This is a genomic window from Mesorhizobium sp. B2-3-11 (genome assembly GCF_006442215.1).
GTDB lineage: Bacteria > Pseudomonadota > Alphaproteobacteria > Rhizobiales > Rhizobiaceae > Mesorhizobium > Mesorhizobium salmacidum.
Genome location: NZ_VFVS01000007.1, coordinates 1 through 55,491, shown reverse-complemented (window position 1 = coordinate 55,491; position 55,491 = coordinate 1). Strand labels below are relative to the sequence as shown.

Here is a 55,491-nt window from a genome sequence, read left to right as displayed (position 1 = left end):
CTTGCCGGCCTCGCTGATCCTGAAGGTCGCCTGCGGCGCGGTGACGGCGCCAATGCCGTCGACATAGTCGACCACCCAGAGCTGATCAAAGACGGAAGTCATTGGCTCCTTGCTGGGTGCGACCATCTTCAGCATGATGGTCTGTGGCGCGTCGGTCAGCGGATCGAGCTGATGGCGCACATCGGAAATGAACATCAGCCTTCCGTCCACGGTGATCCGGGCCCGCAGTGCATAGGTCATCTGCGGTCGGATGACAGAGGGGTCGAATTTGATCTCGAAGCTGATCGGCACCTGACCGGCGGGCCTGATCTTCTGTTGCCCGATGATTTTGGCGGGCGCGTCCGCCAACGAGACGTTGGCAAGCTCGACGGAAAGCACGGCGCTGGGTGGCAATGCGATGCGCTCGCGATAGATAACCTCGCCCCTCACCGCCTTTTCCGCGGCAAGGGAAAGCTCCGGCACCGCCAGGATGCCGACGACCAGCGGCACCAAGCCGAAGACGAAGAACTCGGCGATCCTGTCCAGCATGACCGTCTCCCTTGCCCAAATCAGTCACGTGACCAGTTGGCAGAAGGATTGCGGTCGTTCCGTGACGCCTGCACGGTAAACTATTCGGACGGCGGCTGCTTCCAGCGCCGAGCTGCCTCGGCGTCAGTTTCCTTGGCATCGACCCAGCCGCCCTCGGAGCCGTCGGTGCGATGCTCCTTCTTCCAGAAGGGCGCACGCGACTTGAGATAGTCCATGAGGAAGTTCGCCGCCTCGAATGCCGCCTGGCGGTGCGCCGAAGCGGCCACCACCAGCACGATGTTCGCCCCCGGCGCGATCTTGCCATGGCGATGTATGACGGTGAGGCCTTGCAGCGGCCAGCGCTCGGTGGCTTCGGTTGCGATGCGGCCGATCTCGGCTTCAGCCATGCCCGGATAGTGCTCGAGCTCGAGTGCCGAGAGAGCGCCCTGCTCGTCGCGGCACAGGCCGGAGAAGGTGACCACCGCGCCAATGTCGGCACGGCCCTGCGTCAGCGTGGCGATCTCGGCGGCGACGTCGAAATCCTGGCGCTGAATGCGCACGGTCGGCACCAGGACGGCCGGCATGAGTGTCAGCCCCCGGTCATCGGCGGGAACAGTGCGATCTCGCGTGCGCCCGATATCTTCTCGCGGTGATCGACATGTTCCTGGTTGATGGCGACGCGGATGACATCGGGATATTGCAGCGCGTGTTGGTACCCTTCGCCGCGCGATTGCAGCCAGCGCAAGAGGTCGGCGACCGTCTCGATGCCGGCGGGCAATTCGACATCTTCCTGCGATGTGCCGATCCGTTCGCGAACCCAGGCGAAATAGATGAGACGGGTCGTCATCTCACTCGTCCATGATGTGCTTGAGACCGGCGCGGAAATAGTCGTAGCCGGTGTAGAGCGTCACGAGGGCCGCGATCCACAACAGCACGAGGCCGGTCTGCGTGGTCAGCGGAAAGATCTTGTCACCGGCCGGTCCCGCCAGCAGGAAGGCGATGGCGACCATCTGGATGGTGGTCTTCCACTTGGCAAGTTGCGTCACCGGCACCGAAACCTTGAGCGCCGCCAGATATTCGCGCAGGCCCGAAACCAGGATTTCGCGGCACAGGATGATGATCGCCGCCCACAGCGACCAGCCGGCGATACCGGCATGACGGTCGGTGTCGGCCGCCAGCAGCAAGAGGCAGGTGGCGACCAGCAGCTTGTCGGCGATCGGATCGAGCATCTTGCCGATGTTAGAGGTCTGCTGCCAGGCGCGCGCAAAATAGCCGTCGAAATAATCGGTGACGGACGCCAGCAGAAAAATGACCAGCGCCGACCAGCGGGCGAAGTCGCTCGATTTCAGATGGCCCTCGAGAAAAAAGCACAGCACGACCAGCGGTACCGCGATGATGCGGGCGTAGGTCAGCATGTTGGGCAGGTTAAATGCGCGCTGGGCCATGTCTTCAGAGACTCTTTCTGCCTGCGTACTCAAATCAGAAGCGGATGTAGGGGGTCAACAGGCCAGATTCGACTGGCCAGCTGAAAGTGACGATTTTCTTCAGCTCTCGTGGAAGTGATTGTAGACCAGTTTCGCCACCTGTTCGGAAATGCCGTCGACCTTTCTCAGATCCTCGACTGCGGCACGGCTGACCGCCTTGGCGGTGCCGAAATGCAAGAGAAGCGCGCGCTTGCGGCCGGGCCCGATGCCGGCGATTTCGTCGAGCGGGCTCTTGACCATTTCCTTCTTGCGGCGGGCCCGGTGCGACCCGATGGCGAAGCGGTGGACCTCGTCGCGCAGCCGCTGGACGAAATAGAGGACGGGGTCGCGCACGGGGAGCGAAAACGAGTCCCTGCCCTTGACGAAGAAGCGCTCGCGGCCTGCATCACGGTCCTGTCCCTTGGCGATGCCGATGGCGACGACCCGGTCTTCGATGCCGAGATCCGACAGGATCTTGCGCACCGCCGTCATCTGGCCCTGGCCACCGTCGATCAGGATGACATCGGGCCAGGCAGGGAAGCTTCCGGAGATATCGTCTTCGATATCGTCACCTGAATCCGCCGAGGCAGTCTCGTCGGGAGCAACGTCGCCATGCTCCTTGAGCAGCCGTGAAAAGCGCCGCTCCATCACCTCGCGCATCATGCCGAAATCGTCGCCCGGCGTGATCTCGGTCGAGCGGATGTTGAATTTTCTGTACTGGTTCTTCACAAAGCCTTCCGGCCCCGCGACGACCATGGCACCGACGGCGTTGGTGCCCATAATGTGCGAGTTGTCGTAAACCTCGATGCGCACGGGCGGCTTGGTCAGGCCGAAGGTCTCGGCGAAACCAGCAAGCAGCCGCGCTTGCGTCGAGGTTTCGGCCAGCCGGCGGCCAAGCGCCTCACGCGCATTCTGCAAAGCGTTGTCGGTCAGATCCTTTTTCTCGCCGCGCTGCGGCACGGAGATCGCCACCTTGCGGCCGACGCGCGTCGAGAGCGCGTCGGCCAGCAGTTCCTGATCCTCGACGGTCTGCGACAGGAGAATGGCACGCGGCGTCGGCTTGTCATCGTAGAATTGCGCCAGGAACGAGCCCAGCACTTCCGATCCCTCCAGCGCCGGATCGGCCTTGGGGAAATAGGCACGGTTGCCCCAATTCTGGCCGGTGCGGAAGAAGAACACCTGGATGCAGACCTGGCCACCCTCCTGGTGGATAGCGAAGACATCGGCCTCGTCGACGGTAGCCGGGTTGATGCCCTGATGGCTCTGCACGTGCGACAGGGCCGCCAGTCGGTCGCGATAGATCGCGGCGCGCTCGAAATCGAGGTCTTGCGAAGCCTGCTGCATGGCAGCCGAAATCTCGGTCTTCACCTTCTGGCTGCGGCCGGACAAAAAGTCCTTCGCTTCGGCGACCAACTCGGCATAACCCTCATGCGAGATCTCGCCGGTGCACGGCCCGGCGCAGCGCTTGATCTGGTAGAGCAGGCATGGCCGCGTGCGGTTCTCGTAGAAGGAATTGGTGCAGCTTCTGAGCAGGAAGGCGCGCTGCAGCGAATTGATGGTGCGGCCGACGGCGCCCGCCGAAGCAAAGGGGCCGAAATAGTCCCCCTTGCGCGAGCGTGCCCCGCGATGCTTGTAAATGCCTGGTGAGACATGGTCGCCGGTCAAAAGGATATACGGAAACGACTTGTCGTCCCGCATCAGCACATTGAACCGCGGCCGCAGACGCTTGATAAGATTGGCTTCGAGCAGCAGCGCCTCGATCTCGGTGCGGGTGACGACGAACTCCATCGTCGACGTCTCGCGCACCATGCGGCCGATCCGGTTGGTGTGGAATCTGCCTTGCGCGTAATTGGTGACACGCTTCTTCAGGCTGCGCGCCTTGCCGACATAGAGCACGTCGCCGGCGGCGTTCATCATCCGATAAACGCCGGGCGCATTGGGCAGCCGCTTCACCAGCGTCTGGATTACCTCGGCGCCGATCATGCCTTCGGCGTCGCCGGCATGCGGCGCCCAGTCGATGGCCGTGAAGGCGACATCCGGGCCAACCGGTTCGACGATCTCCTCCAGCGCCTCGTCCTCGATGTCGATTTCGGGAGGAAGATCATCAGCGCCGCCGCGCGCCTTGTTCTTGTGATCCAAAGGACTCATTCCGCCATGCCTGTCACATCGGGCGTCTGCCATGCAAGATGCTGGCCGCCATCGAGCGCGATCATCTGGCCGGTGACCGAGCGCGTCTCCCAGAGATAGCGGATGGTGGCGCCGAATTCCGGCAATTCCGGGCCGCGCCTCAGAATGAGGCCAGCGACCTGCGCGTCAAAATCCGAATCGTCCTGGCGCACGTTCTTCAGCGTCGGGCCCGGCCCTATCGCATTGACGCGGATGCCGGGTCCGAGTGCCTGGGCCAGCATCTGCGTCTGGGTCCACAATGCCGATTTCGACAGCGCATAGGAAAAATAGCGCGGTGTCGGCCTCCAGACGCGCTGGTCGATGACGTTGACGATCAGCCCCTCCTGCCCTTCCGGCAGGGAACGGGCGAAGTTCTGCGCCAACAGCGCCGGGGTTTTCACGTGAATGGCAAAATGGCGGTCCCAGGCGTGCCAGTCGAAATCTTGCACGGAATCATCGACGAAGAGCGAAGCATTGTTGACCAGCAGCGAAATTGGGCCCAGCGCTGCTTCCGCTTGGCCGACGAGGTCGCTGACGGCATCCATGTCGGTTAGATCAGCCGCAACCACGGCGGCGCGGCCGCCCGACCGGTTAATCCCCGCGGCCAACGCATCCGCCTCATCGTGCGAGCGATTGGAATGGATGGCGACCGCAAAACCATGGCTGGCGAGGTCCTCGACGATCGCCTTGCCGATCCGTTTCGCCCCACCGGTCACCAGCGCCACGGCAGTGGCTTTGCTCATCTGCTGTCAATCCTCAATTTCGGCCCGAAACGCGATGCCGACGAAATGTGGCCCGGCATGCGTTAAACAGCGTTCGCACCTGGGGCAACATTGTGGCGAAGTGCCCGGTTCGGTATGCCGAGCCCTCCTGGACTCGGAACCATTGGATCGCAATATAGGTCGCTGGACTCCTTGCACCAAGCGGTGTGCAGCGCAGCGTGAACTTGCTGCTGACATTTCGCTGTTGCGAACATGCAACGTCAAGGTTCTGCCTCATTCGTGCCGGGGAATGACCCAAGTTCAGGTTCGGTTCAGCCGCATTTTGACACGACATTTGGAACCGACGAACGCCAGATCCGTTTCACCCCCCGGACGGGTCGATGGCGATCGTGAGAAACAAGCCTGTGTCCTGTGGCTTAAGGAGTAAAGAACAATGCAAGCCAATTTTAAATTCGCACGGCCGCTGGCTGTTGCGCTCGGGCTCTTCGCCCTCGGCGGTACCGCTTATGCCGCGGACGTCGTTTCGGAAGAGCCGCCGGCACCCGCTCCGGTTGCCGAACTTCCGGTCGCCTCGTGGGCCGGCCCCTATGCCGGTATCAACCTGGGCTACGGCTTCAGCGGCAAGACCAAGGAAAAGGATTTCGGCGTTTCGACCGATACCAAAGGTTTTGTCGGCAGTGTCTTCGGCGGTTATCAGTGGCAGCAGGAGAACTTCGTTTACGGCGGTGAAGCCGAACTCGGCTACAACGGCGTGAAGGGTGACGACAACGGCATCAACTCCAAGGGCGGCTTCGAAGGCTCGCTGCGTGCCCGTCTCGGCTACGCCGTGACCCCGGAAATCCTGCTTTATGGCACGGGCGGCCTCGCCGGCAGAAGCCTGAAGGTGGAAGACACCGTTCTCGGCGCCAGCGACACCGCCACCATGCTCGGCTGGACCGCCGGCGTCGGCACCGACATCAAGCTGACCGACAACGTGTTCGGCCGCGTCGAATATCGCTACACCGACTTCGGCAGCAAGAGCTTCGATGGTATTGGCAAGGTCAAGGCGACGGACAACCGCGTCACCTTCGGCCTCGGCATGAAGTTCTAAGTCGTTCAAGCCACGACACGAAAAGCCGGGCCTCGCGCCCGGCTTTTTTATGTCCGGTCGCTTACAGCATGTCGCGGCGAATAGGATTCGCCCGACCTCTGTAAGCTTTTGATTTTATGCATGTCGTTGTCCCGGAACCGAGGACACTTCCGAGCGACATGCATTAGGCCGGAACCACGGACTTCAGCTCCGGGAATTTTTCATCGAAGCGCGCCGCCCAGCGGATCAACCGGCTGCGCCCTTTCTCCCACTGACCGCCAAAGCGCAGCGAGAGGTAGCCGAGGCAGGCACGCAACGCCAACTGACCGGCCGTGATCTTCTTCGGCAGTTTTGGCGGATTGGCATTGAGCAGGTCGAGTGCTGCCGTGATCTTCGCCCACTGGCGGTCGAGCCAGGGCTGATAGACCATCTCTTCGGGGCGGGTGCGGCGCTCATAGACCATCGACAGCGCGCAATCGCAGACACCGTCGGCCAGCGCCTCCAGTACTTCCGCTTCCAGACGCTTGTCGGGATTGCGTGGAAACAATGCGTTCTTCGAAATCCGGTTGAGGTGCTGCGTGATGGCGCGGCTGTCGTGAATCGAACGGCCATCGTCGAGCACCAGCACCGGGATCTTGCCGAGCGGATTGGCGCCGATCAGTTCGGCCGGCCTGTCCTCGGTTCTGACCGGCACCTCCTCGAGAGCGATCCCGGCATAGGCCGCGGCCATCCTTACCTTGGAGCTGTAGGGAGAGGCGGACGCGTAGAGCAGCTTCGGCATGATCGGTTTCCTGTTTGCGACCGTCCAGTGTTGACTGGACAAACTCTTGCGATCAATCGCCAGAGTGCAAAAAACCAGCGACCAGAAACCTGCCGCGGTTTCCGTCTTGGCATCACGACAAACTGAACCGGCACACTAGGAAGTATCAGCGGGCCACGACAGCAAGCCGCCGGGTTTAAACCCCGCGTTCACACGTCACAGGAGCCCATACTTCACAGGCGCCAAAGCGTCGTGCCGAGAACCTTCGCCAACCACCGCAAGGGGCGAAAGAGAGTCGGGCGAGCGAGGCAGCCAACCGGCGCCTCGCTTTGCTTGCCCCTCGGCCCCTTCCCGATGCTCAGTCCCGAGGGCTGAACCCGTTGCCGAATATGCTCCGATCCAGAGCGTCAGAGCGCCCTTGCCGCATCCCGAAGGACACGCGACGCCCCAACGATCCGTCTACTTCTTGCCCGGAGCCTTCGCCTTCGCGGGCGCCGCCTTTGCCTTCGGCGCCGCGGCTTTCTTCACCGCCGGCTTGGTCGCGGCGGCGGCTGCTTTCGCACCCGGCTTGGCCACCGGCTTCTTGGCTGGTGCCGCTTTCGCTGCCGGCTTTGCCGCGGCCTTGGCGGGAGCCGCCTTCTTCGCTGCGGGTTTGGCTGCGGGCTTGGCCGCAGGCTTCTTGGCCGGTGCCGCTTTCGCTGCCGGCTTCGCCGCGGCTTTCGCGGGCGCCGCCTTCTTCATTGCCGGCTTCGCGACGGCTTTTGCCGCTGCCGCAGGTTTCTTCGCCGGTGCCTTGGCCGCGGCGGCCTTCGGCTTGGCGGCAGGCGCTGCTTTCTTCACTGCCGTTGCGGCCTTCGCCGCGACTGCTTTTGCGGGTGCTTTCTTTGCCGGTGCCTTGGATGCCGGCGCTTTAGATGACTGCTTAGCCATGTCATGCCCCTTCACGTTATGCCGATGGCCGTGAATGACCCCGGCGCGCAATGCATATCTGACTCGCGTCTCGCTAGCCAGCGAAGCAATGGTATGATTTTCTCAACTTAAATTTTGGTTGCGATCGACACACAATCACACTCATCACCGGAAAAATCCGCCGTTGATCTTCCGGCGTCGCCAGCAATTTGACACCGGCATTCCCGATGCGAGTTCGCCATGAAGCTCCAAAGATCAGCGAGCAACTTCACGCATGATCTTCGGTCGTGAATATCATCACTTGCCGTCTCATCGAGGCGATTATCTTTTGCAAGCGAGCGGTCCATGCGGATCACGAGCGCGATGCGACACCCGATCTGAAGATCACCTTGTCAAGCATGTTCCCCGCATCTGTTTTCTGATTGACAGAATACTCTGTATGACAGAGTATTCTGTCAGGGGATGTTATCGCGCCTTTGGTTTCGGCCATGCAAAGGCAAGTGACACACCGCTGGCAGAGATTGCCGGGTCACGCGGCGACAGCCCGAGGCTTTGCCGCATTGGAGCTTATTGATGAGCGCCGACGACATTATCCACCAGAGTACGCGGCTCAGGATCATGGCCGTCCTGAACACGCTGGAAAGGCGCGAGGCGCTTGAGTTCACCCGGTTGAAGGCCATGATCGAGACCACCGACGGCAATCTCGGGGCACATCTCGATACGCTGGCCAGAGCTGGCTATGCCGACATTGAAAAGCTCTTTGTCGGACGGCGGCCGCAGACACGGATCAGAGCCACGACGGCCGGACGGCGGGCCTTTCGCGGTCACATTGCCTTTCTTCGCAAGATCATCGATCAGGCAGAGGCAACGCAGCGCAGAAAATAGCTCTGCGCCGAGCGAACGTCTTTGAGCGGTTCACCGTCTCATGATACGGCGAGCCGCTCGTCCGACAATTGTCTATGGTGGCGGAATCGCCGCGTGCCGGCAGGCGTGTGGGTCTTCATCACGGCTGACAGCCGAGACAAATGGCGCCGAGCGCGACGACGGCGCAGGCGCCGACTCGCCGGGGCGTCAGCGTCTCGCCGAGAAACAACCGGCCGATGAAGGCCGCGAAGACGACGCTGGTCTCACGTATCGCGGTGATCGGACCGGCAGGCCCGAGCGCGAAGGCCGCCACCACCACGCCATAGGCCAGAAGCGCGAACAGGCCGCCGCCCAGCGCCTTCCAGGTTTCCGGTGCCCGCGCATCGACAGCGAGCCTGCCGCGACAGGCGACGAAGGTCGCCGGCAGCAGTGCGCCATAGGCCAGCAGGACCCAGGCGGTGTAGGCGCCGACATTGCCCGCCGCACAAACGCCGATCGCGTCCACCATCGCATAGGCGGCGATGATTGCCCCCGTTGCCACCGCATAGAGGATCGATGTCGTGGTGGCTCTTCCTCGCCCAAGCGAAAGAGCCATGATGCCGCCGCCGACCAGGGCAACGCCCACGGTCTCCAGAGCGGTGAGCTGCTGGCCGGCCAGCAGGAACCCGCCGAGCGTGACGAGCAGCGGCACGCTGCCGCGAACAATCGGGTAGACCTGTCCCAGTTCGCCATACCTGTAGGCGGCCACCAGAAATACGCTGTAGCCGACCTGCAGGCAGGCCGAGAGCCCGACATAGGGCCAGGCGGGCGTCGCCGGAAAACCATTGAAGATTGCAAGGGGAATGGCAAGCGCCGTGCTGGAGAAGCTCATGACGGTGACGGTCCACAACCTGTCGGCACCCGTTCGCAGAAAGGCGTTCCAGCTTGCGTGCAGAATCGCCGCGAACAGCGCGAGCCCGATGACCAGTGGGCTCATTGCGGCCTGCGCGAGGCGGCGATGATGTCCAAGGCAGCCTTGCGGGCGTCGCGGATGGCGGTGTCTCCCTGCCCCATCTGCGCCATCAGGGTCGCACCTTCGATCAGCATCAACAGGGTCGTCGCCGCACTCTCGGCCCGCCTGCGCGGCATCACCTGCTCGAGGATCGACTGCAGGCGCTGCCTGAGGCTATTCTTCTGCCTGGCGACAGCCTTGAACACCGGATGCTGGGGATCGCCGAACTCGGCCAAGGCATGGGCAAACAGGCAACCATGAAAATCCGGTCTGCGGAACCAGCGGCCATGCCAGTCGAAGATCTTTGCGATTTTCTGCTCCGGCGTGGTGCTCTCCCCGGCGAGCCGGTCGAGCTGATCGTCAAAACGCCTGGCGCGATAGTCGAGCACCTCGACGATCAGCTCGTCCTTGCTGGGGAAATGGCGATACATAGTCATCTTGGCCACGTCCGCCTCGGCGATGATGCGGTCGATGCCGGTGGCATGGAAACCGGCGCGCTTGAACAGCGCATAGGCCGTTTCGACGACATGCTGGCGTTTGTCGAAAGCAGGTGACGGTGTCATGCGCTAACCAAGTGATGAGACAGGTCTGTCTCATCACAGCGCACCGGAACGCCTCACCTGTCAACGCAGGACATCAAAGCGCCCGCGACCCCTTCAGGCCGCAGGCGGGAAAAGACCGGAAAGGAAGAGACGCGTTCAGCGCAGGACGCGACAGCGGCCGTTATAGACCATCCAGCGATCGAAGCCCGAGACGCAGAACTCGACATTGTCGCCGATCGAGGCAAAGCCCTGGCCTTCCTCGATCAGATAGAAGATCGACCGGTCCCGGCCATCCGACAGGCTGACGGTTGCCCGGCAATAGTGACGGCCAATCGGCCATTCCTCGCTCGCCTGCTCATAGCGGTGTTGGCGAATGTCGCGAAAATCGGTGATGGCGACCTCGGGCAGATGCGGCACGTGATGCACCTGGTAGGAGAACCGATGCGTGATCTTGCTCAGCACCCATGTCTCCCCACAGACGCTGCCATCGTCCTCGGAATAGACGGCAAGGTCAGCCGCATGGACCGCCTGGGTGATACCGAGAGGCGCGGCAAGGGGTGTGCAGAGCGAAATCAGGGCAGCAAGTGCGGATTTGGCGAAGCGAGTCATGGCAGCCTCTCAAGGTCGATTGCGCGCACTGTGCGGATTCGCTCGACGGCGGTCAAGCGGTTGCCGAAACAATGGTTTCCAGAAACCGGCGCGGGCAGTTGCTGTAAGCAGCAACCCGCGGGTAACGGCGAAGTTCCCTGCGGGCGGATCATGCGGTCGCACGGGGCGCGGCGATCAAATCCAGCTATACCGGCGGCGGGGCCTGCTCGCCGGCCAGCCATTCCATCGACCAATGCGCCGGCTTTTCCATGGCGAGCAATTTGTGCAGTGCCGGCAATATGGTTCGCAGTTCGCCTTCCAGCATGAAGGGCGGATTGACCACCACCATGCCGGTGCCATCGAGGCTGGGTTCCGAAGAGGCCGGCCTGATCTCGAATTCTATGTCGAGGATTTTCGGGATGCCGGATTGCTTCAGCGCTTTCCTGAAGGCGATGATCGCCTTGCGGTTCTTGATCGGATACCATAGGGCGTAGATGCCGTTGGGCCAGCGCCTGTGCGCCTTCACCAGCCCATCGACGAGGCGGCCGAACTCGCCCTCTTCCTCGAAGGGTGGATCGATGAGCACCAAGCCGCGCTTTTCCTTCGGCGGCAGGTGCGCCCCGAGCGCAAGCCAGCCGTCAAGTTCCATCACCTTTGTCTGGAAATCGCCGGCGAATTCCGTCTTCAGCTTCGCGGCGTCTTTCGGATGCAGTTCGATCGCCGACAACCGGTCCTGCTTGCGCAGGAGATTGCGCGCGAGCAGCGGCGAGCCCGGATATTTCTTCACGCCGCCCTCGGGATTGAGCGAGCGCACCGCCGCCAGATAAGGCGCCAGCAGCGCCGCCGCCTTCGCGTCGAACGAGGCATCGATCAGCCTGCCGATGCCGCCCTGCCACTCACCGGTCTTTTGCGCTTCGAGTGACGACAGGTCGTAGCGGCCAATGCCGGCATGGGTGTCCACGACACGAAACGCCTTGTCCTTCTGCTTCAGATAGTCGAGCAGGCGCGTCAGCACGACATGCTTGACGACATCGGAAAAATTGCCGGCGTGGTAGGCGTGGCGGTAGTTCATGTGGGACCCCTGCCCCAGCGTGGCGGCGGCGGTTGCGAGTTCGGATTTTCCGGTCGCCCGCCTCCAGAACGCAGGGATAGCAGGAAGCCGATCAAGCCGACCGCCATCAGCGAAAAGCCTATCGGCCGCGCGCGGGCGTCGATCTCGCCGACGCCGGAACGCAAGACAAGGTCGACCGCTCGCATCGGTATGTCCTCGGCATCGCCAGGGCCAACTGTGAAGAGGTAAGCGCCAGGGCTGACGGTGGCAATCAGGCCGGCCTCGTCGCGAAAGATCTTGTCGGGCAATTGCGGGCTGGCCTGCCGCGGATTGTCCACATGATTGAACTGCAGCGTCGAGGCAAGCACAGTGCGGCCATTGGTGGCCGCGGTCAGCGTCAATACCGTGCGCTGCTGCGAAACGATGCGCTCGGCCCTGGCGGTCAGGTCGACCAGCACCCGCACCGGCGCATCGCGATCTTTGAGCGATACTGTCAACGGCCTGAACCGGCCCTGCTCATAGACTCGCCAGGTGCCGATTTCGCGACCGGAAAAATTGCTCACCGCCCAGGGGTAGATGAAACCGATGCCGGTGCCGGAGAGCAGGATCAGGACAAACAGAAAGCGCATCGAAAACCTTGGCTATTTCTACTTCTGCTCGCTATGGCTGCCGCCTTGCGCGGACCTGTCCAGGGTAGCAGTGCGGATCCGCTCCATCTCGTCCAGAAGCATCTCCAGGCCAAGATCGAAGGTCTTGTCGAATTCAGCGGTGCCAAAGTAGCGTCCCGCGGTGGCGATGTTGGGGAAATCGCGCTCAAGCTGCTCACGGCCGACCGTTGTGACCGCCGACGGGCCCTTTGAGTAACCGGCGGTCTCGTCGAGCACCGCCCCCGACAGATAGTACCCCACCGCACGGAACAGCCTTGCGGCCATTTCCTGATCGAAGCCGCCGTCATTGAACAAGCCTACGATGTTGTCGATATACGCAAGGCAAATGGGCGAATTCATCCGGTAGCTGAGAAAATAGCTCGCGAAGGCCGGATGCTCGCGACCGATACGCCGATAATCCAATACCACCATTCGCATCCTCTGGCGCCATGGCAGATCCGGATCCGGCATCTTCAACGGACCAATCAGCCTGTCGACCAGCGCCTCAAAGAGATGCGCCTGCGAGGGGAAGTGATGATAAATGCTCATTGCCTCGCAACCAAGTGCGGCCGCCAGCTTGCGCATCGAAAAGCCGGCAAGCCCTTCCCTCTCGATCACCTCGAAGGCCGCGTTCTCGATCATCTCGCGCGACAGACGTCCGCGCGCTCTCTTTTTCTTGATTGATTGATCCATCGCGCCGCTTGACAACTTACAGTGTAAGGTTCATTTTCACCGTTACCTTACATCGTAAGGCTAACAAAGACCAGAGGATAAAACCATGTCGTACCATCGCGTCGTCAAATCCGTGCGATCTTCGTCCCAGCATGTGTTCCTGTTCGCCGCCGCAGCCTGCGTGCTGTCGCTCGGCACCGCGCCGGCCCACGCCGACGACTATGATGCAACCCTCAAGGACATACAGTCGACCATGGGCGGTGTGCCGAGCTTTGTGAAGCAGTTTCCCAAAACCGGTCTGCCTGGTGCCTGGGCCGAGGTCAAGGCCATCGAACTCAGCGACAAGACGGCGCTGCCGCCCAAGGTCAAGTCGCTGATCTCCCTGGCCGTGGCGGCACAGATTCCTTGCACCTACTGCATCTGGTCGGACACGCAGGACGCCAAGCGCGCCGGCGCAACCGACGAGGAGATCCAGGAAGCCGTGGCGATGGCGGCGCTGACACGCCACTGGAGCACCATCTTCAACGGCATGCAGGTCGATTTCGATACATTCAAGAAGGAAATGGGCGGGCAGTAAGCCCGCCGGCAAGAAGGAAATGGGCGGGCAGTAAGCCCGCCGGCAAGAAGGAAATGGGCGGGCAGTGAGCCTCAATGGCACTACAGAGATGACTCGGTGCGCGGGTCGTCTCTGGTCCGCGTTTCGGCTTTAGGCGCTGCTCTCACGCCTTGCGCTCCCAGCGGCGGTCCGCGGTCTGCTGCCAGTAGGTGACTGCGTGGCCCGCGTCCTTCATCGTCTTCCAATGCGCCCGGGCCATCTCCACCTGGGCCGCGTCGTGGCCGTCAAACAGGAACACCGCACGCTCGTAGCCACCGAGGTCGGGCGGCGCCGCGCCGTCTACCAGGAATCTGATCTTGGCTTGGTTGGGATTGCCGTCGCCGATGGTCAAGAGGATTGGCTGTTCACCGGGATAAGCTTCGCGATCGGTCGCGTGCGCCAGGAAGGAATCGTCGCGGAAAGTCCACAGATGCTGGTCGAGCGCGTCGCGCCGCTCCTCGGTGCCGGTCTGCACCACGGCGCGCCAGCCGCGATCGACGCTGCGCTCGAGCAGGCCCGGCAGCGCATCCTCCAACGTCGATTCGGTCAGATGGTAGAACAGCACATCGGCCATGGATGAACGTCAGCTCTCGTAGTGATCACGCACCAGCCGGTCCAGCAGCCGAACGCCGAAACCCGAACCCCATGACTGGTTGATCTCGTTCAATGGCGAGCCCATCGCGGTACCGGCAATGTCGAGATGCGCCCAGGGCGTGTCCTTGACGAAGCGCTGCAGGAACTGCGCGGCGATGATCGCGCCGCCGTAGCGGCCACCGATGTTCTTCATGTCGGCGTTCTTGGAATCGATCAGCTTGTCGTATTCGGCGCCGAGCGGCATGCGCCACAGCCGTTCCTGCGTTGACTGTCCGGCCGCGGTCAGCCTTTGCGCCAGTTCGTCGTTGTTGGAGAACAGGCCGGCATAATGCAGGCCGAGCGCAACCATGATGGCGCCGGTCAGCGTCGCCAGGTTGACCATGAATTTCGGCTGGAAGCGGTCGTTGCAGTACCACAGCGCGTCGGCCAGAACGAGGCGCCCCTCCGCATCGGTGTTGAGCACCTCGATAGTCTGTCCCGACATCGAGGTGACGATGTCGCCCGGGCGCTGGGCATGACCATCGACGGCGTTTTCGACAAGACCGATGATGCCGACAACATTGGCCTTGGCCTTACGCGCGGCGAGCGCATGCATCAACCCGGTCACGGCGGCAGCGCCGCCCATGTCGCCTTTCATGTCCTCCATGCCGGAGGCCGGCTTGATCGAATTGCCGCCGGTGTCGAACGTGACGCCCTTGCCGACGAAGGCGACCGGGCTGTCCTTGGGCTTGCCGCCGTTCCATTGCATGACCGCCATGCGGGCGCCTCGGGGCGAGCCTTGCGCGACACCCAGCAGCGAACCCATGCCAAGCTTCTTCATCTCCTTCTCGGTCAGGATCTCGACCTTGACGCCGAGCACCTCGAGGTCCTTGGCGCGGGCGGCGAACTCGACAGGTCCCAGCACGTTTGCCGGTTCGTTGACGAGATCGCGCGCCAGAAGCACACCGTCGATCACCGCCTCGGCATCGGTGAAAGCTTTCTTGGCGCCTGCCGGGTCGGCGGTATGGATGGTCACCTTGACCGGCTTTTTCGGATCGGCCTTGCCGCCCCCCTGGCCGCTCCCCTGGCCGTCGTCCTTATCCTTCCTGGTCTTGTACTTGTCGAAGGAATAGCCGCGCAAAAGAATGCCCGCTGCGAGGTTCGCGGCGTCCTTGCCATCGGGCGAGGCACCGGCCAGGTCGAGGACCACGGCCACGTCGGTTGCCTTGCGCAGCGATGCCGCAATGGTGCCGCCGAGCTTCAGCCAGGCATATTCATCGAGCCCCGACACCCTGCCGGCGCCGATCGCGACCAACCTGTCGAGCGATGTTGCTTCCGGCGCCAGGATTTCGACAGTGCCGGCGAACTTGCCGGTAAACTCGGCGACCGGGAAAGCCCGGTCGAGCGTCTTGCCCGGATCGTAAGCCCTGGCCGCATCGCTCAAGCCATCATCCGCCGACAGCACGAAGACCGTGCCCTTTCTGTTCGCCGCCGACTGGGGCGCGACGAATTTTGCAAAGGCGATCGATGGTCTCGGGTTCATCATGTCCTGCTTTCGGGGGTTGCGCGATGATGCGCGAAGCGGTTTGAAGCGATGCGCGACATTTGGTCGTTTTCCGGCATTTGGCAAGACTTTGCCAAAATGGCTACCCATATGAGACATGGAATCGATGGCGATTCGTCGCGGCACGGCCCGCTTAATGCCGCAACCTGTTGTTAACCATCGATGTTCGTCCTTTCTTATCCATTGCCGCCGACACTCCGGCCTACTGCGGCACGCGACGTGGGACGGGAACCGGCTCGCCTGCCCGACACAGCCCAACGGAGCCAGTTGTGCGGGCGTCGCCGGACAGCTACCTTTGGCGTGGTGGCATGATGCCGTTCGAGAAAATCGAGTAAAGCCTTCATGAAGGTCGTTGAACGCTACATCATGCGCCGCGCTTGCGTGGTCTTCCTGGCAGCACTGGTCTGGACGCTGGCCATCGTGTGGACGACGCAGGTACTGGCCAAGATCAACCTGGTCACCGACAGCGGTCAGTCAGCCTTGACCTTCTTCGAGGTCGCGTCCCTTATTCTCCCCTCCATCGTCCCGATCGTCGTGCCTTTCGCGCTCGTGGTGGCTGTCGCCCAGACACTCAGTGTGATGAATTCGGATTCGGAACTCGCGGTGGTCAACGCATCGGGCGCCTCGCGCTGGACCATCGTGCGGCCGATCATGCTGCTGGCGCTGGCCGCCAGCGTCTTTTCATTCGCCGTGGACAACGGCATCGACCCCTATGCACGACAGAAGAACCGCGCCCTGGTGGCGGAGTCGCGCGCCGACCTTTTGTCGCTGATCATCCAGGAAGGCACGTTCCGGAAAATCGAGGACGGACTGTTCCTGCAGATTGGCGAGCGGCTTCCCAACAACCGGCTGGGTGGCATCTTCGTCGCCGATTCGCGCGAGGAAGGCGTCAATCTCGTCTATTATGCGAAGACCGGCAGCATCATCGAACGCGGCGGCGAAAAGGTGCTGATGATGAATGACGGCGTCATCCATCGCAAAACGCTGACGGGCGACCTCAGTGTCATCCGGTTCACGTCCTATGCCTTCGACATGTCGGCCTTCATGTCGGCGGCCAACCAGGTGACGCTCCTGCCAAAGGACCAGACGACCCAGTACCTGCTCAATCCAAGCCCTAACGACAAGAACTATCAGCAAAATCCGCAGGAGTACCGGGCCGAGGTCGACCAGCGGTTTTCGGAATGGACATATTCCATGGTTTTCGCCCTGATCGCGCTCGCGGTCGCGGGAGACGCACGTTCGCATCGCGAGGCGCGCGTCAATCCGCTGATCACGGCCATCGCGATATCGCTGTTCGTGCGCTGGCTGGGTTTCTTCGCCGCGAGCAAGGCCGACGAAGTCCCGCAATATTCCTATGTGGTCTATGGCGTGCCGATCGTGGCTTCCGCGGTGGCGATCTGGTTCATCGTGTCGAACCGGACCATGGAACTGCCGGTTGCCTGGGCGGACTGGATGACAAACCTGGCCAGCCGCATCGGTGAGGGCTGGAATGCCCTCAAGTTGCGTCTATCCAGGCGCGACACCTCAGGCCAAGGAGCCGGCTGATGGGCTGGACGCTGGGCCGTTACTTCTTCTTCCGCTACGTGGCGATCACGATCTGGTTCTTCCTCGGCCTTCTGGCGCTGGTATTCCTTATCGATTTCACCGAACTGTCCGGCCGCACCACCGGCCTGCCGGGGTTCACCTATGGCACGGCGATGGCCATTTCAGGCCTTCGCATGCCGATGATCATGCTGCAGACGGTGCCGTTTGTCGGCTTGTTCTCGGCGATGGCGACGCTGGTGTCGCTCAACCGACGTTACGAACTCGTCATCGCGCGCTCCGCGGGCGTTTCCGCCTGGCAGTTCCTTTTGCCATGCTGCATCGGCGCACTGCTGTTCGGCGCCGTATCGGTCGGGATCATCAACCCGCTCGCCGCGCACGCCTTCTCCTTGTCCGAACAGATCGAGACCGAGTTGCGCTCCGGCAAATCCAACACGGTTTCGGCCGATGCCGCTCCCTGGATCCGCCAGAAAACCAGTTCCGGCGACACGATCATCGGCGCGCGCGCCATCCTCGGCCAGGGTCTGGAGATGTCCGACGCGGTTTTTTTCATCCTCGACCAGCAAGGCAATATCGTCGAGCGCAAGGATGCGGCGCGTGCTTACCTGCGCGACGGCTATTGGGAATTGCAGGATGTGAAGATCTTCAGGAACGGCACCATCCAGCCCGTCGCGAACGATCGTGTGCCGACCAATCTGAAGCCGGAATTCGTGCAGGAGCGGCTGGCGCGCCCGGAGACGATTCCCTTCTATGACCTGCCCGGAAAAATCGAGGTTGCCCGTTCCTTCGGCCTCAAGGCAAATGCCTTTGCCATGCAGTTTGATTCGCTGGTGGCGTTGCCATTCCTCCTCGTCGCCATGACGCTGATTGCGGCAACAGTTTCAATGCGATTTGCGCGAATGGGGCAGTCGGCAACGATGATTCTGGGTGGCGTCGTTGCCGGGTTTCTGCTTTATGTCGTTTCGGTTCTGGTGAAGGCGTTCGGCGTGGCGGGGTTCGTGCCGACTGCCATAGCCGCCTGGGTGCCGGTCGTGGTAGCTATGTTCTTCGGGGTGACTTTCCTGCTATACAAGGAAGACGGCTAGTGAGGGAGGCGTTTTTGCCCAGCGACAGGCAGGCCCGTTTGGCGCGCCTTTATGCGGCGAGCGCCTTGGCGTGCCTGGTCGCCTGCGGCGTCCCGCTGCCGGCGTTCGCGCAAGATGTCGGCAACATGGCGACCACGGTTCCGTCCGGCTCGCAGATGCTGCTGGCGGCAGACACCCTGGAATATAACAACGACAACCAGACCGTGACCGCCATCGGCGGCGTGCAGATCGACTATGGCGGCAACCGCCTCGTCGCTCAGAAGGTTGTGTACGACCGCAACACCAAGCGGATGGTTGCCAGCGGCAATGTCGAGATCGTCAACAGCGACGGCACCAAGATCAATTCGCAGCACATCGACATCACTGACGATTTCGCAGACGGCTTCGTCAACGCGCTGCGCGTTGAAACCGTCGACAAGGCCTATTTCGCCGCCGAAAGCGCCGAACGCATGGGCGGCGTGCTGACCACTTTCCACAATGGTGTCTACACCGCCTGCGAACCGTGCGAGGACAAGCCCGACAAGGCGCCGACATGGCGCGTCAAAGCCAGGAAGATCATCTGGAACGGTGAGAAGAAGACGGTTCGCTTCGAGAGCGCGAATTTCGAGTTCTTCGGCTTTCCGCTGGCCTACCTGCCAGCATTCGAGATCGCAGACCCGACGGTGAAGCGCAAGAGCGGCTTCCTGATCCCCAGCATCGGCTACAACAGCCATCTGGGGTATAGCGTCAAGGTCCCCTACTATTTCGCTCTTTCCCCAACATATGACCTGACGGTGACCGGAAGCGGCTACACCAAGCAGGGCTTCCTCGGCGAAGCCGAATGGCGCCAGCGCTTCAACAATGGCGAATACACTTTTAAGGTCGCCGGGATCCAGCAGCAGAATCCCGACGCCTTCATCGACAGCGCCGCGTTCCCCTCGACCGCTGGGCACAATATCGATTCCGGCGCGGTGGGCGATCCGAACAAGTTTCGCGGCATGATGGGCACGCAGGGGCAGTTCGCCATCAACGAACGCTGGAATTTCGGCTGGGACGTGTTGCTGCAGACCGACAAGAACTTCTCGAATACCTACAACATCGCCAAGTACAATTCGTACGTCCATCAGTCCTCGGTCTACCTGACTGGTCTCAATGACCGAAATTATTTCGACGTGCGCGCCATGCATTTCGAGGTCCAGGAAAAAACGCCGAACGACAATGCCGCCGCGCGAAGCGGCCAGCAGCCCTGGGTGCTGCCCTCGCTCGACTATGCCTATATCCCCGACGCATCGGTCGCCGGCGGCCAGTTGTCGCTCAACGTCAATACGCGCGTCATCCGCCGCGAAGATCTCGACGAGGCTTTCAACACGCCATACGACTCTTCTACGCTTGCGCAGCGCGTGCGCGGCATCGAAGGCGAGTCCAGCCGTCTTACCGCCGAGGCCGAGTGGAAACGGAGCTTTGTCACCGATGACGGGTTGGTGCTGACACCGTTGCTGGCGCTGCAAGGCGACGTCGACTATGTCAGACCATCATCGGCTTCGCTCGCCGCGATCAACCAGATGGCGACGAATCTGGGCGAGCAGGACGACATGCGCTCGTCCTTTGCCCGCTACATGGCGACCGCCGGGCTCGAGATGAGCTGGCCCCTGTTGTTCTCGCTGGCCAGCGGGTCGAGCCACGTTTTCGAGCCGATGGCTCAGGTGTTCCTGCGCCCGAACGAACAGTATGTCGGCGGCCTCTCCATTCCGAACGAAGACGCGCAGAGCATGGTTTTCGATGCGACCACGCTGTTCGAACGCGACAAGTTCTCCGGCTACGACCGCATCGAGGGCGGCTCGCGTGCCAATGTCGGGCTGCGCTATTCCGGCTCTTATATCAATGGCTGGGGCACCAATGCGATCTTCGGCCAGTCCTATCAGATCGGCGGCGAAAACTCCTTCGCGGCACCTGATCTGGTCAATGTCGGCGCAAATTCGGGGCTCGAGACCACCAAGTCCGACTATGTCGGCCTGTTTGGCATAACCAGCCCCAATGGATTCGCGGCCTCCGTCAGCGGCCGTTTCGACGAACAGAGCTTCGAGATCCGCCGCGCCGAGTTTAAAGCCGCCTATTCCGGCCTACCGGTGTCGTTGAGCGCCAAGTATGCCTTCATCCAGGCCCAGCCGCTCTATGGTTTCACGACCGACCGTCACGAGGTCACGCTCGGTGCATCGACGCATCTTGCCGAGAACTGGCGCGTGTTCGGAACAGGAACCTACGATTTGCAGGAAGGCCTGCTGGTCAAGGACGGGGTGGGCTTCGCCTACAACGATTCCTGCTTCACTTACCTGATGACGTACGCGCAGTCGCGTGACCTGAACACCAGGGAAGTGACGCAGAGCATCGGATTCAACCTGTCGTTCCGTACCCTCGGCGACTTCGGCTCGTCGACCAACGCAGTCGACACCATCCAATAAGCGGCGACATCGTTTCGCCGCATAGGGCTGGCACGGATTCGCGTATCCGGAAGGGGACGGAATTGGGCGGAGCCGGGATAGAATTGGGATGCCAACGATGAGGAAATACCTCTTTTCAGCAGGGTTCGCGTTGCTTGTGGCGGCGACGTCCGTGTCGATGACAGTGATGACGCCGCCGGCTTTCGCCAGCGAGATCAAATACGTCGTCAACGACATAGCAATCACCACTGGTGATATCGCCCATCGTGCCGCCTTCCTGAAGCTGCAGCGCAAGAAGGGCGACGCTGCCCAGGAAATGATCGACCAGACGCTGCGCATGGCCGAGGCCAGACGGCTTGGCATCCGTATCAGCGATGCCCAGGTCGAGGCCGCCTACCAGCGCTTTGCCACCAACAACAAGATGCAGCTCGGCCAGCTCAACGGCGTCATGGAAAAATCCGGCGTCGGCAAGGATCATTTCAAGGAGTTCATTCGCGCCCAGATGGCCTGGAACCAGGCCCTGAGCGCCCGTTACCGTTCCGGCGAAGGTGGCAGCGTGACCGAACAGGACGCGGTGCGGCGCATGCTTGACAAGGGCGGAGCCAAGCCGAGTGCCATGGAATACATGCTGCAGCAGGTCATCTTCGTCGTGCCAGCGGCCGAACGCAGCGCGACGCTGGCCAAACGCAAGCGCGAGGCCGACGCCATGCGTGCCCGCTTCAACGGCTGCAACACGACGCGCGAGTTCGCCAAAGGCCTGATCGACGTCACCGTTCGCGACCTCGGACGGATTCTGGCGCCGCAACTGCCGCCGGACTGGGCGGAGCAGATCAAGGCGACCAAGGTCGGTGGCGCCACCGTCACACGCGAGACCGAACGCGGCGTCGAATTCATCGGCATCTGCTCGTCGCGCGAAGTATCCGACGACAAGACGGCCCAGATGGTGTTCCAGAGCGAAGGCTCCAGCGACAAGGCCGCCGACGATCTCAGCAAGAAATATGTCGACGAGCTGAAGGCGAAAGCCCGCATCGTCAAGCGCTGACGTGAGCAGCACGATGACCGCGCTGGCGTTGAGCGTCGGCGATCCGTCCGGTATCGGCCCTGAAATCGCCATCGCCGCCTTCCTTGCGCGGAACGCCGTCGGCTTGCCCGCCTTCTACCTGCTGGCCGACCCGGCCGTGGTCGCATCGCGAGCACGCCACCTTGGCGTCTCGCTGCCTGTCGAGGAAGTGACGCCGGTGCAGGCGATCGAGGTCTTTGGCCGCGCCTTGCCGATCGTTCCCCTGACGGCGCGCTTCATCGACAGCCCCGGGCGACCCGACCCGGCCAATGCAGCCGGCACCATCGAAGCGATCGACCGCGCGGTCGCCGCCTGCCTTGCCGGCGAGGCCGCTGCCGTGGTGACCTGCCCGATAGCCAAGAAACCGCTCTACGATGCCGGCTTCCGTTTTCCCGGCCACACCGAATATCTGGCGCATCTGGCGGCTCGGCACAGCGGCGTCGAGGCGATGCCGGTGATGATGCTGGCAGGCCCCGACCTGCGCACGGTTCCCGTCACCATCCACATCGCTCTGGCCGAGGTGCCGAAGGTCCTAAGCACCGAATTGATCGTCGCGACCGCGCGCATCACGGCGGCCGACCTTGCCAGCCGCTTCGGCATCGCCAGGCCGCGGCTCGCCATTGCGGGCCTCAATCCGCATGCCGGCGAAGGCGGCTCCATGGGCCTGGAAGACGAGCATATCGTGCGCCCGGCGGTCGACATCCTGCGCGCTGAAGGCATCGATGCTTTCGGGCCCTTGCCCGCCGACACGCTGTTCCATGCCCGGGTGCGGGCAGGCTACGACGCTGCACTGTGCATGTATCACGACCAGGCATTGATCCCGGCCAAGGCGCTGGCCTTCGACGAGGCGGTCAACGTCACGCTGGGCCTGCCCTTCATCCGCACCTCGCCCGACCACGGCACCGCCTTCGACATCGCCGGCAAGGGCGTGGCACGACCCGACAGCCTGATCGCGGCGCTGAAGCTCGCCAGAAAACTGGCTGACGTCGACGCAAAGGCTGGCACCGCATGAGCGCTTTCGCTTCCGGTCTTCGCGCATGAGCATCGATGGGCTGCCGCCGCTGCGTGACGTCATCGAGCGCCATGGGCTGCAGGCGAAAAAGGCGCTCGGCCAGAACTTCCTGCTCGATCTCAATTTGACCGGCAAGATCGCACGCAGCGCCGGCGACCTGACGAATGCCACGGTGATCGAGGTTGGGCCCGGGCCTGGAGGGCTGACAAGGGCGCTGCTATCGAACGGCGCCCGCCGGGTCGTCGCCATCGAGCGCGACGAACGCTGCCTGGCGGCGCTTGCCGAGGTGTCCGCTCACTACCCAGGTCGGCTGGAGGTGATTTCAGGCGACGCGCTGAAGATCGACTTCGCCGCCCTCGCCTCGGGAACCGACCACGCTCCGGTCCGGATCGTGGCCAATCTGCCCTACAACATCGGCACCGAACTGCTGATCCGATGGCTGACGGTCGCGGACTGGCCGCCCTTCTATGCCTCGATGACGCTGATGTTCCAGCGTGAGGTGGCGCAGCGCATCGTCGCCGCACCCGACAGCGATGCCTATGGCAGGCTAGGTGTGCTCGCCGGCTGGCGCACGCAGGCCAGGATCGCCTTCGACGTCCCGCCTCAAGCCTTCACGCCACCGCCCAAGGTCACCTCCTCGGTGGTGCATCTGGAACCACGCGCGACGCCCCTGCCCGCCGAGGTGAAGAAACTCGGCCGGGTCACGGAAGCCGCCTTCGGCCAACGCCGAAAGATGCTGCGGCAGAGCGTGAAAAGCCTCGGCGGCGAGGCCTTGCTCGAAAGAGCGGGGATCGACCCGACGCGACGTGCCGAAACGCTCAGCGTCGAGGAGTTCGTGCGGCTGACCAACGCGGTCTAGCGCCGGCAGATGTCACGGTCCGCGACGAAAAGGCGTTGTAGACATACCGCTCCCGTGCCGCGGCTTCGATCGCCCGGCATGGCGGGCGTTATCTGGTGCGCGGCGGCCAAGTGCAGACGCTGGAGGGTGATTGGCATCCTGGTCCGCTGATCGTCGTCGAATTTCCCGACATCGAGCGGGCAAGGCGCTGGTACGCATCCGCCGAATATGCGGCGGCGCTGGAGGTACGCGATGCCGCGCTCAGCCGACATCTGATCCTGGTCGAGGGCATGGCGCCCTGACGCCAGTCACACGGTCTTTTCGTCCAACAATCCCGACACGAAATCGAAGAGACCGGGCCGGCGGTCGCGCCGCAGCCGCTCGGCCACGACGATGCCGCGAACCTCGGCGAAGGCACGGTCGAGATCGTCATTGACGATGACGAAGTCATATTCCTTCCAGTGCTCGATCTCGTTGCGGGCGTTCTTCAGCCGCGTCTCGATCACCGCTTCCTGGTCCTCGGCGCGCCGCTTCAGCCGCGCCTTCAATTCCTTCATCGACGGAGGCAGGATGAAGATCGAGACGATGTCGGCACGCATCTTCTCCTTGAGCTGCTGGGCGCCCTGCCAGTCGATGTCGAACAGCATATCGCGGCCCTGCGCCAGCGCCAGTTCGGCCGGCTCGCGCGGTGTCGCATAGCAATTGCCGTGCACTTCCGCCCATTCGAGGAGCGCGTCGGAATCGCGCAATCGCTCGAATTCGCGCATCGTGCGGAAGTGGTAGTGAACGCCCTCGATTTCCGAACCACGGCGTGGCCTCGTGGTGACCGAGACCGACAGTTCGAGGCTGGAGTCGCTCTCCAGAAGGTTGCGCGCGATCGTCGACTTGCCGGCACCCGATGGTGACGACAGGACGAGCATCAGCCCCCGGCGGCGGATGCGGGATCCCATATCCCTGGGAACCATCGGTTCCTTGGCGACCATCGGCTACTCCAGATTCTGGACCTGTTCACGAAACTGGTCGACGACCGCCTTCAGTTCCAGCCCGATCGCGGTGACGGCGGCGGCATTCGACTTCGAACACAGCGTATTCGATTCGCGGTTAAATTCCTGTGCCAGAAAATCGAGCTTGCGGCCGACCGCGCCGCCGCCCTCGAGCAAAGCCCGGCCAGACGCGACATGCGTTTTCAGCCGGTCGATCTCTTCGCGAATATCGGCCTTGGTGGCAAGGAACGCCGCCTCCATGTGCAGCCGGCTTGCATCCAGATTGGCGGATGCGTCCATCAGCAGCCGGACCTGCTCGGCAATGCGTTCGCGGATCGCCGCCGTATCGCGTGACGGGTCGGCTTCCGCGCGCAGGGTCAGTGTCTCGATGGTGTCGATCTGGCCGGACAAAAGCACGGCCAGCGCGGCGCCCTCGCCTTGCCTGGCCTGTTCCAGGCCGTTCAGCGCCACGTCCAGCGCGGCCATGATGGCGGTATCGAGCGCGGCCCGCACTTCTTCGGTTTCGATGGTTTCGGCAACGTCGAGCACGCCACGCAGCGACAGCAATCCGTCAGCCGTCGCGGGCGCAACGCCGAACTGTTCCTGCAGCCGCTTGGCCAGACCGGCGAGATCTTTCAAAAACGCCTCGTTGACGACAGGTTGCGTCTGCGCACTGGCGGCGCGGCCGATGGTCAGCGTCGCCTGGAAATTGCCGCGGGCGAAACGCTTCTGCAGCGTTTGCCTGACCACAGGCTCCAGCCGCTCGAATCCCTGAGGCAGCCGCAGGCGAACCTCGACGCTCTTGCCATTGACGGATTTGACTTCCCAGGCAATCGCGGTGCCGTCATACTCGGCGACGACGCGTGCAAAACCGGTCATGCTCTGCAAATTCATGTCGCCCTGTACACCCCTGGCGCCTTACCCCGAAACGGTTTTCCGGAGGGGCAAGCGCGGCTTAAAATGACCACACCGCGAATGCGTCGAAATCGGACGCCCGGCGTTCCTTCAAATGTCAGGCCGCCGCCTTCCAGGCAACGCCTTTCTTCACCTTACTGGACCGCGCCCGCATCACCGCCGGCATTGCCGTTGTCGCCACCGGTGCCGTCGCTGTCGTCAGCAGGCTTGTCGGAAGCAGGGTTGTCGGCAGCAGGCTTGTCGGCACTGCCGCTGGTACCGGCGGCAGCGGCGGCCTTGGCTGCTTCATCGGCCTGCTTCTTCTGCAGCGCGCGATAGCGGGCGACGTTTTCATTATGCTCGTTTAGGGTCGACGCAAAGACGTGACCGCCCGTGCCGTCGGCGACGAAATAGAGGTCGTCGGTCTTCGACGGATTGGCCACGGCCTCGAGGGCCGCGCGGCCTGGATTGGCGATAGGCGTCGGCGGCAGGCCGCTGATCACATAAGTGTTGTAAGGCGTCTGCTTCTGGATGTCGGACTGGTAGATCGGGCGGTCCACCGGCTTGCCCTTGCCGCCAAACAGACCATAGATGATGGTCGGATCGGACTGCAGGCGCATGCCCTTGGCCAACCGGTTCAGGAAGACAGCAGCCACCCGTGAGCGTTCATCGCCCTTGCCGGTTTCCTTCTCGACGATCGAGGCCAGAGTGACAAAGTCCTCGACGTTGGCCAGGGGCAGATCCGGCGCGCGCCGCTGCCACACCTCATCGACCAGTTTCTTCTGATCGGCGAGCAGCTTTTCGACCATCTGCTGACGCGTTGCGCCACGCGTGAAGCGCAGCGTGTCGGTGGCAAGGCTGCCCTCGGGGGGCGTCTTCGCCGGCATATCGCCGCTCAGGGCGGGTTCGTCGGCGATGCGCTGCAAGGCCTGCTCAACCGTCAGCCCTTCGGGAATAGTCAGCGAGTACATCACCGACTTGCCGCTCTTCAGGAGTTCCATGATGTCGCGCATGGATGCCCTGGGCTTGATCTCGTATTCTCCGGCCTTGAGTGCGGAATCGTTGCCGAAGGCACGCACGCCGAGGCGGAATACGCGGGCGTCGCTGATTAGTCCGCGGCGCTCAAGCTGGTCGGCGATATCCTGGACGCCAGTGTTGGGCTTGACGAGGAAAGTGTCGCCATTGGCGGAAGGGCCGGGCTCGGTAAACTCCTGCTTGCCGAAATAGAGGGCCACGCCCGCCGCCAGAACCATCAGCATCACCGAGGAGATGACGAAGTTCATGAACACGACGACCTGGCTGCGCGAAGCGCGCGAGCGTTTCGGCGGCGGCGTTCCGGCTTCCGGCCGCAGCGCCTCGCTGGCCGTCTTCGGCACGATCGGCCCGGTATTCGCCGGCCTTTGCCTGAATTCTCCGTTGTCTGACGGATTTGTGTTCATTTCGCCCTACCGTTCGATCCCTCAACGAATCCCCTGCGGCAGAGTAGAGGCGAATATGGCAAAATTGACGGCACGCCAAAGCATTGCCCGGTAGCCGGACCGTCAGCCATTATACCGCTGGAAGACGAGCGAGGCGTTGGTGCCGCCGAAGCCGAAGGAATTGGACAGGGCTACGTCGATCTGGCGAGGGCGTGGCTTGTTCGGCACCAGGTCGATCGCGGTTTCGCGTTCGGGATTGTCGAGGTTGATGGTCGCCGGTGCGATATTGTCGCGGATGGCGAGGATCGAAAAGATCGCTTCGGCCGCGCCGGCTGCTCCCAGCAAATGGCCGATCGACGACTTGGTCGACGACATTGAAATCTTGGACGCCGCATTGCCGACCAGCCGCTCGACAGCGCCGAGTTCGATCGTATCGGCCATGGTCGAGGTGCCGTGCGCATTGATGTAGTCAACATCGGCTGGCGTAAGCTTTGCCCGGTTCAGCGCCGCCGTCATGCAACGGAAGGCCCCGTCGCCATCTTCTGCCGGTGCGGTGATGTGATAGGCGTCGCCGGTCAGGCCGTAGCCAGTCACCTCGGCATAAATCTTCGCTCCACGCGCCTTGGCATGCTCGAGCTCTTCCAGCACGACGACACCGGCGCCCTCGCCCATGACGAAGCCGTCGCGGTCGCGGTCGTAAGGCCGCGAGGCCGTTTGCGGGCTATCGTTGCGCTCGGTCGAGAGTGCCCGGCAGGCGGCGAAGCCGGCGAGCGAAAGCCGGGTCACCGGCGATTCGGCGCCACCGGCCAGCATGATGTCGGCATCGCCGAAGATGATCAGCCGGGCGGCGTCGCCGATGGCGTGCGCGCCGGTCGAGCAAGCAGTGACCACAGCGTGGTTGGGGCCTTTCAATCCGTGCCGGATCGAAACCTGGCCCGACACCAGATTGATGATATTTCCGGGAATGAAGAACGGGCTGATGCGGCGTGGGCCGCGTTCCTTGAGGATGATCGCGTTCTCGGCGATGCCCTCAAGACCGCCGATGCCGGAGCCGATCAGCACACCAGTGGCGCAACGCTCCTCCTCGGTTGAAGGCTGCCAGCCGGAATCCTTTAGCGCTTCATCGGCGGCCGCGATCCCGTACAGGATGAAGTCGCCGATTTTGCGAAGTTCCTTCGGCTCAAGAATGGATTCGGGATTGAGCGTACCGTTGGAGCCGTCGCCACGCGGAATGACGTGGGCGATCTTGCAGGCAAGATCGCCCACCTCGAACTCGGTGACGCGCTTGGCAGCGCTGCGGCCGGTCAGCAGTTCCTTCCAGCCGTGCTCGAAGCCCATGCCGAACGGTGAAACCAGGCCAAGGCCCGTGACGACGACACGCCTCATCGCAGGTCCTCCCCGGTGATGACTGCCGAAAGCGTCAGGCCGAAGCCTTGTCAATGTACTTCACCGCATCGCCGACGGTCAGAATGGTCTCGGCTGCGTCATCGGGGATCTCGACACCGAATTCTTCTTCGAACGCCATGACCAGTTCGACCGTGTCGAGGCTGTCAGCGCCCAGATCATCGATGAAGCTCGCCTGCTCCGTCACTTTGTCGGCATCGACGCCAAGGTGTTCGATGACGATCTTCTTGACGCGCTCTGCGGTGTCACTCATTTGGGCATCCTCGTCTTTTGGTTGTCTGTCTTCGTTAGCGGGCGGAATGCCGCTAATCAAGCTGAAAGATGGTCCTGCCGGAAACGCAACGGCCACGGACCGGTTTTTGCCCGAACCGCCGGGTTGCGGGCCGCATTACACGAAAAATAGCCAAGGTCCAAGCCGAAATGGTGGGTTTTCACAGCGCGGCGATGTTACCGCGGACCTTGCTCAGATCCTCGCTCAGATCATCGCCATACCGCCATTCACATGAATGGTCTGCCCGGTTACGTAGGCGGCCTCGTTCGAAGCCAGATAGGCAACGGCGGACGCCACTTCGGCACTGGTGCCCATGCGCTTCGTGGGGATCGCCGCCATGATCGCCTCTTTCTGCTTGTCGTTGAGCTTGTCGGTCATCGCCGATTCGATGAAGCCCGGAGCGACGCAGTTGACGGTGATGTTGCGGGTGGCGATCTCCTGCGCCAGCGACTTCGACAAGCCGATCATACCGGCCTTGGAGGCACAGTAATTCGCCTGGCCGGGATTGCCGGTCACGCCGACCACCGAAGTGATGTTGATGATGCGGCCATGGCGGCGGCGCATCATCGGGTGGGTCAGTTCACGGGTCAGCCTGAAAACGGCGGTGAGGTTAACCTCCAGCACCGTATCCCAGTCGGCGTCCGACATGCGCACGAACAGGCCGTCCTTGGTGATGCCGGCATTGTTGACCAGAATGTCGACGCCCTCGAGATCGGCCTCCGCCTTCTGGCCGAGTGTCTTGACCTCGTCGCGGTTCGACAGGTTGGCCGGGAACAGCTTGACCCGGTCGCCCAGTTCGGAGGCCAGCGTTTCCAGTTTCTCGAGGCGCGTGCCGTGCAGGCCGACGATCGCGCCCTGCGCATGCAGCACCCTGGCGATCGCCTCGCCGATGCCCCCCGTTGCGCCGGTGACAAGCGCCTTGCGGCCGGTCAATTCGAACATTTTTGTCTCCAGGTTGAGAAGAGGGCACCCCGCATAGGGATGGTATCAAATGGCGTTTTATGCAAGCGCCGCCAATGCCGCCTCGACCTCGGCCGCGGAACCTACAGAGGCGGTGGCGATGTCGCGGTTGATGCGCCGCGCCAGGCCCGAAAGCACCTTGCCGGCGCCGATCTCGTAAAGCGTGGAGACGCCGTTGGCGCCGAACCATTCCACCGTTTCGCGCCAGCGCACGCGGGCAACCACCTGTTCGACCAGACGCCGTGCGATCTCATCGGGGTCACTAGTCGGAGTGACGGTGACGTTGGAGACGATGGGCACCACCGGCGCGGCCCTCGCGACGCTCGCCAGCGCCTCGCGCATGATCTCGACCGCCGGTGTCATCAGCGCGGAATGGAAAGGCGCCGAAACCTGCAGCATCAGGGCCCGTTTGGCACCCTTTTCGGTGCACAGTCTCGCCGCCAGTTCCACCGCGGCTCTCGTGCCTGATATGACCAGCTGACCGCCGCCATTGTCGTTCGCCACCTGGCAGGCAGCGCCCTTGCCAGCGCCCAGGGCGGCCTCGGCACAGGCAGCTTCGACATCGGCCTGCTCCAATCCGATGATCGCCGCCATGGCGCCCTCGCCGGCCGGCACCGCCGCCTGCATGGCGTTGCCGCGAATGCGCAGCAGACGGGCGGCATCGGCAACGGAAACGAAGCCGGCGGCGGCGAGTGCCGAATATTCGCCCAGCGAATGGCCGGCGACATAGGCGACCTTGTCCTTCAGCGAGAAACCGCGCGCTTCCAGCGCCCTGATCGCCGCCAGCGATACCGCCATGAGGGCCGGCTGCGCATTGGCCGTCAGCGTCAGGGTCTCTTCGGGACCTTCCCAGATCAGCTTCGACAGGTTTTCGCCAAGCGCGTCATCGACTTCCTGGAAGATCCTGCGCGCCTCTGGAAAGACATCGGCAAGATCCTTGCCCATGCCGACAGCCTGGCTTCCTTGTCCTGGAAAGGTGAATGCGACGGCCATGCGAGGGCTCCCCAGACTTGTTTTGCTTGCCTGATGCTACGAATTTTCCCTGCCTGTGACGCAAGGCAGGCCGCCAAGTCAAGCCCGGTTCAACCCGGCGCCTAATCCGAACCATGCGCCGAGCGCCTGTTCCCAAAGGGCTTTGCGGCGATCACACCTGATGAAAACCGCTCACGAATCGTTTGCTGGCTCTTCTTATTTTCGTCACAGGCGCTAGCTTTGCGTGACAATTATATGACAATCGAATGACGTGGATTGTCTTGGGGTGGGAAGTTAAAGTGGCAAAGAGCTTCAAACGTGCCGGCAACGCCGTGCCGCAGTTCCTGGAAGACGATCCGTCCACCGGCTATCTGCCGGGCCGGCGATGGCCGGTCGTCCGTTACGGGCTGATCAGCCTGGCGATCTCGGCCGTGCTGGTGTTCGCCATCGAACTGATCGTGCGCGGCGATGTTGCCGGCACCGTTTCCTTCTTCCTGCAGCCGTTCAAGCCGGGCTGGACAACCATCGTCGTGTTCGCGCTGGTCCTGATCGGTCTCGACGCGGTCCTCGGGCGCAGTCATCAGAGCCTGATGATCGTGGCGCCGCTGACCCTGTCGCTGGCCTTTGTCGGCCACCAGAAATCGAATTATCTCGGCGATCCGCTCTATCCGACGGATTTTCTCTATGCCCGCCAGATCTTCGCCCTGCTGCCGCTGCTGGTGCGCGAGCGGCCTATGACCGCGCTCGCCATGGTCGCGGGCATCGTAGCCGGCCTGTCCCTGCTCGTCTACGGCTGGCGGCTTTGGCGCCGCAAGGTTCCAGCCCTCAGCCACAAGGGCCGCCTTGCCCGGCTGACGATGGCGGTGCCGCTGCTCGCCTTCTTCGTCTCGATCATGGACTACGCCACTTTCTCGTGGACGCGGGACCGGCTGCAGATCATCCCCATCATGTGGGACCAGAAGGAAAACTATGCCTCCAACGGCTTTGCGCTCGCCTTCGCGCTCAACGTGCCGATGGCGCATGTCTCGGCACCACCAGGCTATTCCGACAAGGCAATTGCGGCCATTGACCGAACCAATGTGACGGCCTCGGTACCTACCGAGAAGCCCGACATCATCGTCGTCATGAGCGAATCCTTCTGGGATTCGACCAAGCTGCCCGGCGTCACCATCACCCCGGATCCGATCCCCAATGTGCGGGCGCTCCGCTCGGGCTCGATGTTCTCGCCTGAATTCGGCGGCATGACCGCCAACATCGAATTCGAAGCGCTTACCGGGTTCTCGAACGCCTTCCTGCCGGCCGGCAGCATCCCCTACCAGCAATATGTACGCACCCCGACGCCGTCGATGGCGACCTTCCTGAAGAGCGAAGGCTATAGGGCACGCGCCATCCATCCAGGCACAAACTGGTTCTGGAATCGCGGCGCGGTCTATGCCGATTTCGGCTTCAACGACTTCAAATCGGAAGAGACGCTGCCGCCCATGGAAAAGCGCGGACCGCTGGCATCCGACGCCGCGATGACCGACGAGATCATCCGCGAAGCCAACGCCAGCGACGACCCGGTCTTCTTCTTCGCCGTCAGCCTGCAAAACCATGGCCCGTATGAACCGAACCGCTATTCAAACCCGACCCACTCGGTGCAAGCCCCGATCAGCCAGTGGGCGCGTGACTCGCTGATCTCCTACGCCGAGGGTTCAGCCGACGCGGACCGCGGCCTCGAGCGGCTGATCGAATGGGCCAAGACGCGCGAGCGGCCAACGATTGTCGCCTTTTTCGGTGACCACCTGCCGCCGCTCGGACCGGTCTATGTCGAGACCGGCTTCCTGAAGGACAATGTCGCGCCACGCAAGGAACCGACACCGCAGGCGGCTCTCGAACACCACGCGACACCGCTGATCATCTGGTCGAACCGCTCGGGCCCGGTCGCGAATCTGGGGACGGTGAGCCCTGCCTTCCTGCCCTATCATATCCTGACCGCCGCGGGCATCACCCACCCCTACTACACCGGTTTCCTGGGCGAGATGCGGGAGCGCTATCGCGTCGTCGACCGCAACTTGTTGCTGACGCCGACGGGCGAGGCGACGTCCGACTGGGCTCGGCAGAAGGAGATCGACCCGGCGATCCGCGATTTCCGTCTGTTGCAATATGACATGATGTTCGGCAAACGCCTCGCGGCACCCGACTTCTTCCCTGAAACGGTCGACAAGGTTGTCTCCCATACGAGTTGAGCCGACCGGTCGGCTCAGGCCCGATGCTCTCGGGCCATCGGTTCAATTCGTCAATTGCAGCTTCGAGAACTTGTTGGCGATCTGCAGGAACACGTCCGGCAGTTTGGTCGGGTCATTGACGGCATAATAGTTGCTCGGGTCGGAAGCGCAGGCGCTGTAAAGCGTACGGTTGGCGGGCGTGTCGGATTGCAGCACCAGAGTATAGATTTGCACCGCCTCGTTCTTCAACTGCGTGCAGACGCTCTTGGTCCAGCCGTCGACATTGCGGGCCGCCGTGGCCTGGTTATCCGACCCGAAGCGGCCACCCGCCAGAGAGCCATAGGATGTGTAGTCGGATTTCGTCGGCTGTTCGCTGGCACCATAGACGACATTCTCACCGTCGGTGAGCAACAGCACGATCTTGCTGATACCAGGCGTCTTCCACGGCGCCCCGTCGGTATAAGGCGGAGCGGGCGACAGCACACGCATGCCCCACGACAGACCCTCCGACACGTTGGTGCCCGAGCCGTTCCACTCGGTTATCTGGCTTGCCGCCTTGCGCAGCTTGTCGAAATCTTCGGTCAAGGGAACGACAGGGGTCGGGCAGGAACGGTTCGGGCCAACGGTGATGGAAGTTCCTGTCTCGGTGATAAGTTCCTTGTCTGGCGCCACATATTTGGCGACTTTTTCCTTGGTGGCTTTGTCGGGATCGCTGCCGAGGCCGCTGAAGTCGATGCCGAGCCGGTTGTTGCCTTTCTGTTTGTCCAGCTTGACCGTGTCGCCGGTGTCGGCGAGATAAGAATTGTTGTAGTATTTTGCCTCATTGCCATAAGTGCTGGACGGCATCTGCGCATCTCCGGGATCATCCGGCGCAAAATAGGGAACGAACAGCGTGTCGGGCTTGGTCGGATCGGGCGGCGTGTCGGAAATGCTGTAGGCGCCGGGCCGCGCCTCCACGCAGCCCTTCCATCCCGTGTCGTTCCATCCGGGCTCGGCCCATCCGGTGTCCTTGAGCTGCTTGAACAGCGCCATGTGGTTCGGGCGTTTGCCGTCGATGACGGGGAAATTTATGCCGTTGGTCGAGGATTTGCCGTCCATATCGATCCAGGACGGGTCGAACCCGTCGCCGTTGACGTTCACGGCCGTGACGAATGGCACCAGTGAGGCACGGACCAGGCGCGTCGGCGATTTTGTCGATTCGAGAGTATCGAGCAATGATTTGGTCGCGGCCCTGAGCGCCGTCATACGGGCGCCGCGCATCGAGCCGGTATTGTCCAGCACCAGCACGACTTCGAGCTGACTGTTCGATTCGACCGCCGAGGCATCGACCACGATGTGCTTGCTTTGGCCAAACAGGAAAGCGAAGTTCAGATTGACGTCGGCCGAGGCGACCGCCTTGGTCTTGATGAAATTGACGCCCTTGTCGACGGTCAGCGTCGCCTGCGCGTTGACGAGTTCGCCATGCCCGGCGATGTTTGCCTGGAAATAGCGGTTGAAGGCGTCGGTGCGGGTAATGTCCAGATCGCCAAGATGCGACGAGGCAAGGTTTGCGGAATCGAGCGCGTTCTGCAGGTTGCTCTTCGCCCGCATTATGGTCGAGACATCGGTCGCGAAGGCCACGGCTGACAGAATGGCTGGCAGCCCCAACCCCATCAGAAGCGCGAAATTGCCGCTCTTCGAGCGCCAGAATCTGTTGAGAAGCATCCTTACCCCCGGAAATGCCTGCCGCTTGATATGCGCGGTTGCCCGGTCTTTTGTATGTTGCATGATGAATCGACCGTTGACGGTGGGGCTCAACCCGCGCAGGCTGACATTGTGGTTAAGCGCCGGTTGCCGGGAAAATCGCCAGGCCTTGCGCGCGCCGCAGCTTGATTTTGCGGTGGCTGCGACATCGGGGATGCCGCTTGCCCTTGCCTTATCAGCGGATTGCTGTATAGACGCCGCCAATCTGCCGGTCCCAGCTGGGGGCTGAACGGAGGGCCGGAGGTTTTTTCTAGAACCTTCGTGTGATGCCAGAAGCGCTTCCGCCTCCCGTGTCTCCGCTCTCGACCGTCTCGTCATGCTCCTTTCTTCCCCGCGCCTTTCGAGGCACACGCGGGTCAGAGAAGTTGCAGAGGCTTTTGCCGCCGGGAACCGGGAGAGAAACGAAGAAAGGCACTGATACATAATGGCTCTTTACGAACATGTGTTTCTTGCCCGGCAGGACCTCTCGCAGCAGCAGGTCGATGCGCTTGTCGAACAGTACAAGGGCGTCATCGCAGCAAATGGCGGGTCCGTCGGCCGGGTCGAGAACTGGGGACTGAAGTCCCTTACCTACCGGGTCAACAAGAACCGGAAGGCATACTACACGCTGATGGACCTCACCTGCCCGCCGGCGGCGCTCAACGAGATGGAGCGCCAGATGGGTCTGTCCGAGGACGTGCTGCGTTTCCTGACCATCAAGGTCGAGGCGCATGAGGAAGGCCCTTCGGCCATGATGCAGAAGCGCGAAGAGCGCTCCGAGCGCGGCGGCTTCGGCGATCGCGACCGTGGCGATCGTCCGGCGCGCAGCTTCGGCGACCGCGGCGATCGTGGCCCGCGTTCGTTCGGCGATCGCGAAGGCGGCGACCGTGGTCCGCGCCGTCCGCGCGAAGGTTTTGAAGGGGGTGCAGAATAATGGTCGACATCAACCAGATCCCGACCCGGCGCCCTTTCCATCGCCGCCGCAAGACCTGCCCGTTCTCCGGCGCCAACGCACCGAAGATCGACTACAAGGATGTGCGTCTGCTGCAGCGCTACATTTCCGAGCGCGGCAAGATCGTGCCGTCGCGCATCACCGCCGTCAGCCAGAAGAAGCAGCGCGAGCTCGCCAAGGCGATCAAGCGCGCCCGCTTCCTCGGCCTGCTGCCCTACGTGGTTCGCTAGTTCTTCCGAACGGGCGGTTCGCCGCCCGTTCCTTATCGCCGGCCATGACGGGCATGACCGGTTAGGCATCAAATCCCGAGTTGAGGTCAAAACCTCTAACTGCCGCGACAGGCAGGACAGCGACACCGGCGGCAACGCCCTTTTGCTTCCTGACCTGTTCCAGAGAATTCGGCGCCGGCCTTGTGGACGGACGCCCAACCAAAAGGAACATAATCATGGACGTCATTCTTCTCGAACGCGTCTCCCGCCTCGGCCAGATGGGCGATACCGTCAAGGTCAAGGACGGTTTTGCCCGCAACTTCCTGCTGCCGCAGGGCAAGGCGCTGCGCGCCAACGAAGCCAACAAGAAGAAATTCGAAGGCCAGCGCGCCCAGCTCGAAGCCCGCAACCTCGAGCGCAAGTCTGAAGCCGCGCAGGTTGCCGAAAAGCTCGACGGCAAGAGCTTCATCGCCGTTCGCTCGGCCGGCGAGACCGGTCAGCTCTACGGTTCGGTGTCGACGCGCGACATCGCCGATCTGCTGATCACGGAGGGCTTCACGGTCAACCGCAACCAGATCCAGCTCAACCAGCCGATCAAGACCATCGGTGTCACCAATGTGGCGATCGCCCTGCATCCGGAAGTCGAAGTCACCATCACGCTCAACATCGCCCGCACGGCCGACGAGGCCGAACGCCAGGCCAAGGGCGAGACGCTGACCACCGCCGAAGCTATTTACGGCGACGACATCAACGACAATGCGCGGCCGGAAAACTTCTTCGATCCGAATGCCGAGTTCGAAGGCGGCGAAGAAAACGCCTGATCGCACAGGTCCGAGCCACTCGGACCACCGCTTTCCAGCCATTTCTGGACCAATGCCCGGGCCTCTCGCCCGGGCATTTTTGTGCCAAAAGGAACTTTTCGAAACCCTATATATTGATGCAGAGTAGGACAGCCTGTCTGACCGCGAGGGGACATCGGACAATGAATATTCTGTTGAAGCGCGTTCTCGACCGCCTGGTGCGCACGGGCAATCTCAAAGTAACCGGGCCGCAGGGTTCGACATTCATCTTCGGCGACGGCAGCGGCGAGCCGGTGCATATGCACATCAAGACCCGGCATGCCGAGCGCGCCATCACCTTCGACCCGATGCTGGCGGTGCCTGAATCGTACATGGACGGCGAGCTGGACATTCTTGAAGGCGGCGTGCTCGGACTGATGCGCATTGCCTTCCAGAACATGGGCAGCGGCGGCATCGACGCAACCTGGTCGAAAGCCATCGAGGGCCTGCGCCACGCCTTCCGCCGCCTGCAGCAGATCAACACCGCCTCGCGCTCGCGCCGCAACGTGCAGCGCCACTACGATCTGTCGGGCGAGCTCTACCGGCTCTTCCTCGATGAGGACATGCAGTATTCCTGCGCCTATTTCGAGCAACCGGACATGACGCTGGACGAGGCGCAGGCCGCCAAGAAGCGCCATATCGCCGCCAAACTCCGGCTGAAGGCCGGCCAGACGGTGCTCGACATCGGCTCCGGCTGGGGCGGGCTTGGCCTCTACCTCGCCAAAGCCTTCGACGTCGACGTACAAGGCGTGACGCTGTCGACCGAACAGCATGGCGTCGCCACCGACCGGGCGCATGCGCAAGGGCTGGAGAACCACGTCCATTTCGAGCTGAAGGATTATCGCGAGCTCAACGAACGCTTCGACCGCATCGTCTCGGTCGGCATGTTCGAGCATGTCGGCGTCAACCATTACCGGACCTTCTTCGACAAGGCGGCAACATTGCTGAAGCCTGATGGTGTCATGCTCCTGCACACGATCGGCCGCTCCGGCGTGCCATGGGCGACCAGCGCCTTCATCCGCAAGTATATTTTCCCGGGCGGCTACATTCCGGCAATGTCCGAAGTACTGCCGGCGATCGAGAAGTCCGGCCTCGTGGTCACCGACGTCGAGATCCTGCGGCTCCACTATGCCGACACGCTGAAGCACTGGGGCCAGCGCTTCGCCGCCAATCGCGACAAGGCCAAGGCTATCTATGACGAACGCTTCTGCCGCATGTGGGAGTTCTATCTGGCCGCCTCGGAAGCCGCCTTCCGTTGGCAGGATCTGGTGATTTTCCAGTTCCAGATCACCAAGACGAACGACACGCTGCCGATGACGCGCGACTATATGGCCAAATGCGAAAAAGCTCTGGAAATGCGCGACATGGGGCACCGTGAAGATATGGGGCACCGTGAAGATATGGGCCGCCGCGAGGCAGCTCCCGCCGAGAAGCCCGCCAAGCCCGCCCGCCGACGCAAGGTGGCGGAATAGGAACGGCGCTGTCAGGACGCATTATTGGCGCTTGCCATTGCCGGCTCCTGCCCCGAAAAGGGCCTCGTGATCGAAGCGAGGCCTTTTTCATGACCTATCTCCTCTACACAGCCGCGGCGCTGGCCGAGATCGCCGGCTGCTTTTCGGTGTGGGCGTGGTGGCGACTGGAGAAGTCGCCCCTCTGGCTGCTGCCGGGCTTTGCCTCGCTGCTTGTGTTCGCCTGGCTTCTGGCATTGGTCGACATCAGTGCGGCCGGCCGCGCCTATGCCGCTTACGGCGGTATCTACATCGCTGCCTCGCTCGCCTGGTTGTGGCTGGTCGAGGGCGTGCGGCCCGATCGCTGGGACCTTGCCGGTGCGGCGCTCTGCATGGCCGGCGCCTCGATCATCCTGCTCGCACCGAGAGGGGCATAGGCCGTGGAACTGCCGGCCACTCTTCGACAGGCTGTCGATCGCATTTTGGAAAAGGTGCCGCTGCCGGACCTGAAGCAGGCAGCAAAAATCCTGTCCGACCGCTACCGCGCCGAACTGCGCGACGGGCGCCTGCACATGGCGCAGGACGTGGCGGTCAAGGCCTATCTGACGACGCGGATGCCGGCGACCTACGCGGCGGTCCGCGCCAGCCTCGATGCACTCGCCGAAGCCCGGCCGGATTTCACGCCTGTGACCTTGCTCGACGTTGGCGCCGGCCCTGGTACGGTGCTTTGGGCCACCAGCAATCTCTGGCCTGAACTGGAACTGGCAACGTTGTTGGAGGCGAGTGCCGCGGTGCGCAAGATCGGCGAGACGCTCGCGGCCGGCGCAATCGCGGCCCGGACCATCTGGCAGGCCGGCGATGTCACGACAGACCTTGCCGATCTTCAACCGGCCGACCTCGTCACATGCGCTTATGTGCTGGACGAGATCGTGCCGGCATCCTTGCCCAAAATGGTCGATCGGCTGTGGCAACTCACGACGGACACGTTGCTGATCGTCGAGCCGGGCACGCCGGCGGGCTGGCTGCGAATTCTGGCGGTGCGCCAGCAACTGATCGCCGCCGGCGCGCATCTGCTGGCGCCTTGCCCGCACGAAGCACCCTGCCCGCTCAACCCACCCGACTGGTGCCACTTTGCCCGCCGCGTCGCCCGCTCGCGCCTGCACCGGCTGGCCAAGGACGCGGAGGTGCCGTGGGAAGACGAGAAATTCATCTATGTCGCTGCTTCGCGCCAGCCGGCTGCCTCCCCCGCCGCACGGGTGATCGCGCCACCGAAGTCAGGATCCGGCAAGGTGTCGCTGAAATTATGCGAGGCAGACGGCAATGCCGACGAAAAGCTCTTCACCAAACGCGACGGCGACGCCTTCAAGGTGGCGCGGCGGCTGGACTGGGGCGATGCGCTGGCGTGAGATGAAATGAAGACGCTCTGCAATCCGGTGTCAATCATCGCCCACTTTCCTGTTTTGTTCTCCTTCGAGAAACGCTAAGCTCGCAACTCTTGATTCGTGTCAATTGCGATTCTTTCCACGGAAAAATTTTGGCTGTGAATCGCGAGCATCAAGGCCGCTTCGACACGAGCTGTTGCAGATAAGTCAGCATCGACTTGTCCAGTTCTGATATCGAAAGGCCGGGATCTAAATCGGGGACATCATGGCAGAGGCAGCGCGAAAATTCGGCGTCGCGGAGCAACCGCTCTATCGCGAATCGCCCAACAACATCGAGGCCGAGCAGGCGCTGCTTGGCGCCATCCTCGTCAACAACGATGCCTTCTACCGAGTGTCCGACTTCCTGAAGTCCGGCCATTTCCATGAACCCCTGCACCGCAAGATCTTCGACGTCGCGGCCGAGTTGATCCGCATGGGCAAGGCGGCGACGCCGATCACGCTGAAGACCTTCCTGCCGGCCGACGAAAAGGTCGGCGACATGACGGTGGCGCAATATGTCGTGCGGCTGGCGGTGGAAGCTGTCACCGTCGTCAACGCCACCGATTACGGCCGCGCCATCTATGACTTGGCGACGCGCCGGGCGCTGATTACGGTCGGCGAGGACATGGTCAACATCGCCTATGACGCACCTGTCGACATGTCGCCTTCCGAACAGATCGAGGACGCCGAGCGCCGCCTGTTCGAGCTGGCTGAAACCGGGCGCTATGACGGCGGCTTCGAGAGCTTCACCGACGCGGTCAAGACCGCGGTCGACATGGCCAACGCCGCCTATATGCGCGACGGCGGTCTGTCGGGCCTTGCCACCGGCTTGCGCGATCTCGACCGCCGCATGGGCGGCCTGCAGTCGTCCGATCTGATCATCATCGCCGGCCGTCCAGGCATGGGCAAGACATCGCTCGCCACCAACATCGCCTTCAACATTGCCGAGATGTACGAGCCGGCGCAGCAGGCCGACGGCTCGTTCAAGGCGGCCAATGGCGGCGTCGTCGGGTTTTTCTCGCTCGAAATGTCGTCCGAACAGCTCGCAACCCGTATCATTTCCGAACAGACGGAAATCTCTTCCTCGAAAATCCGCCGCGGCGAAATCAGCGAAATGGATTTCGAAAAGCTGGTCGCCTGTTCGCAGACCATGCAGAAGATCCCGCTGTTCATCGACCAGACCGGCGGTATTTCCATTGCCCAGTTGTCTGCCCGCGCGCGTCGCCTGAAGCGCCAGCGTGGCCTCGACCTGATCGTCATCGACTATATCCAACTGATGCAGGGCTCATCCGCCAAGTCTTCGCAGAACCGCGTGCAGGAAATCACCGAGATCACCACGGGCCTGAAGGCGCTGGCCAAGGAACTGGCCGTGCCGATCATCGCGCTGTCGCAGCTCTCGCGTCAGGTCGAAAGCCGCGACGACAAGCGCCCGCAGCTCTCCGACCTGCGCGAATCCGGTTCGATCGAGCAGGACGCCGACGTCGTCATCTTCGTCTATCGCGAGGAATATTACCTCAAGAACCGCGAGCCGAAGCTCGGCACCGAGGAATACGTCAAGTGGGAAAATGACATGAACGAGATGCGCGGCAAGGCCGAAGTGATCGTGGCCAAGCAGCGCCACGGGCCGACCGGCTCGGTCACGCTCGCCTTCCACGGCGAATTCACCCGCTTCTCGGATTTGGCGGAAGAGCACCACATCGCGGAGAGGTTTGAGTAGCCTCTTGCCCGCGGTCGCAACAGAAATACGGAAGCAAGGCGTCCTACGACGCTTCCCTCTGTTCGGCAGGACAGAAGGGGGCGCGGAGGATCGCGGCGCCCGCAAGCGCGCGGGAAGGTAAAAGCGTGGCCAAATCCCGCGTCCAGTTCATCTGCCAGAATTGCGGTTCGGTGCACCAGCGCTGGGCCGGCAAATGCGATGCCTGCGGCGAGTGGAACACGCTGGTCGAGGAAGGCACGTCGGGCGGCATCGGCTCGGGGCCTGCCAACACGCGCAATGCCCGCAAGGGCCGGGCCGTGGTGCTGACCACGCTTTCGGGCGACATCGAGGACGCACCGCGCATCGTCTCGGGCATCGGCGAACTCGACCGCGCCACTGGCGGCGGCTTCGTGCGCGGCTCGGCACTGCTGGTCGGCGGCGATCCCGGCATCGGCAAGTCGACGCTGCTCACCCAGGCCGCGGCCGCTCTTGCCTCCAAGGGCCATCGCATCGTCTATGTCTCGGGCGAAGAGGCCGTTGCCCAGATCAGGCTGCGTGCGCAGCGTCTCGGCGTCGCGTCGGCGCCCGTGGAACTGGCGGCCGAGACCAATGTCGAGGACATCCTCGCCACGATCGCCGACGGCAAGCGGCCGGATCTGGTTATCCTCGATTCGATCCAGACACTGTGGACCGATCTTGCCGATTCGGCGCCGGGCACGGTTACCCAGGTACGCGCCGCCGCGCAGGCAATGATCCGCTACGCGAAATCCACGGGCGCCGCGATCGTGCTGGTCGGCCATGTCACCAAGGAGGGCCAGATAGCGGGTCCGCGCGTGGTCGAGCACATGGTCGACGGCGTACTCTATTTCGAGGGCGAAGGCGGCCACCACTTCCGCATCCTGCGCACGGTGAAGAACCGCTTCGGACCGACCGACGAGATCGGTGTCTTCGAAATGTCGGACAAGGGTCTGCGCGAGGTCTCCAACCCGTCCGAACTTTTTCTTGGCGAACGGCACGCGAAATCGCCGGGAGCGGCGGTTTTCGCCGGCATGGAAGGCACCAGGCCCGTTCTGGTCGAGATCCAGGCGCTGGTCGCACCCTCCTCACTCGGCACGCCGCGCCGGGCGGTGGTCGGCTGGGACGGCGCGCGGTTGTCGATGGTGCTGGCGGTGCTGGAGGCGCATTGCGGTGTCCGTTTCGGGCAGCATGACGTCTATCTCAACGTCGCCGGCGGCTATCGCATCAGCGAGCCGGCGGCCGATCTCGCGGTCGCCGCCGCACTGGTTTCCTCGCTCACCGGTCTTGCCCTTCCCGCCGATTGCGTCTATTTCGGCGAAATCAGCCTTTCGGGCGCGGTGAGGCCGGTTGCGCATGCGCAGCAGCGCCTCAAGGAAGCCGAAAAGCTGGGTTTTGGTAGCGCGGTTCTGCCCTTGGGCAGCGAGGAACTTGCCGGAGGGATCGGGGCCGGCGCTTTCCAACCCACCGAGCTTGCCGACCTCGTGGCGCGCATAGCCGGCTCACGGCGCAGCCGTGTCGACGATGAAGAGTGACGCGGCTCGCCGAGCCGTGAAAATGAGATCGGAGTGGGGCCAAAGACATGCCGATTACGCTGCTTGACGGAATTCTCGTCGGCTTCACCCTGGTCTCGGCGATGCTCGCCATGGTTCGCGGCTTTTCGCGCGAGGTGCTTTCGGTTGTTTCGTGGGCGGCGGCGGCCGCGGCCGCCTTCTTCTTCTACAAACCGGTCCTGCCCTACCTGAAGCCCTATATCGACAACGAAAAGATCGCCATGGCGGCGGCTGCCGGCGTCGTCTTCATCATCGCGCTGATCGTCGTGTCGGTCATCACCATGAAGCTCGCCGACTGGATCATTGATTCGCGCATCGGCGCGCTCGACCGCACGCTCGGCTTTCTCTACGGCGCCGCGCGCGGCATCCTGGTCGTCGCGGTGGCGCTGCTGTTCTTCAACTGGCTGGCCGGCGCCAAGGCCCCGGCCTGGGTCACGGAAGCCAAGTCGCGGCCGCTGCTGGAACAGATCGGCGCCAAGCTCGAAAGCCTGCTGCCAGAGGACCCGGAAAACGCCATCCTCAAGAAGCTCAATCCGAATCAGCCGGCCGCCGAGACGCCCGCCGCGCCGGACGCACCGGCGGCGGATGCTCCAACCGGTGGCGACGACGCCAATGCGCCGGCGCCCGACGACAACGACGCCGGTCCTGCCGACAATACGGCCAAGCCGCAGCCTGCGCCGGCGAACTGAGGCCCCAAACTGGACGTCGGACGGTCGATCCATGTGAACGACCGCACGCATTGCGTTGCTTTCGACGCGCGACGGCCTTATATGGCGATTTTAGCGGAGCTTAAGATGGCAGACGCAGACGACGTGCTTTCCGCCGAGGCTGACGATCATTTCCATGACGAGTGCGGCGTGTTCGGCATCTTTGGCCGGCAGGATGCGGCAGCCATCGTCACACTTGGTCTGCATGCGCTGCAGCATCGTGGCCAGGAAGCGGCCGGCATCGTCTCCTATGACGGCACCCAGTTCCATGTCGAACGCCATGTCGGCCTGATCGGCGACACCTTCACCAAGCAACGCGTCATCGACAGCCTGCAAGGCAACCGCGCCATCGGCCACACGCGCTACGCCACCACTGGCGGCGCCGGCATGCGCAACATCCAGCCCTTTTTCGCGGAGTTGGCCGATGGCGGCTTCGCCGTCGCCCATAACGGCAACCTAACCAACGCCATGACCGTGCAGCGCGCGCTGCAGCAGCAAGGCGCGATCTTCTCCTCCACTTCCGATACCGAGACACTTTTGCACCTGGTTGCGACCAGCAAGGAACGGGATCTCAACTCGCGCTTCATCGACGCGGTGCGTCAGGTCGAGGGCGCCTTCTCGCTGGTAGCGATGACGGCCAAGAAGATGATCGGCTGCCGCGATCCGCTCGGCATCCGCCCGCTGGTTCTGGGCGATCTCGACGGTGCCTGGATCCTGGCCTCCGAGACCTGCGCGCTCGACATCATCGGCGCCCGTTTCGTGCGCGACCTGAAACCCGGCGAGATGGTCGTCGTCACTTCCAAGGGCATCGAGAGCCTGTTCCCGTTCGAACCGCAGAAGACCCGCTTCTGCATCTTCGAATATGTCTACTTCGCCCGGCCCGACTCTTCGGTCGAAGGCCGCAACGTCTATGAGGTGCGCAAGCGCATCGGCGCCGAACTGGCGCAGGAAAATCCGGTCGAAGCCGACATCGTCGTGCCGGTGCCGGACTCCGGCACGCCGGCGGCGATCGGCTTTTCCCAGGCGGCGGGCATTCCCTTCGAGCTCGGCATCATCCGTAACCACTATGTCGGCCGCACCTTCATCCAGCCAGGCGATTCGATCCGCCACATGGGCGTCAAGCTGAAGCACAACGCCAACCGCCGCATGATCGAGGGCAAGCGCGTGGTGCTGGTCGACGATTCGATCGTTCGCGGCACCACCAGCCAGAAGATCGTGCAGATGGTGCGCGACGCCGGCGCCAAGGAAGTGCACATGCGCATCGCCTCGCCGCCGACCAGCGCATCGTGCTTCTACGGCGTCGACACGCCGGAGAAGTCGAAGCTGCTGGCTTCGCGCATGTCGGTGGAAGAGATGGCCGAGTTCATCCGCGTCGATTCGCTCGGCTTCCTCTCGATCGACGGGCTCTACCGTGCCGTGGGCGAGGCCGGCCGCGACGACGACCAGCCGCAATTCTGCGACGCCTGCTTCACCGGCCAATATCCGACCCGCCTGCTCGACTTCGAAGGCCACGACAATGTGCGCACGCTGTCGCTGCTGGCTAACAATGGGGCATAGGATTGCCGGACCGTCCTTAGCTCCAGCCATATCTGCGGAAGCCATCGCATGACCCTCGACCTTACCGGCCGCGTTGCGGTCGTCACCGGTGCCTCGCGCGGCATCGGCTATTTCATCGCCAGGGAATTGGCGGCCGCCGGTGCGCATGTCATCGCGGTTGCCCGCACCGTCGGCGGGCTGGAAGAACTCGACGACCAGATCAAGGCGGCCGGCGGCCAGGCGACGCTGGTGCCGCTCGATCTCGCCGACATGGCCGGCATCGACCGGCTAGGGGGCGCCATCAACGAGCGCTGGGGCAAGCTCGACATTCTCGTGGCCAATGCCGGCGTGCTCGGCGTCATCTCGCCGATCGGCCATGTCGAGGCCAAGACGTTCGAAAAGGTGATGACCATCAATGTCACCTCGACTTGGCGGCTGATCCGCTCCGTCGACCCGCTGCTGCGGCTTTCGGATGCCGGCCGGGCGATTATCCTGTCTTCCAATGCCGCGCATTCGGCGCGCGCCTTCTGGGCGCCTTACGCTGCATCGAAGGCGGCGGTCGAGACCATGATGCGCTCCTGGGCGCATGAGACACAAAGCCTGCCGCTGCGTGTCAACGCCGCCGACCCCGGCGCCACGCGCACCGCGATGCGCGCGCAAGCCGTGCCCGGTGAGGATCCCGAGACATTGCCGCACCCCTCCGAGATCGCCAAACGCATCGTGCCGCTGGCCAGCCCGGATCTCAAAGAGACAGGGCTGATCTTCCAGGCCAAGCACAACCGCTTCGTCGCCTACCGGCAGCCGGAATAAACTCGAGCCTTTGACGGTGCTGAAGAGGCGGCCATGATGGATCATCACGACCGCACCGTTCTCGACGCCTCGGCGGCTGTTCTATTGCTTTGCGACAGATTGAGTGGCGACTGCAACACGCCTAGCCCGAAAACCTGCAGAATCATGACGCGGCTGTTCTCTAAGGCGGCGGTCATGCTTTCGTCATTTCCGAGGAGTTGTTAGCATCGGACGACTCCCACACCAAGCGCCCTGCCGGGCAGACAAGGAAAACTCCATGGCTACGACCGCAGCATTGGTCTGGTATCTGGTAATCGCCGGTCCGCAGGGCGGCATGGTCGTGCTGCCCAGCACCTTCGACAAGCGCGAACAGTGTACCGCCGCCATCACCGAGTATCAGAAGCAGCCGACACCCGCCGGCTGGTCCGTGCAGTGCGTGCCGAGCGCCTCGCCCTTCACCGACGAAGGCGACGCCGAAGAGCCGGCAGCTCAGTAAGCATAGGTATCACAAGGCCCGCTGCCATTGCTGCGGGCCTTGTGATTCATCACCGCGCGCTCACCGTCAGTTCCGGCTTCTGGTTGATGGTCTGGAACACCACGCAATAGCGCTCGGTCAGCTTCAGCAGCGAATCAATGCGCTCCTGCGGTTCCGGCGTGTCGAGACTGAAATTGAGCCGGATGGCGCGAAAGCCTACCGGCGCGTCCTTGGCGACGCCGAGTGTGCCGCGAAAATCAAGGTCGCCTTCGGCTTCAACGGTCGCGGCGCCGAGCTTGAACTCGAGCGCCGTGGCCACCGCCTTCAGCGTCACCCCGGCGCACGCCACCAGCGCCTCGAGCAGCATGTCGCCGGAGCACAGTTCCAGCCCCGAGCCGCCTGTTGCCGGATGAAGGCCGGCGATTGCCAACGCCCTGCCCGTCTCCACCTTGCAGGCCACCGACTGTTCGTCGATCGAGCCCTTTGCCCTCAGCGTGATCAGTGCTTGCGCGGCGTCGTCGCGGTAGGCCTGCTTCAGCGGGGCCTGCATGGCCTTGAGCTCGGTTGCGTCCATTTTCGTTCCTTCCGAACGGCTTTCTGCCTTGATAGCACGGCCGTGCAAGACGTGTGAGCCAATCCGAGCAGGACGTCCAAGCTATCAGGAACTGGTGTCGGCGGGACAGCAGGAGGCTCGCCGTCCTGTATTCCCTTTGACTTCATTCGCCTCGGCCATACCTATGCGGGTGTCGTCCCGCGGAGACCTCATGCGTTCCAAGCTGAAACTCGTCTGCCCTGTCCTCTTCATGCTTGCCGGCTTCGCGCAGCCTGTTCTGGCTGAAACGCCAGAGCGGCCGGCGCCCGCGGGCGGCGTGCTGTCGCTGCTGCCGCCGCCCGCGATCACCGACCATTCGATCAGCATTGGCGGGCGCAGCCTGCAGTACCAGGCAAAGGCCGGCACGCTCCCGCTGCTCTCCGGCAAGGGCGAGGTCACAGCGGAAATCTTCTATGTTGCCTATACGCTGAAACCGCGGGAGAGCGTCGCGACGGAAGCACCGCGGCCGATCACCTTCGTGTTCAACGGCGGCCCGGGCGCCGCATCAGCCTATCTGCATCTCGGCGCGCTCGGACCGCGCATCGTGGCGACCGGAGCCGACGGGGAATTCCTCCCTTCGCCGCAAAAGCTCGTCGATAATTCCGACAGCTGGCTCGACATGACCGACCTCGTCTTCGTCGACCCGGTGGGAACCGGCTACAGTCGCGAGGCTCCTGGCCAGGACACGCACGACTTCTGGGGCGTCAGCCAGGACGCCAGTTCGATCGGTGCCTTTATCCGGCTCTATCTCGCCCAAAACGGCCGCACGGGATCCCCGCTGTTCCTCGTCGGTGAGAGCTATGGCGGGTTTCGGGCGGCACTGCTTGCCAGGACGCTGCAGGAAGATATCGGCATCAGCCCGAGCGGCGTCGTGCTGATCTCACCGGCGCTGGAATTCACCCTGGTGCAGCCCGACGAATTCGAGCCGCTGCATTGGGCTCTCGAACTACCCTCGCTCGCGGCGGTCCGCTTGCGCAGTGAAGGTCTTGACGGCGATACACTGCGGAAAAAGCTCGCCGAGGTCGAGCATTATGCACTTGGCGAGTACCTCACCGCGCTCACCAGCGGGCTGGAGCAAGGCGGGCGGCTGGCGAGCGATCGCGTGGCCGAGATCACCGGCCTGCCACCCGACCTCGTTCACCGCAACTTCGCCCGCGTCCCGACCTCGCTCTTCGCAAGGGAGTTTGCCCGTGCCACGGGCAAGGTGCTCAGCCCCTATGACGGCATGATCGCGACGGCGGACATCGCTCCCCAGAGCGCCCGCATCGCCGGTCCCGATCCGGTGCTGGACCGCAGTGTGCCGGCGCTGACCTCGGCCTTTGTCGGTTACGCGCGCGACGAACTGAACTTTCGCACCGATGTCAGCTACCGCTTGCTGAACGGTGATATCAGCCACAACTGGGACTATGGCACGAGCACCTCGCGCCAGGGCTATGCCGGTGTGATGGACGATTTGCAGCGAGCGCGCTCTCTGAATCCCGCGCTGGGCGTCGTCATCGTCAATGGCTACACCGATCTCGTCACTCCTTATCTGGCGTCACGTTATCTGGTCGGCCAGATCCCGTCGCTCGCCGGCGCCAGGCCGATCCGCCTCGACGTCGTTGAAGGTGGGCACATGATGTATCTCAAGCCGGACGGCCGGCGCGCGCTGAAAGAGGCCGCTTCGGAACTTTACCAGGCGACGCAGTAAACGACAGAGACATCGAACTTACGGGCAACCAAGGCCCGGCACCAATGGTGCTCGCCCCAGCCGAACGCAGGCCAGTTGCTAGCGCAGTGATCAAGGTATCCCAAATGGGACATTGACGGACAAGGCCCTAAAACCGTCTGATCCGGAAAAGTTTCGTCGTCCCATTTTCCGGTAGTCCCACAATGTCACATACGCTCTCGACCACACCGAGACAGGATGGTTTTCGCGCCCCTGGCGAATTCGAACCCAAATCAGGCTGTTGGCTGATCTGGCCAGAACGGCCGGACACATGGCGTCTGGGTGCCAAGCCCGCGCAGAAGCTGTTCGCCAATGTCGCGGCGGCGATCGCACAAAGCGAGCCGGTGACCGTGGCCGCATCCAGCCGCCAGTGGCGGAATGCCAGAGCGCGATTGCCTGCCGACGTGCGCGTCGTGGAAATGTCCACCAACGATTCCTGGCTACGCGACAGCGGCCCCAATTTCGTCGTCAATGATCGAGGCAGCGTTCGCGGCGTCGATTGGGTCTTCAACGCCTATGGCGGTTTCGACGGCGGGCTCTACTCGCCATGGGACCTGGACGACCTCGCGGCGCAAAAGGTCCTCGAGGTTGAGAGGATGGACCGCTACCGCGCGCCGCTGGTCGCGGAGGGCGGCGGACTGCAATGCGATGGCAAGGGAATGCTCATCACGACCGAGCAGTGCCTGCTCAATCGCAATCGTAATGCCCATCTGGGAAAGGCGAAGGTGGAACAGCAGCTTGGCGACTATCTCGGTGTCGACAAAATCATCTGGCTGCCGCGCGGTTTTGCCTTCGACGAGACGGATGGCCATGTCGACGACCTCTGCTGCTTCGTGCGCCCTGGCGTGGTCGCGCTAAGCTGGACCGAAGACCGGGACGACCCGCAATATGAGATCGTGCGCGAAGCCGAGGAGGTGCTGTGTTCGGCCCGTGATGCGCGTGGCCGTGGTCTTGAGGTTCATCGGCTTCCTCACCCCCTACCGATCGAAATGACGATGGAGGAGAGCGAGAGCGTGGACCGGGTCGATTCGACCTGGGCACGGCCGGCCGGCAACCGGATCGCGGCGAGTTACATCAACTATTATCCAGGCAACAGCGTTGTGGTCGTGCCTGAGTTCGGCTGCGATCTCGATCGCAAGGCAAAGCAACAACTGGCCACGCTGTTTCCCGACCACAAGGTGGTCGGCATCGAGAACTCCCGCGAAATCCTGCTCGGCGGCGGCAACGTCGCCTGTATCACCTTACCGGTTTACGCGCCGCAACGGCGTTGAGCGGCAAGCGTGCCGAAGTGAAATCAGAACGGTGCGCCGCATCGGCCCGCCAGGCAAAAGGAGATACTCATGCGCGCTCTGCTCTTCCCAATCCTGACCGCCGCGCTTGCCTGCGGCATCAGCTTCGGCGTCGCCCGGGCGGACGATGAGAAGGTGGTCAACGTCTACAACTGGTCCGACTATATCGCGCCGGACACGGCTGAGAAATTCGAGAAGGAGACAGGTATCAAGGTCCGCTACGATGTCTATGACGGCAACGAGGTCCTTGAAACGAAACTGCTCACCGGCGGCTCAGGATATGACGTGGTCTATCCCTCGGCCTTTCCATTCCTGAAGAATCAGGTGAAGGCTGGCGTTTTCCTGCAGCTCGACAGATCGAAGCTTTCAAACCACTCGAAGATCGATCCGCAAGCCTTGTCGCTGATCGCGGGCGCGGATCCGCAGAATCTGCACGCCGTCCCTTACATGGCCGTCACGGACGGCATCGGCTACAATGTTGCTGCCATCAAGCAACGGATGCCGGACGCGCCGACAGATTCCTTCGCCATGGTCTTCGACGCCGACGTCGTCAAGAAATTCTCCGATTGCGGCGTCGCCATGATCGATGCCCCGGCGGAGATCATTCCGATGGCTATGAACTACCTGCACATCGACCCCAGGTCGACCAGTCCGGACGACCTCGTCAAGGTCGAAGAGCTGATGGGCAAGGTGCGGCCCTATATCCGTTACTTCCACTCGTCGAAATACATTAACGATCTGGCGAATGGCGACATCTGTGTCGTGCTGGGCTGGTCGGGCGACATATTGCAGGCCAAGACCCGTGCGGCGGAATCCGCCAAGAAGCTGGAAATTGCTTATTCCATTCCCAGGGAAGGCACGCTGATAAACTTCGACACGATGGCGGTGCCAAAGGATGCGCCGCATCCGGAGAATGCCGAGGCCTGGATCGATTTCAATTTGCGGCCCGATATCGCAGCGGCCAATTCCAGTTATGTTTCCTACGCCAATGCGATCCCGGAATCCCTGCCGCTGATGGATCAGGCTGTAGCCAAGGATCCCGGCGTTTTCCCGCCCGATGACGTAAAAGCCAAGCTGTTCGTGGTCGAGAACAACGACGCAAAGTTGCTGCGACTGCAGAACCGCATGTGGACACGCGTCGTGACGGGGCAGTGAAGCTGGCGAAACGAAACCGTCAGTCGCGCGGGGCCTCCCAGCCGGCGGCCAGCAACTCGACCTGGGAGTGCACACCGAGCTTGCGGTAGATCTGTTTGATGTGGTTGCGCACGGTGCCGGGTGAAATCGACAGGTTTCGCGAAATCGTCTTGGCGCTGCCGCCCTCGATCAGGAGCCGTGCGATCTGCCTTTCCCGGGCGCTGAGGTGCGACCCTGCGGCTTCGATTGCGGCCCCCTTGTCCCGAAGACGGCACAAATGAAGCAGCCTTTGCAGAATAAGCTTTGTGGCGCTGCTCGCCGCGCCGGCCACCGCCAGATCATGCTCGCCAAAACGCGGCGCGCCATCGCGGCGCAGAAAGGTCACATAGCCGGCGGTCAGTCCGTCGAGATTGAACACGCCGGTTATTTCATCGAAGCTGCCGGACGGCCCGTAGAATTCGCGATAGTACGGCGTGCGCTGGAAATCGCCGTGGCTGAGAGCCGACAACGGCAGCAGGAAATCCTGTCTGGTGCTGGCGAACCTCTGGAAGAAGGGATCCTGGCGATAGATGCGCGCATCATAGTCGCGGTTCCAGTGATCGGGTCCGGCCTCGTCGATGGTCAGGGACGTTATGTCGCGACGATAGAAACCGACATAGGCGCGATCCGAGCCAAGCAGCACGCTTGCCGCCGCGCTGAAGCGGGCCGACAAGTCTTCGGGCGTTGCCGCCAGGGCCGCGGCGGCCACGCCACCGCTCCAGCGTCCAAGCCGGTCGAGAGAAAAATTCGACTGCATGCGCGCCCAGACTAACGCAAGCCCCGCCAACTTCAAGCTGGCGGGGAACCACGACGCCACCGGCGAAATCAGTCCTGCGGCCGCCTCCGCAGATCGTCGCCCCATCGACTGGTTGGAATCACGCCTGGGCTTGCGATCTCACATGGGCGATGTAGCCGCGCACGTCGCCGGCCGGGCCGGCATAGGCCTTGCCGAGCTTCTTCTCCATTGCCGCCATGTATTCCTTCGCCCATTTGGGCAGGGCGTAGTCGATGACGGCGAGGAACTCGAGGGTCGCCGCAAGGCGGATGTCGGCGATCGACGGGCTCTTGCCGCCGATGAACGGCTTGCCGTCGCGGAAGAAGGAGTGGAAGACCTCGAGCGGTTCGGCAATGGCGGCGACCGCGGCCTTCTGCGCCTCCGATTTCCTGTCCGGGTGGGCGTCGCTGTGCCCGACCTCGCCGGCATATTGCGGGAAGCCGAGCGCCGGATAGGTGGCGCGCGCCACATAGGGATAGAGCGTGCCGATCAGATAGAACATGGCGCTGTCTATCATCGCCCGCTTGGCTGGCGCCCTGGGGTAGAATTTCTCCAGTCCATGTTTGTTGGAAAGATATTGCATGATGGCGCAGCTCTCCCAAAGCACGCCGCGCGGCAGGCCCTTGTCCTCGATCATCGGCGTCAGATGGGCCGGATTGCGCGCCATGTATTCCGGCGAGCGCGTCTGCCCCCACGCATCGGCCTCCGCATGGTCGAGCCCGGCAGCACGGGCAAAGACGCGAACGGTCATGTTGTTGACGCTCGGCTTCAGCATGCTGATTGTCAGTGTTGGTTTCTTTGCCGGTTTCGCCTTGGCCTTGGCCTTGGCCTTGGCCGTGGCCTTGCCGGCGGCTGCCTTTGACACCGTCTTGGCCGCGGGTTTGGCCGCAGCTTTTGCTGCAGGCTTCGCTGCGGCTTTTGACGCTGGTTTGGCCGCCGGTTTCCTTGGGCTCTTCGTCACTGTCTTTGCCACGTATTCCTCCCTTGCCTGTTCAGCCTTCAATATGGATTTTTGGGTGCCCGGTCGGCCGACAATGTCGCGCGCACGCGTTCCACCAGCGCCTGGATGGCGTCAGCCAGGTGCACTTCGGCGATGTTGTAGTCGCCACGCGCGACACGAAGCCTATGCGCCTCCATCAGCACGTCGGCATGGGTGAAGCCGGCAGGCGGCTCGAAACGGTAGGAGGCAAGCTCGATCAGCAGGCCGAGCGGATCCTCGAAATAGATCGAATCCATGAAGCCGCGATCCTTGACGCCGCTGTGCTTGATGGCGCGCTCGTCGAGCCGGGCGACTGCCTGCAGGAAGGTGACGCGCGACACCGCAAAGGCGATGTGATGAACGCAGCCCGGATCGGTCGGCGTGCGGCGCTTCACAGCCGTCCGGGTCTCGTCGGTGAAGATGGTGATCAGCCGGCCGTCGCCCGGATCGAAATACAGATGGCTTTCGGTCGGCTTGTCGAGGTTGGGCTGCTCGAAGATGAAAGGCATGCCCAGCACACCTTCCCAGAAATCGATCGAGGTCTGGCGGCCGGCACCGACCAGCGTGATGTGATGGACGCCTTGCGACTGCAGTTTCTGCATCGGCCCTCTCCCCAAAATCCGCTCTGTCAGAGGCGGCCCGTCAGGCCGGACCTGCACATGCTACATCCAGCATGGGCTGAGCGCCAATTCCCTGTCCGTTCCCCGGCGTTCTGCGCGCCTGCCCTTCGGCCCCCGCTTTGTGAGACGACGCTAAACCAATCAGCCGAGCCGCGCCAGAAGCGGCATCCGGGACAGGCTGTATTTAGCGCTGCCCTCCCTTGCCCCAAACGCAAGCCCTGCGCTGGAGCAGCGCCGTGCGGATTTCGCCAGTATAGTTGGCAGGTGCGGGGCCGACAGGGGCTGGAGCCGCCTTCACTCAAGCAGGCTCACGCCTTATGGCCGATATCGCCATTCTCGATACACGCGAAAGGGTTCTCGCCGGCATCTTTTTGACCGGCGCCGCCTACTTGCTGTTTTCGACGCAGGATGCCTCGATCAAGCTGCTGGTTACCAGCATGACTGTCTGGCAGATCCTATTCTTCCGCAGCATCACCATTCTCGGCGCCTGCGCGGCCATAGGCGGGCGGCAGTTGTTCGCCGATACGGTGCGATCGCCGATCGTGCGGCGGATGCTGGTTCGCAGTGCCTTCACGCTTGCCGCATGGCTTTGTTATTACAATGCGGCCCGCAGCCTGCAACTCGCCGAACTGACCACCGTCTATTACGCGGCCCCGATCATCGTCACCGTGCTTTCGGTGGTCCTGCTCGGCGAAAAGGTGCCTGTCCTGCGCTGGCTGGCGGTTCTGATCGGCTTTGCCGGTGTCTTTGTCGCCTGCGATCCCGCCCATCTCGGCCTTTCGGTACCCGTGTTGCTGGTGCTGACGGCTGCCTGCCTGTGGGGCATCGCCATCGTGCTCCTGCGCAAGACGGCACTTGCCGAGCGCTCGATGATCCAGCTCCTCCTCAACAATTTCTATTTCCTGGTGTTTTCGGCGGTGCCGGCTTTGTTGTGGTGGCATACGCCGGACCCGGCGCAATTGCTGCTTCTTGCCAGCGTCGCTGCACTCGGCGGCCTGGCGCAATATCTTCTCTTCGAAGGCATGAAGCGCTCGCCGGCATCGATCCTGGCGACACTCGAATACACCTCACTGTTGTGGGCGTTCGCGCTCGGCTTCGCGATCTGGGGCGACGTGCCACGCCGCGAGGTTTTTCTGGGTGCTGCCCTTATCGTCGCCGCCGGCCTGCTGATCGTCGGCGGCGAGCATTTCCGCAAGCGGCTGTGGTATTCATTATTGCTGACGCTACGATGTCAGGGGGAGTGGCGTAGTCTTGCGGTATGACTGATGTGACAGCCACCACCGACATTGTCGCCGAGCGCACGCTGGGCGTCATTCTCGTGTCATCCTCGGCGGCTGTATTCGGGCTGACCGGTGTGCTGACCAAGTCGATCCATGCCGATCCGCTGACGATCACCTGCTGGCGCGGCTTTGTCGGCGCGATTCTGATCAGTCTCTACGTGCTGTGGCGCCGCCACCGTGCCGGCAATCGTGAGCCGCTGCGGCTCGGCTGGCGCGGCTGGCTGCTGGCGGTGGAAGGCGCGCTGGCCAGCATCGCCTTCATTTCGGCATTCAAGTTCACTTTCGTCGCCAATGTCGCGGTCATCTACGCGACGTCGCCCTTCATTGCCGCCGTGCTGGCCTGGATGCTGGTGTGCGAGCCTTTCCGCCTGCAGACGATGATGGCCGCGGCCGTGTCGCTGTGCGGGGTTGCCATCATGGTCTGGTCGGGTTTCGGCACCGGCAACCTGTTCGGCGATGGGCTGGCGCTGCTGATGACGGCCGGCAGCGCGCTTTACATGATCATGGTGCGCGCGTTCCGCGACACGCCCGTGGTGTGGGCCGGCGCGGTTTCGGCCTTCCTGTTGTTCATACTTGGCTGGTTCGTTACCGATCCCCTGGCGGTCTCAGCAAGGGACGCGGTTCTGCTTGCCGCATTCGGCGCGTCCTTCGCGCTGGCTTCCGTCCTGTGGACGGAAGGCTCGCGGCTTATCCCGGCGCCTGAATCCGGCCTGCTCGGCTCGGCGGAAGTGCCGTTCGCGATCTTGTTTGCATTTCTGTTCCTGGCCGAAATACCGCCGGTGGCCAGCATGGTCGGCGGCGCGATCGTGCTCTGCGCGGTCTTTGCCCACGCCGGCCGCGACTGGCTGATGGCACGCTCCCGGCAAGCGTCGTCAAATATTTCTTAAAAAATTTCGGAAGTCACGGAACCATTACCGTGCTCGGACATTGTTGCTGCGACGGGCCACCCCCCAAGTCCCCCCAAACC

The 55,491-nt window shown here is 62.8% G+C and carries 55 protein-coding genes and 1 pseudogene (1 of these 56 only partly in view); 28 read left to right on the top strand and 28 right to left on the bottom strand.

What is annotated here, in order from left to right; all coding sequences use genetic code 11:
- From FJ960_RS11820 to FJ960_RS11795, 6 genes are all read right to left on the bottom strand, one after another.
- On the bottom strand, nucleotides 1-528 hold the 5' portion of the coding sequence (locus FJ960_RS11820; protein WP_140714057.1) for a YbaY family lipoprotein. The gene continues 237 nt to the left of window position 1, outside the view; only the first 528 of its 765 coding nucleotides appear in the window; its start codon is at nucleotides 526-528; its stop codon lies beyond the left edge, outside the window.
- A gap of 80 nt (nucleotides 529-608) precedes the next feature.
- Nucleotides 609-1,091: a molybdenum cofactor biosynthesis protein MoaE gene (locus FJ960_RS11815; RefSeq protein ID WP_140714055.1), complete on the bottom strand. Its 483-nt coding sequence runs from the start codon at nucleotides 1,089-1,091 to the stop codon at nucleotides 609-611.
- Between the two features lie 5 nt (nucleotides 1,092-1,096).
- Entirely contained in the window at nucleotides 1,097-1,354 is a 258-nt protein-coding gene (gene moaD, locus FJ960_RS11810) for a molybdopterin converting factor subunit 1 (protein ID WP_027144520.1), read from the bottom strand.
- A 1-nt stretch (nucleotide 1,355) separates the two neighbouring features.
- The gene (gene pgsA, locus FJ960_RS11805; RefSeq protein WP_010915213.1) at nucleotides 1,356-1,952 is read right to left on the bottom strand and encodes a CDP-diacylglycerol--glycerol-3-phosphate 3-phosphatidyltransferase; all 597 of its coding nucleotides are present in this window, start codon (nucleotides 1,950-1,952) and stop codon (nucleotides 1,356-1,358) included.
- Between the two features lie 99 nt (nucleotides 1,953-2,051).
- Nucleotides 2,052-4,118: an excinuclease ABC subunit UvrC gene (gene uvrC / locus FJ960_RS11800; protein ID WP_140714053.1), complete on the bottom strand. Its 2,067-nt coding sequence runs from the start codon at nucleotides 4,116-4,118 to the stop codon at nucleotides 2,052-2,054.
- On the bottom strand, nucleotides 4,115-4,879 hold the full coding sequence (locus FJ960_RS11795) for an SDR family oxidoreductase (RefSeq protein ID WP_140714051.1): 765 nt from the start codon (nucleotides 4,877-4,879) through the stop codon (nucleotides 4,115-4,117). Before FJ960_RS11795 ends, uvrC begins: the two co-directional genes overlap by 4 nt.
- Nucleotides 4,880-5,291: 412 nt before the next feature.
- Here FJ960_RS11795 and FJ960_RS11790 point away from each other — a divergent pair, with 412 nt between their 5' ends.
- Nucleotides 5,292-5,948, top strand: coding sequence for an outer membrane protein (locus FJ960_RS11790; protein ID WP_140509883.1), 657 nt, complete (start codon nucleotides 5,292-5,294; stop codon nucleotides 5,946-5,948).
- Nucleotides 5,949-6,111: 163 nt separating this feature from the next.
- Here the strand turns inward: FJ960_RS11790 and FJ960_RS11785 are convergent, their stop codons facing one another.
- Nucleotides 6,112-6,708, bottom strand: coding sequence for a glutathione S-transferase family protein (locus FJ960_RS11785; RefSeq protein ID WP_140714049.1), 597 nt, complete (start codon nucleotides 6,706-6,708; stop codon nucleotides 6,112-6,114).
- Between the two features lie 438 nt (nucleotides 6,709-7,146).
- Entirely contained in the window at nucleotides 7,147-7,527 is a 381-nt protein-coding gene (locus FJ960_RS11780) for a hypothetical protein (RefSeq protein WP_181174214.1), read from the bottom strand.
- Between the two features lie 642 nt (nucleotides 7,528-8,169).
- Between FJ960_RS11780 and FJ960_RS11775 the strand changes: the two genes are divergently transcribed.
- Nucleotides 8,170-8,481: a transcriptional regulator gene (locus FJ960_RS11775; protein ID WP_140714045.1), complete on the top strand. Its 312-nt coding sequence runs from the start codon at nucleotides 8,170-8,172 to the stop codon at nucleotides 8,479-8,481.
- A gap of 118 nt (nucleotides 8,482-8,599) precedes the next feature.
- Here FJ960_RS11775 and FJ960_RS11770 read toward each other — a convergent pair whose 3' ends face one another.
- From FJ960_RS11770 to FJ960_RS11745, 6 genes are all read right to left on the bottom strand, one after another.
- Nucleotides 8,600-9,436 (bottom strand): DMT family transporter, encoded by an 837-nt coding sequence (locus tag FJ960_RS11770; protein WP_140714043.1) that lies wholly within the window; start codon nucleotides 9,434-9,436, stop codon nucleotides 8,600-8,602.
- Nucleotides 9,433-10,014 carry a TetR/AcrR family transcriptional regulator gene (locus FJ960_RS11765; protein ID WP_140714041.1) on the bottom strand — a complete coding sequence of 194 codons (582 nt, stop codon included), beginning with the start codon at nucleotides 10,012-10,014 and terminating at the stop codon, nucleotides 9,433-9,435. Before FJ960_RS11765 ends, FJ960_RS11770 begins: the two co-directional genes overlap by 4 nt.
- A gap of 135 nt (nucleotides 10,015-10,149) precedes the next feature.
- Nucleotides 10,150-10,602: a hypothetical protein gene (locus FJ960_RS11760; RefSeq protein WP_027144529.1), complete on the bottom strand. Its 453-nt coding sequence runs from the start codon at nucleotides 10,600-10,602 to the stop codon at nucleotides 10,150-10,152.
- 184 nt (nucleotides 10,603-10,786) lie between these two features.
- Nucleotides 10,787-11,653: a 23S rRNA (adenine(2030)-N(6))-methyltransferase RlmJ gene (locus FJ960_RS11755; protein ID WP_140714039.1), complete on the bottom strand. Its 867-nt coding sequence runs from the start codon at nucleotides 11,651-11,653 to the stop codon at nucleotides 10,787-10,789.
- Complete coding sequence (locus tag FJ960_RS11750; protein ID WP_140509871.1) at nucleotides 11,650-12,261, bottom strand: hypothetical protein; 612 nt, start codon at nucleotides 12,259-12,261, stop codon at nucleotides 11,650-11,652. The genes FJ960_RS11755 and FJ960_RS11750 overlap by 4 nt, the downstream gene beginning before the upstream one ends.
- Before the next feature lie 18 nt (nucleotides 12,262-12,279).
- Complete coding sequence (locus FJ960_RS11745) at nucleotides 12,280-12,921, bottom strand: TetR/AcrR family transcriptional regulator (RefSeq protein WP_246672734.1); 642 nt, start codon at nucleotides 12,919-12,921, stop codon at nucleotides 12,280-12,282.
- A gap of 136 nt (nucleotides 12,922-13,057) precedes the next feature.
- On the opposite strand from FJ960_RS11745, the gene FJ960_RS11740 reads away from it, so the two are divergent.
- A complete protein-coding gene (locus FJ960_RS11740; protein ID WP_140509870.1) occupies nucleotides 13,058-13,528 on the top strand; it encodes a carboxymuconolactone decarboxylase family protein in 471 nt (156 codons plus the stop codon).
- A gap of 142 nt (nucleotides 13,529-13,670) precedes the next feature.
- Here FJ960_RS11740 and FJ960_RS11735 read toward each other — a convergent pair whose 3' ends face one another.
- Nucleotides 13,671-14,120: a DNA polymerase III subunit chi gene (locus FJ960_RS11735; protein ID WP_140714037.1), complete on the bottom strand. Its 450-nt coding sequence runs from the start codon at nucleotides 14,118-14,120 to the stop codon at nucleotides 13,671-13,673.
- Nucleotides 14,121-14,129: 9 nt separating this feature from the next.
- Nucleotides 14,130-15,662 carry a leucyl aminopeptidase gene (locus FJ960_RS11730; RefSeq protein ID WP_140714035.1) on the bottom strand — a complete coding sequence of 511 codons (1,533 nt, stop codon included), beginning with the start codon at nucleotides 15,660-15,662 and terminating at the stop codon, nucleotides 14,130-14,132.
- Nucleotides 15,663-16,025: 363 nt separating this feature from the next.
- On the opposite strand from FJ960_RS11730, the gene lptF reads away from it, so the two are divergent.
- From lptF to FJ960_RS11695, 7 genes and pseudogenes are all read left to right on the top strand, one after another.
- Nucleotides 16,026-17,228 (top strand): LPS export ABC transporter permease LptF, encoded by a 1,203-nt coding sequence (lptF, locus tag FJ960_RS11725; RefSeq protein ID WP_140714033.1) that lies wholly within the window; start codon nucleotides 16,026-16,028, stop codon nucleotides 17,226-17,228.
- Nucleotides 17,225-18,310, top strand: a complete 1,086-nt coding sequence (gene lptG / locus FJ960_RS11720) for an LPS export ABC transporter permease LptG (protein WP_181165975.1) — start codon at nucleotides 17,225-17,227, stop codon at nucleotides 18,308-18,310. Before lptF ends, lptG begins: the two co-directional genes overlap by 4 nt.
- On the top strand, nucleotides 18,310-20,748 hold the full coding sequence (locus FJ960_RS11715; RefSeq protein ID WP_181174213.1) for an LPS-assembly protein LptD: 2,439 nt from the start codon (nucleotides 18,310-18,312) through the stop codon (nucleotides 20,746-20,748). Before lptG ends, FJ960_RS11715 begins: the two co-directional genes overlap by 1 nt.
- A gap of 88 nt (nucleotides 20,749-20,836) precedes the next feature.
- Complete coding sequence (locus FJ960_RS11710; RefSeq protein WP_027144111.1) at nucleotides 20,837-21,769, top strand: peptidylprolyl isomerase; 933 nt, start codon at nucleotides 20,837-20,839, stop codon at nucleotides 21,767-21,769.
- Nucleotides 21,770-21,782: 13 nt separating this feature from the next.
- On the top strand, nucleotides 21,783-22,799 hold the full coding sequence (gene pdxA, locus FJ960_RS11705; protein WP_181174220.1) for a 4-hydroxythreonine-4-phosphate dehydrogenase PdxA: 1,017 nt from the start codon (nucleotides 21,783-21,785) through the stop codon (nucleotides 22,797-22,799).
- Nucleotides 22,800-22,824: 25 nt separating this feature from the next.
- The gene (rsmA, locus tag FJ960_RS11700; RefSeq protein ID WP_140509856.1) at nucleotides 22,825-23,658 is read left to right on the top strand and encodes a 16S rRNA (adenine(1518)-N(6)/adenine(1519)-N(6))-dimethyltransferase RsmA; all 834 of its coding nucleotides are present in this window, start codon (nucleotides 22,825-22,827) and stop codon (nucleotides 23,656-23,658) included.
- A 35-nt stretch (nucleotides 23,659-23,693) separates the two neighbouring features.
- Nucleotides 23,694-23,939 (top strand): annotated as a pseudogene (locus FJ960_RS11695) (DUF1330 domain-containing protein).
- Between the two features lie 6 nt (nucleotides 23,940-23,945).
- Here the strand turns inward: FJ960_RS11695 and gmk are convergent.
- The 7 genes from gmk to fabD all read right to left on the bottom strand — a co-directional run bounded on the left by gmk (nucleotide 23,946) and on the right by fabD (nucleotide 30,560).
- Nucleotides 23,946-24,602: a guanylate kinase gene (gene gmk / locus FJ960_RS11690; RefSeq protein ID WP_140509905.1), complete on the bottom strand. Its 657-nt coding sequence runs from the start codon at nucleotides 24,600-24,602 to the stop codon at nucleotides 23,946-23,948.
- A 21-nt stretch (nucleotides 24,603-24,623) separates the two neighbouring features.
- The gene (locus tag FJ960_RS11685; protein ID WP_140714027.1) at nucleotides 24,624-25,514 is read right to left on the bottom strand and encodes a YicC/YloC family endoribonuclease; all 891 of its coding nucleotides are present in this window, start codon (nucleotides 25,512-25,514) and stop codon (nucleotides 24,624-24,626) included.
- 155 nt (nucleotides 25,515-25,669) lie between these two features.
- On the bottom strand, nucleotides 25,670-26,953 hold the full coding sequence (mltG, locus tag FJ960_RS11680; protein ID WP_140509851.1) for an endolytic transglycosylase MltG: 1,284 nt from the start codon (nucleotides 26,951-26,953) through the stop codon (nucleotides 25,670-25,672).
- 102 nt (nucleotides 26,954-27,055) lie between these two features.
- Nucleotides 27,056-28,318, bottom strand: coding sequence for a beta-ketoacyl-ACP synthase II (gene fabF, locus FJ960_RS11675; protein WP_140714025.1), 1,263 nt, complete (start codon nucleotides 28,316-28,318; stop codon nucleotides 27,056-27,058).
- A 34-nt stretch (nucleotides 28,319-28,352) separates the two neighbouring features.
- The gene (locus FJ960_RS11670; RefSeq protein ID WP_006203723.1) at nucleotides 28,353-28,589 is read right to left on the bottom strand and encodes an acyl carrier protein; all 237 of its coding nucleotides are present in this window, start codon (nucleotides 28,587-28,589) and stop codon (nucleotides 28,353-28,355) included.
- Between the two features lie 222 nt (nucleotides 28,590-28,811).
- Nucleotides 28,812-29,549 carry a 3-oxoacyl-[acyl-carrier-protein] reductase gene (gene fabG / locus FJ960_RS11665; RefSeq protein WP_140509847.1) on the bottom strand — a complete coding sequence of 246 codons (738 nt, stop codon included), beginning with the start codon at nucleotides 29,547-29,549 and terminating at the stop codon, nucleotides 28,812-28,814.
- Nucleotides 29,550-29,606: 57 nt separating this feature from the next.
- Nucleotides 29,607-30,560 carry an ACP S-malonyltransferase gene (gene fabD, locus FJ960_RS11660; RefSeq protein WP_140714023.1) on the bottom strand — a complete coding sequence of 318 codons (954 nt, stop codon included), beginning with the start codon at nucleotides 30,558-30,560 and terminating at the stop codon, nucleotides 29,607-29,609.
- Between the two features lie 245 nt (nucleotides 30,561-30,805).
- On the opposite strand from fabD, the gene FJ960_RS11655 reads away from it, so the two are divergent.
- The gene (locus tag FJ960_RS11655; RefSeq protein WP_181174212.1) at nucleotides 30,806-32,767 is read left to right on the top strand and encodes an LTA synthase family protein; all 1,962 of its coding nucleotides are present in this window, start codon (nucleotides 30,806-30,808) and stop codon (nucleotides 32,765-32,767) included.
- A gap of 42 nt (nucleotides 32,768-32,809) precedes the next feature.
- Here FJ960_RS11655 and FJ960_RS11650 read toward each other — a convergent pair whose 3' ends face one another.
- The gene (locus tag FJ960_RS11650) at nucleotides 32,810-34,450 is read right to left on the bottom strand and encodes a pilus assembly protein (protein ID WP_140714021.1); all 1,641 of its coding nucleotides are present in this window, start codon (nucleotides 34,448-34,450) and stop codon (nucleotides 32,810-32,812) included.
- Nucleotides 34,451-34,913: 463 nt separating this feature from the next.
- Between FJ960_RS11650 and rpsF the strand changes: the two genes are divergently transcribed.
- The 12 genes from rpsF (at nucleotide 34,914) to FJ960_RS11590 (ending at nucleotide 46,129) form a co-directional block, all read left to right on the top strand.
- On the top strand, nucleotides 34,914-35,402 hold the full coding sequence (gene rpsF / locus FJ960_RS11645; RefSeq protein WP_027144123.1) for a 30S ribosomal protein S6: 489 nt from the start codon (nucleotides 34,914-34,916) through the stop codon (nucleotides 35,400-35,402).
- Nucleotides 35,402-35,650: a 30S ribosomal protein S18 gene (gene rpsR, locus FJ960_RS11640; protein WP_006203718.1), complete on the top strand. Its 249-nt coding sequence runs from the start codon at nucleotides 35,402-35,404 to the stop codon at nucleotides 35,648-35,650. The genes rpsF and rpsR overlap by 1 nt, the downstream gene beginning before the upstream one ends.
- A 215-nt stretch (nucleotides 35,651-35,865) precedes the next feature.
- A complete protein-coding gene (rplI, locus tag FJ960_RS11635; protein ID WP_027144124.1) occupies nucleotides 35,866-36,450 on the top strand; it encodes a 50S ribosomal protein L9 in 585 nt (194 codons plus the stop codon).
- A gap of 161 nt (nucleotides 36,451-36,611) precedes the next feature.
- Entirely contained in the window at nucleotides 36,612-37,940 is a 1,329-nt protein-coding gene (locus FJ960_RS11630) for a cyclopropane-fatty-acyl-phospholipid synthase family protein (RefSeq protein WP_140509842.1), read from the top strand.
- A gap of 89 nt (nucleotides 37,941-38,029) precedes the next feature.
- Complete coding sequence (locus FJ960_RS11625; RefSeq protein ID WP_140509840.1) at nucleotides 38,030-38,353, top strand: YnfA family protein; 324 nt, start codon at nucleotides 38,030-38,032, stop codon at nucleotides 38,351-38,353.
- A gap of 3 nt (nucleotides 38,354-38,356) precedes the next feature.
- A complete protein-coding gene (locus FJ960_RS11620; protein WP_140714018.1) occupies nucleotides 38,357-39,322 on the top strand; it encodes a small ribosomal subunit Rsm22 family protein in 966 nt (321 codons plus the stop codon).
- A gap of 241 nt (nucleotides 39,323-39,563) precedes the next feature.
- Nucleotides 39,564-41,054, top strand: coding sequence for a replicative DNA helicase (locus tag FJ960_RS11615; protein ID WP_027144128.1), 1,491 nt, complete (start codon nucleotides 39,564-39,566; stop codon nucleotides 41,052-41,054).
- Nucleotides 41,055-41,179: 125 nt separating this feature from the next.
- The gene (gene radA, locus FJ960_RS11610) at nucleotides 41,180-42,583 is read left to right on the top strand and encodes a DNA repair protein RadA (protein ID WP_027144129.1); all 1,404 of its coding nucleotides are present in this window, start codon (nucleotides 41,180-41,182) and stop codon (nucleotides 42,581-42,583) included.
- Between the two features lie 47 nt (nucleotides 42,584-42,630).
- Nucleotides 42,631-43,290: a CvpA family protein gene (locus tag FJ960_RS11605; RefSeq protein ID WP_140509835.1), complete on the top strand. Its 660-nt coding sequence runs from the start codon at nucleotides 42,631-42,633 to the stop codon at nucleotides 43,288-43,290.
- A gap of 105 nt (nucleotides 43,291-43,395) precedes the next feature.
- Entirely contained in the window at nucleotides 43,396-44,865 is a 1,470-nt protein-coding gene (gene purF, locus FJ960_RS11600; protein WP_140509833.1) for an amidophosphoribosyltransferase, read from the top strand.
- A 48-nt stretch (nucleotides 44,866-44,913) separates the two neighbouring features.
- Entirely contained in the window at nucleotides 44,914-45,654 is a 741-nt protein-coding gene (locus tag FJ960_RS11595; protein ID WP_140509832.1) for an SDR family NAD(P)-dependent oxidoreductase, read from the top strand.
- A 256-nt stretch (nucleotides 45,655-45,910) separates the two neighbouring features.
- Entirely contained in the window at nucleotides 45,911-46,129 is a 219-nt protein-coding gene (locus FJ960_RS11590; RefSeq protein ID WP_015318519.1) for a hypothetical protein, read from the top strand.
- A 49-nt stretch (nucleotides 46,130-46,178) separates the two neighbouring features.
- On the opposite strand, the gene FJ960_RS11585 is transcribed toward FJ960_RS11590, so the two are convergent.
- Nucleotides 46,179-46,682, bottom strand: coding sequence for an OsmC family protein (locus FJ960_RS11585; protein WP_140509830.1), 504 nt, complete (start codon nucleotides 46,680-46,682; stop codon nucleotides 46,179-46,181).
- Between the two features lie 190 nt (nucleotides 46,683-46,872).
- On the opposite strand from FJ960_RS11585, the gene FJ960_RS11580 reads away from it, so the two are divergent.
- The 3 genes from FJ960_RS11580 (at nucleotide 46,873) to FJ960_RS11570 (ending at nucleotide 50,852) form a co-directional block, all read left to right on the top strand.
- Nucleotides 46,873-48,390: an alpha/beta hydrolase gene (locus tag FJ960_RS11580; protein ID WP_140714016.1), complete on the top strand. Its 1,518-nt coding sequence runs from the start codon at nucleotides 46,873-46,875 to the stop codon at nucleotides 48,388-48,390.
- Nucleotides 48,391-48,572: 182 nt separating this feature from the next.
- The gene (aguA, locus tag FJ960_RS11575; RefSeq protein ID WP_140714014.1) at nucleotides 48,573-49,679 is read left to right on the top strand and encodes an agmatine deiminase; all 1,107 of its coding nucleotides are present in this window, start codon (nucleotides 48,573-48,575) and stop codon (nucleotides 49,677-49,679) included.
- A gap of 69 nt (nucleotides 49,680-49,748) precedes the next feature.
- The gene (locus FJ960_RS11570; protein ID WP_140714012.1) at nucleotides 49,749-50,852 is read left to right on the top strand and encodes a polyamine ABC transporter substrate-binding protein; all 1,104 of its coding nucleotides are present in this window, start codon (nucleotides 49,749-49,751) and stop codon (nucleotides 50,850-50,852) included.
- Nucleotides 50,853-50,871: 19 nt separating this feature from the next.
- On the opposite strand, the gene FJ960_RS11565 is transcribed toward FJ960_RS11570, so the two are convergent.
- The 3 genes from FJ960_RS11565 to FJ960_RS11555 all read right to left on the bottom strand — a co-directional run bounded on the left by FJ960_RS11565 (nucleotide 50,872) and on the right by FJ960_RS11555 (nucleotide 53,226).
- Entirely contained in the window at nucleotides 50,872-51,579 is a 708-nt protein-coding gene (locus tag FJ960_RS11565; RefSeq protein WP_246672732.1) for a LuxR C-terminal-related transcriptional regulator, read from the bottom strand.
- Nucleotides 51,580-51,745: 166 nt separating this feature from the next.
- A complete protein-coding gene (locus FJ960_RS11560; RefSeq protein WP_140714008.1) occupies nucleotides 51,746-52,618 on the bottom strand; it encodes a glutathione S-transferase family protein in 873 nt (290 codons plus the stop codon).
- 26 nt (nucleotides 52,619-52,644) lie between these two features.
- On the bottom strand, nucleotides 52,645-53,226 hold the full coding sequence (locus FJ960_RS11555; RefSeq protein WP_140714006.1) for a VOC family protein: 582 nt from the start codon (nucleotides 53,224-53,226) through the stop codon (nucleotides 52,645-52,647).
- A 335-nt stretch (nucleotides 53,227-53,561) separates the two neighbouring features.
- Between FJ960_RS11555 and FJ960_RS11550 the strand changes: the two genes are divergently transcribed.
- A complete protein-coding gene (locus tag FJ960_RS11550) occupies nucleotides 53,562-54,506 on the top strand; it encodes a DMT family transporter (protein ID WP_140714004.1) in 945 nt (314 codons plus the stop codon).
- Nucleotides 54,503-55,411 (top strand): DMT family transporter, encoded by a 909-nt coding sequence (locus FJ960_RS11545; protein WP_140714002.1) that lies wholly within the window; start codon nucleotides 54,503-54,505, stop codon nucleotides 55,409-55,411. The genes FJ960_RS11550 and FJ960_RS11545 overlap by 4 nt, the downstream gene beginning before the upstream one ends.
- The last annotated feature ends 80 nt before the right edge of the window (nucleotides 55,412-55,491 follow it).

What these genes read in the sequence shown, in the direction of transcription:
- uvrC (WP_140714053.1), bottom strand. Translation starts at nt 4,118, where the DNA reads ATGAGTCCTTTGGATCACAAGAACAAGGCGCGCGGCGGCGCTGATGAT.
- FJ960_RS11785 (WP_140714049.1), bottom strand. Translation starts at nt 6,708, where the DNA reads ATGCCGAAGCTGCTCTACGCGTCCGCCTCTCCCTACAGCTCCAAGGTA.
- FJ960_RS11580 (WP_140714016.1), top strand. Translation starts at nt 46,873, where the DNA reads ATGCGTTCCAAGCTGAAACTCGTCTGCCCTGTCCTCTTCATGCTTGCC.
- FJ960_RS11745 (WP_246672734.1), bottom strand. Translation starts at nt 12,921, where the DNA reads ATGATCGAGAACGCGGCCTTCGAGGTGATCGAGAGGGAAGGGCTTGCC.
- FJ960_RS11710 (WP_027144111.1), top strand. Translation starts at nt 20,837, where the DNA reads ATGCCAACGATGAGGAAATACCTCTTTTCAGCAGGGTTCGCGTTGCTT.
- FJ960_RS11815 (WP_140714055.1), bottom strand. Translation starts at nt 1,091, where the DNA reads ATGCCGGCCGTCCTGGTGCCGACCGTGCGCATTCAGCGCCAGGATTTC.
- FJ960_RS11595 (WP_140509832.1), top strand. Translation starts at nt 44,914, where the DNA reads ATGACCCTCGACCTTACCGGCCGCGTTGCGGTCGTCACCGGTGCCTCG.
- FJ960_RS11655 (WP_181174212.1), top strand. Translation starts at nt 30,806, where the DNA reads ATGACGTGGATTGTCTTGGGGTGGGAAGTTAAAGTGGCAAAGAGCTTC.
- FJ960_RS11750 (WP_140509871.1), bottom strand. Translation starts at nt 12,261, where the DNA reads ATGCGCTTTCTGTTTGTCCTGATCCTGCTCTCCGGCACCGGCATCGGT.
- rpsF (WP_027144123.1), top strand. Translation starts at nt 34,914, where the DNA reads ATGGCTCTTTACGAACATGTGTTTCTTGCCCGGCAGGACCTCTCGCAG.
- moaD (WP_027144520.1), bottom strand. Translation starts at nt 1,354, where the DNA reads ATGACGACCCGTCTCATCTATTTCGCCTGGGTTCGCGAACGGATCGGC.
- FJ960_RS11760 (WP_027144529.1), bottom strand. Translation starts at nt 10,602, where the DNA reads ATGACTCGCTTCGCCAAATCCGCACTTGCTGCCCTGATTTCGCTCTGC.
- FJ960_RS11545 (WP_140714002.1), top strand. Translation starts at nt 54,503, where the DNA reads ATGACTGATGTGACAGCCACCACCGACATTGTCGCCGAGCGCACGCTG.
- pgsA (WP_010915213.1), bottom strand. Translation starts at nt 1,952, where the DNA reads ATGGCCCAGCGCGCATTTAACCTGCCCAACATGCTGACCTACGCCCGC.
- fabG (WP_140509847.1), bottom strand. Translation starts at nt 29,549, where the DNA reads ATGTTCGAATTGACCGGCCGCAAGGCGCTTGTCACCGGCGCAACGGGG.
- FJ960_RS11735 (WP_140714037.1), bottom strand. Translation starts at nt 14,120, where the DNA reads ATGGCCGATGTGCTGTTCTACCATCTGACCGAATCGACGTTGGAGGAT.
- FJ960_RS11775 (WP_140714045.1), top strand. Translation starts at nt 8,170, where the DNA reads ATGAGCGCCGACGACATTATCCACCAGAGTACGCGGCTCAGGATCATG.
- FJ960_RS11550 (WP_140714004.1), top strand. Translation starts at nt 53,562, where the DNA reads ATGGCCGATATCGCCATTCTCGATACACGCGAAAGGGTTCTCGCCGGC.
- FJ960_RS11585 (WP_140509830.1), bottom strand. Translation starts at nt 46,682, where the DNA reads ATGGACGCAACCGAGCTCAAGGCCATGCAGGCCCCGCTGAAGCAGGCC.
- FJ960_RS11630 (WP_140509842.1), top strand. Translation starts at nt 36,612, where the DNA reads ATGAATATTCTGTTGAAGCGCGTTCTCGACCGCCTGGTGCGCACGGGC.
- rsmA (WP_140509856.1), top strand. Translation starts at nt 22,825, where the DNA reads ATGAGCATCGATGGGCTGCCGCCGCTGCGTGACGTCATCGAGCGCCAT.
- FJ960_RS11730 (WP_140714035.1), bottom strand. Translation starts at nt 15,662, where the DNA reads ATGAACCCGAGACCATCGATCGCCTTTGCAAAATTCGTCGCGCCCCAG.
- FJ960_RS11790 (WP_140509883.1), top strand. Translation starts at nt 5,292, where the DNA reads ATGCAAGCCAATTTTAAATTCGCACGGCCGCTGGCTGTTGCGCTCGGG.
- FJ960_RS11555 (WP_140714006.1), bottom strand. Translation starts at nt 53,226, where the DNA reads ATGCAGAAACTGCAGTCGCAAGGCGTCCATCACATCACGCTGGTCGGT.
- purF (WP_140509833.1), top strand. Translation starts at nt 43,396, where the DNA reads ATGGCAGACGCAGACGACGTGCTTTCCGCCGAGGCTGACGATCATTTC.
- rplI (WP_027144124.1), top strand. Translation starts at nt 35,866, where the DNA reads ATGGACGTCATTCTTCTCGAACGCGTCTCCCGCCTCGGCCAGATGGGC.
- FJ960_RS11795 (WP_140714051.1), bottom strand. Translation starts at nt 4,879, where the DNA reads ATGAGCAAAGCCACTGCCGTGGCGCTGGTGACCGGTGGGGCGAAACGG.
- rpsR (WP_006203718.1), top strand. Translation starts at nt 35,402, where the DNA reads ATGGTCGACATCAACCAGATCCCGACCCGGCGCCCTTTCCATCGCCGC.
- FJ960_RS11570 (WP_140714012.1), top strand. Translation starts at nt 49,749, where the DNA reads ATGCGCGCTCTGCTCTTCCCAATCCTGACCGCCGCGCTTGCCTGCGGC.
- FJ960_RS11740 (WP_140509870.1), top strand. Translation starts at nt 13,058, where the DNA reads ATGTCGTACCATCGCGTCGTCAAATCCGTGCGATCTTCGTCCCAGCAT.
- FJ960_RS11755 (WP_140714039.1), bottom strand. Translation starts at nt 11,653, where the DNA reads ATGAACTACCGCCACGCCTACCACGCCGGCAATTTTTCCGATGTCGTC.
- FJ960_RS11770 (WP_140714043.1), bottom strand. Translation starts at nt 9,436, where the DNA reads ATGAGCCCACTGGTCATCGGGCTCGCGCTGTTCGCGGCGATTCTGCAC.
- FJ960_RS11590 (WP_015318519.1), top strand. Translation starts at nt 45,911, where the DNA reads ATGGCTACGACCGCAGCATTGGTCTGGTATCTGGTAATCGCCGGTCCG.
- FJ960_RS11670 (WP_006203723.1), bottom strand. Translation starts at nt 28,589, where the DNA reads ATGAGTGACACCGCAGAGCGCGTCAAGAAGATCGTCATCGAACACCTT.
- fabF (WP_140714025.1), bottom strand. Translation starts at nt 28,318, where the DNA reads ATGAGGCGTGTCGTCGTCACGGGCCTTGGCCTGGTTTCACCGTTCGGC.
- mltG (WP_140509851.1), bottom strand. Translation starts at nt 26,953, where the DNA reads ATGAACACAAATCCGTCAGACAACGGAGAATTCAGGCAAAGGCCGGCG.
- FJ960_RS11650 (WP_140714021.1), bottom strand. Translation starts at nt 34,450, where the DNA reads ATGCTTCTCAACAGATTCTGGCGCTCGAAGAGCGGCAATTTCGCGCTT.
- lptF (WP_140714033.1), top strand. Translation starts at nt 16,026, where the DNA reads ATGAAGGTCGTTGAACGCTACATCATGCGCCGCGCTTGCGTGGTCTTC.
- gmk (WP_140509905.1), bottom strand. Translation starts at nt 24,602, where the DNA reads ATGGTTCCCAGGGATATGGGATCCCGCATCCGCCGCCGGGGGCTGATG.
- aguA (WP_140714014.1), top strand. Translation starts at nt 48,573, where the DNA reads ATGTCACATACGCTCTCGACCACACCGAGACAGGATGGTTTTCGCGCC.
- FJ960_RS11765 (WP_140714041.1), bottom strand. Translation starts at nt 10,014, where the DNA reads ATGACACCGTCACCTGCTTTCGACAAACGCCAGCATGTCGTCGAAACG.
- fabD (WP_140714023.1), bottom strand. Translation starts at nt 30,560, where the DNA reads ATGGCCGTCGCATTCACCTTTCCAGGACAAGGAAGCCAGGCTGTCGGC.
- pdxA (WP_181174220.1), top strand. Translation starts at nt 21,783, where the DNA reads ATGACCGCGCTGGCGTTGAGCGTCGGCGATCCGTCCGGTATCGGCCCT.
- FJ960_RS11615 (WP_027144128.1), top strand. Translation starts at nt 39,564, where the DNA reads ATGGCAGAGGCAGCGCGAAAATTCGGCGTCGCGGAGCAACCGCTCTAT.
- FJ960_RS11685 (WP_140714027.1), bottom strand. Translation starts at nt 25,514, where the DNA reads ATGAATTTGCAGAGCATGACCGGTTTTGCACGCGTCGTCGCCGAGTAT.
- FJ960_RS11605 (WP_140509835.1), top strand. Translation starts at nt 42,631, where the DNA reads ATGCCGATTACGCTGCTTGACGGAATTCTCGTCGGCTTCACCCTGGTC.
- FJ960_RS11625 (WP_140509840.1), top strand. Translation starts at nt 38,030, where the DNA reads ATGACCTATCTCCTCTACACAGCCGCGGCGCTGGCCGAGATCGCCGGC.